The sequence below is a fragment of the Polynucleobacter aenigmaticus genome (assembly GCF_002206635.1).
GTDB classification, from domain to species: Bacteria; Pseudomonadota; Gammaproteobacteria; order Burkholderiales; family Burkholderiaceae; genus Polynucleobacter; species Polynucleobacter aenigmaticus.
The window spans coordinates 56,206-105,220 of sequence record NZ_NGUO01000006.1 but is presented as its reverse complement, the minus strand read 5'-3'; the positions used below and the strand labels follow the sequence as shown (position 1 = coordinate 105,220).

The following is a 49,015-nucleotide window of genomic DNA, read 5'->3' as shown; positions in this document are numbered from 1 at the left end:
GGCCGATCAGCAATCTCATAGGAGACGATCTCTTGGTTATATAAATCTAAGATCGGTGATAAGTACACTCGCTCGCCCTTGATATTGAACTCGGTCACATCGGTCACCCACTTTTGATTGGGTTTGCTTGCTCCAAAGTTACGCTCAAGTAAGTTTGGGGCTACCTTACCTATAGCGCCTTTATAAGACTGATATCGCTTAGGCCTCACAGTCGATTTAAGTCCTAACTGAGTCATGAGCTTTTGTACGGTCTTGTGGTTGAGGTAGCAAGCATCGTTCCGGAGGGCCAGTTGTATGCGCCGATAGCCATAACGACCCCGATGGGCATTAAAGATCTGGGTAATATGCTCTTTAGCGCCCTGATAAGGGTCGGCTTTACTACTGGCTTCTCGCCAGTAGTAATAAACGCTTTTAGCCATCTTGGCGATGAGTAGTAAATCTAGTAAGCGGTAGTACGGCCTTAGCTCAGTAATTACTTGGGCTTGTTCTCTTTTACTGCTTTGCTCTGAGCTAAGGCTTCTAACTTTTTTAGATAGGCAGCCTCAGCTTCGGCATACTCCAAGCGTCTTCGCATCTCTGCAGGCGTGAGCTCAGAGACGGGCTTTTTGAGTAGCGCTTTGATATTAAAGTGGGGCATAGGCGGTCGTCCTACAGGTTGATTAGCAAGGGCTGTAATACCGCCCTCATTGTAGAGTTTTTGCCATTGCAAAATTGTGGTCATACTCCCAATGCTAAAGTGGGCGGCAGCTGGCCTAGCTGATATCTGATGCACAGCCATGTACCGCAGAACTTGGACTTTGAACTCTGGGGAATGGCGTTGGTAGCTGGGATTGAGACCGCTATGGCCATGTGCTTGATAGGCCAAAGTCCATTTGCGGACATCTGAGTGACTAATCTCAAATAAGTGACCTACCCGCTTAAGACCGCCTGACTTTAGAAACTCTTTAACTACCTTTAGCTTGAACTGCTTGCTGTACTTGCTCATAAAACAAAACCCCCTTGGTTGGACATAACGTCCAACTTTTGGGGGTCAGTTCATTTGGGTGGTTTTTTTAATAGAGCGTACACATCATTTGCTTGTTATGCTTTGTAATGTTTTCAAATCTCTAAATATACAAATGAATATCAATGCTGATTACAGTCAAAAAGTTGTAATTAATTACCATGACTTACCTTGGGTTGCTAGTCCAGAGCTAGGAGTTAAAAGACGAATACTCGATCGACTTGGTGATGAGGTTGCAAAAGCAACCTCAATCGTTCGCTATCAACCTGGATCTAAATTTGCAACTCATACTCATGAATTTGGTGAGGAGATCTTAGTTTTAGATGGAATATTTAGTGATGAAACCGGCGACTATCCAGCTGGCACATACATCATGAACCCACCAGGCTCATCACATGCACCCTTTAGTCAGTCTGGGTGCACTCTTTTCGTGAAACTTAGACATCTCGGGCCAGATCAAGTCGAGCGAGAAATTATTGATACGAAAACAGCCCCCTGGCATCAAGGTATGGTTCCTGGTCTTACGGTTATGCCGCTGATGCAGCAAGGAAGTGGATCAACTCTAGTTCGCTGGGCACCTAAAACCTATTTCAATCCACACAAGCATTACGGTGGCGAAGAAATCTTTGTGATTGATGGCGTGTTTGAAGATGAGCATGGCCGCTATCCTGCTGGATCATGGATCAGAAGTCCCCACATGAGCTTGCATCAGCCCTTTAGCAAAGAGGGTTGCACTATCTTTGTGAAGACTGGGCATTTGTTAGATTAAATCGTTTGGAGCAACGAAGCGTTTAGTCATTAGCCATCATTCGTAAGCCCCTTCATATCAAGCCTCGCTGGAAAGAGGACTGGTTATCGTCCGCTCTAAATGGAGCAAACTTATTCAGCATCTAACAACTAGACGCTTGATATCTGCTTTCGGCCTTAGCAGCCATTACTCAGAGAAGTTGAATTCCAAAAACCCTCACTACAAGGGCAAATAATCCAAAGCAGATAACTGTTGCCACTACGCACCCACCCATCGTCATCCAAAATCCAATCTTTGGAAGCAAGTATGGGAATAACAAGAACATCGGTAGTGTTGGAATAACGTACCAAAAGGTGTAATAGGCGTGATTGGCTATTTTCTCTTCAGGTTGGTTTTCCACATAGAGCCATACAAGAGTTAGTAGAGTCATCAGTGGCAATGCCGCAATAAAGCCACCCAACCTATCGCTTCGTTTGGCAACTTCAGAAATGAATACAACCATTCCTGCTGTTAGTAAATATTTGGTGATGATCCAAGCCATTTGAGCCTTAGGAAGAAGTAGTTATGAGTAGTCTAAAGCAGAGTTAGACATCCTAGGCCCTAGTCGATTCCGCCCCGGGCCACCAAGAAACACCAAAACCACCTTCGGGTGGTTATTTTTTGGATTTCTGCTGAGGGTCGAAAACAGCCGCCCTCCAAACCAAATCAAAGTACTTTGTGTACCAGAAAATCACGAAGATCTTGCTCTATTATCAAAGCTTCTTAGCAAAACTGTACTGGGCAAACGCCTGTTCAGCTACGTTAAACCACTGTGCTTCCATGTTTCTAAAAACGCGATAGTCCTCAAATATTTTCTTGAACTGAGGATTTTTTGCAGACTCCTCAGCGTAGGTTTCTTGAGTTGCTTTAAAGCAGGCATCCAACACCGAAGTATTGAACTTGCGCAATACGGCGCCATTCTGAATCAGGCGCTGTAATGCTGGTGGATTTAAGGCATCGTACCTGGCGCACATATCGGTATGCGCCTCAAAGCAAGCAGCTTCCCATGCGGCTTGGTAAGGAGGTGGCAAGGAATCCCACTGTTTCTTATTGACCAAGAATGAGAGTCCAGCTGCGCCCTCCCAGAAAGCAGGGTAATAGTAATTTTTTGCTACTTTAGCTAAGCCCAACTTCTCATCGTCGTAAGGACCCACAAATTCAGCAGCATCAATCGTGCCTTTTTCTAAAGCCGAATAAATTTCACCAGCAGGTAATTGCTGAGGAACAACGCCCAACTTAGCAAGTACTTGTCCTGCAAAACCAGCGATACGGAATTTAAGCCCCTTCAGATCCTCAGGGGACTTAATCTCTTTGCGGAACCAGCCACCCATTTGCGTGCCCGTTTGACCGCCCAAGAAGTTCACAATGTTGTAGCTCGCAAAGAGCTCTCGCATTAATTTCATACCGTTACCATGCAACATCCAAGCCGTTTGCTGACGTGCCGTCATGCCAAAAGGTGCGGCCGTATCAAAGATAAACGCGCTGTTCTTGCCTAGATAGTAATAACTTGCTGTGTGACCACACTCCACCGTGCCGTTCTGAACCGCATCCAATACTTGCAAGGCTGGAACGACTTCGCCAGCAGCAAATACTTTCACATTGAATTTGCCATCGGTCGCTTTACGTAAGGCGCTCGCAAATACTTCTGGGGTGCCAAATAGGTTATCTAAAGATTTAGGGAAACTCGATACCAAACGCCAATTGAGTGTTGGCAAACTCTGTGCAATAGCTGGGACAGCCAATGCTGCTGCGCCTGCACCAATAGTGGCTTTCTTTAAAAAGGAACGTCTTTGCATTACTGCCTCCTCCAAAGTAAATTATTTCTATTCTTGTGTTTTTACTTCTATTTTCTTAGTGCCGCTGTTTTATTTTCCGCCAACGGTCATCGATCCAATCAAGATGGAACCTGTTTCTTTAGTGCCGCGAATTAATGTGTCACTACCAATCATTTGAATATCCAAAAGCATATCGCGCAAGTTACCCGCAATCGTGATCTCTTCAACTGGGTACTGAATTTCACCATTTTCCACCCAGTAACCAAAGGCTCCGCGAGAGTAATCTCCGGTGACGTAATTCACACCTTGGCCCATTAGCTCAGTTACCAGCAGGCCGGTACCCATTTCTTTTAAGAGCGCAGGCAATCCACCTTTGGGTGTCTTGCGACTTTGCAATGTCAGGTGGTGTGAGCCTCCGGCATTACCAGTGGTTTTCATACCCAGTTTTCTAGCGGAATATGTGGATAAGAAATAGCCCTGTAAAATTCCTTTTTCGACCACGGTTCTAGCGGCAGTTTTCACACCCTCCTCATCAAAAGGTGTACTTCCTGTCATTGCCTTCAGGTGGGGGTTCTCAAAGAGACTGACATGCTTAGGTAAAACCTGCTTGCCTAAACTATCCAATAGAAAACTAGAGCGACGATATAAGGCGCCGCCCGATACTGCCTGAACCAATCCACCCAATAGGCCGGCTGCCAAGGGTGCCTCAAAAATGACTGGGCAACGACGCGTAGTTATTGAGCGCGCTTTTAGGCGTGAGAGTGCACGCTCTGCAGCATACTTACCAATCGCCGCTGGATCAGCTAACTCCTGCGGAATGCGTGAACTGGAATACCAGTCATCTCTTTGCATGCGGGATTTTTTACCACCTTCATTAGCGATTGGTGCACATGAAATGTAGTGACGTGAGAATGGATAGCCCCCCATAAAGCCATGGCTTGTTCCCATCATGAAATGCGAATGATGCGCCGATACCGAAGCGCCATCACTGTTCTGAATTTGCTTGCTCACTGCAAAGGCAGCGCCCTCTGCAGTTCGAGCGATATCGATTGCTGTTGCAGAATCTAAATCCCACGGATGAAATAAATCCAAATCAAGTGGATGCTTTTCTAGTAGTGATTTTTCAGCAGGACCAGCGCACAGATCTTCTGCTGTATGTTGGGCAATATGGTACGCAGCCTCGACCGTTGCCTTTAAGGAGCTCTTAGAAAAATCACTTGTACTAGCATTGCCTCGATGGTGCCCCAAAAAGACCGTAACGCCTACCTGCTTATCTAGACTTTGTTCAATCGTCTCGACCTCACCTTTGCGAACGGTGACCGAGAGGCCCTGACCTTCAGAAACCTCTGCTACGGCATCAGAAGCGCCCCGTCTTTTGGCCTCTTTGAGCATGAATTCAATGATTTCTTGAAACTGATTTGATGAGTGTGTAAACATGCCCTAATAATAGCTAGAATAGAAACATGAAGCATACCGAAGCTTGGAAAAGATCCTCCCCTAATGAAATCAAAATCGGCCTAATCTCGATCTCCGATAGAGCGAGCAAGGGTGTTTATACCGACGAAGGCGTTCCCGCCCTGCAGATGTGGCTACAAAGTGCCCTCCGCACCCCCTGCGTCTTTCATGAGCGCCTCATTGCTGATGAGCGGGAGGTGATCACGGAAACCATCGTGGAGCTATCTGATGAGCTTGGATGCGATTTAATCCTCACCACGGGCGGCACAGGCCCCTCCCTTAGAGATGTGACACCTGAGGCCACCATGGATGCTGGAACCCGTGAGATGCCTGGATTTGGCGAGCAAATGCGTCAAATTAGCCTACGCTTTGTGCCTACGGCCATTTTGTCTCGTCAGACCGCTGTTTTACGAGAAATCGAGGGTCACACAGCCCTCATCATTAATCTTCCAGGCCAGCCAAAATCCATTCAGGAAACGCTAGAAGGATTGAAGGATGCTGAGGGTAAATCGATTGTGCCTGGGATCTTTGCCGCCGTGCCTTACTGCATTGATCTGATTGGCGGCCCCTATATCGAGACTGATGAGGCAATCATTAAGGCCTTTAGGCCCAAAAGCGCTATTAAGAAATAAGGTCGCAGAGGATTTAAAAGGAAACAAAAAGGGTCTATTAACAGACCCTTTTGACCTCCTGATTTTTGAATGCCGACCTTACTCTGGCAAAGGCACAATAAATTTATCCCGGTAGTACTTGAGCTCTTCAATGGACTCTTCAATATCTGCCAAGGCGGTATGGGCCTGCTTTTTAGTAAAACCCTTCACCAACTCAGGATGCCAGCGCTTGCAGAGCTCCTTGAGAGTGGAAACATCGATATTCCGATAATGAAAGAAGGCTTCTAGTTTTGGCATGTACTTCGCCATAAAGCGCCGATCTTGGCCAATCGTATTGCCGCACATTGGTGCAATGCCTGGCTTGATGTATTTTTTGAGGAAGGCAATGCATTCAGCCTCAGCATTGGCTTCATCTGTAGTTGAGGCCTTGACCTTATCAATCAGGCCTGAGCGCCCATGAGTACCCTTATTCCAGGCATCCATTGCATCTAATAAGGCGTCATCTTGATGGACTACCCAAACAGGGGCTGTTGCGATGGTATTGAGGTGTGCATCGGTCACAATCACGGCAATTTCCAAAATGCGCTCTTTTTCAGGATCTAAGCCCGACATTTCCATATCCACCCAAATCAGGTGTTCATTGGCTGGAGCCGTCTTTGCTGCTGGGGTAACTGTTTTTTCACTCATATCTATAATCATCTCATGACATTCACAATTGTTTTTCTAATCGCCTTCATCGCCAGCTTTGGTCTACGCCACTGGTTGTCCCAACGCCAAATTCATCACGTCGCCATCAATCGTGATGTAGTGCCTGCCGAATTCGCCTCTCAGATCACCTTGGCAGAACATCAAAAGGCTGCCGACTACACCATAGCTAAACTCCGCTTAGGCATTTTTGAAAATGGCGTCAGCGCAATTATTTTGATTGCCTTCACGCTCTTGGGTGGATTACAGATTCTTAATATGGGCCTCTTGCAATTGTTAGGCGAAGGGGTTGCGCAACAAATTGCCCTGCTCGTTTCCATTGTGTTGATTTCCGGAATTATTGACCTGCCTTTTTCTTGGTACAAGCAGTTTTATCTTGAAGAGCGTTTTGGCTTTAACCGTATGAATGCCAAACTCTTTTTTAGCGACATGTTCAAGGGCTTAGGTATTGGCGGTGCCATTGGCATTCCTCTGCTCTGGGTCATCCTCAGCCTCATGGCTCAAGCCGGTGATTTCTGGTGGCTCTGGGCTTGGGGCGTTCTCACGGTCTTTAGTCTTTTAATGCAATGGATCTTCCCAACATTTATCGCACCCATCTTTAATAAGTTTCAAGCTCTAGAAGAAGGACCACTCAAGACGCAAATTGAAGCCTTACTAAGCCGTTGTGATTTTGCAAGTCAAGGTCTGTTTGTCATGGATGGTAGTAAACGTAGCGCGCACGGCAATGCATTTTTTGCCGGTATGGGTAAAGCTAAGCGCATTGTCTTTTTTGATACCTTGATTGAAAAGCTCAATCCCGGGGAAGTTGAGGCTGTGCTTGCTCATGAGCTTGGTCACTACAAGTGCAACCATATTCGCAAACGCTTGCTAGTTTCTTTTGCCTTGAGCTTTGCAACGTTTGCACTCTTAGGCTGGGTCAGCACACAGCCCTGGTTCTACAACGATCTCGGGGTTATGCCCAATCCCAATGGCTATAACGGTGGCCTAGCTTTAGCGCTCTTCATGTTGGTGTCGCCAGCATTTAGCTTTTTCCTTACGCCACTTTCTAGTTTGGCTTCACGCAAACACGAATACGAAGCGGATGGTTTTGCCGCAGATAAATCTTCTGCAACTGACTTAATCTCTGCATTAGTAAAGCTCTATCAAGACAATGCATCCACCCTGACGCCCGATCCAATCTACACCGCTTTTTATAGCTCGCATCCACCAGCACCGCTGCGCATTGCCAATCTCAAACGTTTTAAATCAGAGTCCTAAGGATTGATCAAATCAATGGAACAATTTCACGCGCTACTCACTGCCTCCTATGGAAGGCACTATTTAGCGCAGCGCTTAGTCAAGGATGAGCGCGGAAATGAAGCCCCCGCTGGTCAATTAATTCAAGTGAGCACACCAGCAAAGCAGCATATTGGTGCGGTTGGCGATCGCATGTTGCTAGAGATGACTTCAAGCGATCAGGCGCGCATTATTCGTATCGAGCCGAGAGAAAATTTGCTCTATCGCTCTGATGCTTTTAAAAGTAAATTGATTGCCTCGAACGTTGATCAAATATTAGTCGTACTTGCCACGCAACCGGCTTTCTCTCCAGACCTCTTAGGTAGAGCAGTAGTTGCCGCAGAGACTAATCAAATTGGCTTGCATATATTACTCAACAAATGCGACCTCAAAGATAACTTAGAGCACGCACGCAAAATCATTGCGCCTTATGCTCGTATGGGATATCCGGTTACCGAAGTCTCTGCCAAATTTGATGAAGCCTCTATAGAGGCCCTGCGCCCTGCTATTTGCGGCAAGGTATCTGTATTTGTAGGGCAATCGGGCATGGGCAAATCCAGCCTGCTCAACGCCTGGGTTCCCAATGCAGCGGCGATTACGCAAGAGTATTCAGTTCGCTTAGATACCGGAAAACACACCACAACCGCCTGTCGCTACTTTGAGCTACCAGAGGCTTGGGGTCGAGATGCCAGCGGAAAATTGGGCGCTTTGATTGATTCTCCGGGTTTTCAGGAGTTTGGCTTGGCGCACATGTCAGTGAGTGAACTAGAGCATGCCTTTAGGGAGTTTCATGACTTGCTGGGCAAGTGTCGTTTCCATAATTGCGCGCACCAATCCGAACCAGATTGTGCAATACGAGAAGCGGTAGACAGAAATGAAATAGCGCCAGAAAGACTGGCGCTATTTAGACAATTGCGCTCGGACTCAAAAACTGCCGATACACAGATTCAGGGAATCAGCCAAGCCAAAGAGCGATGGTCAGCATTAGCAATAAAGCCATCCAAGCGATAACCAAGCGCCACACCAAGCCAATAGCAGAACGCATCGTCCGCTCATTCGGCTCAAGACCTACTTCATAGATTACTGGCTCACCAGCTTCAGCCATACGTAAAGCTTCATCACTATCAGGCTCGCTCATCGGCTCACCCAAGCGCACACCTAAGGCGCCACTACCAGACGCCAAGATCACTGCGGATAAAGAGTCAGACCATTTACCGGTGAGATGACGCCATGCATAGACTGCGCCTTCAAAGTTGCCAACAATGGCAAAGCCCATCGCAGTAATTCGCGCTGGAACCCAATCTAAGACGTAGAAGAAATGACGTGCTGCTTCACTTAAATTGAAGTCCCCTTTTTCTGACCAGCGCTGAGCAGCAGTGTCGGCTAAGCGATATAAGACCACCCCTGCAGGACCCATTGGCATCATGAACCAGAACAGCACACCAAATACATGGTGATGTGAGCCGATGATGGCGCGCTCCAAAGCCAAAGAAATCACTTCGGTCTCAGTGAGATTGCTAGCGTCTAGTTCTGGGCCGTACCGTTCGGCTAGCGCCAAGCGTGCTGCTGGCAAATCATGATTCGCAATTGCTTCGTGCACTACCGTAAATGAGTGGCTAAATTGACGAAAGCCGAAAAATAAATAGGCAATTAATACGTTCCACACAAATCCAAGAATGGGGTAGCTCACCATGAAGGTAACGTAAATGGCAAACACCAAGAATGTCGGCAAAATGAAGGCAACCAAACAAGCCATGCGTGCACCGACAGGACTTGCACCCTGCTCAGTCTTGCCACCGAATTCGCCGGCGACCCAATCTAACCAGCGAGCGCTAGTGCGTGCGATCCAATGGGTCGAAGTTACTGGGCGATATTGCTCAGCAATGAGGGCGAAGAGAATAGAAAAGAAAGTCATACTTTTAATAAATGATAAAGGTTACGCAACATTCCAGCAGTGGCACCCCAGATAAAGCGATTTTCGTAGGGCATTGAATAAAACCGACGACTACCTTGATCACTCTCCCAGACCCGTACTTGATGATTTGCGGGATCCATTAAAAAATGTAAAGGCACTTCAAAAACATCTGCTACTTCAAAGGCATCTAAGACATATTCTGCCTGAGGTTTCACTAATGCCACAACTGGCGTCACACTATAGCCCGAAACGGTTAAATACTGGGGTAAATGGCCAATGATCTCAACACCCTGTCGACCCAAACCAATTTCCTCCTCGCTCTCACGCAAAGCGGTCTCATTCGGATTGGAGTCGCCTGGATCCATCCGCCCACCCGGGAAGCTAATTTGGCCAGCATGATCATGCAAATGATCCGTTCTTTGGGTCAGCAATACCGATAGGCCATCACTCTTTACCAATAAAGGAATCAGCACGGCAGCACGAGTCACCTTGCCGGCAGCCTGGCGTTTAGAAATAATATCTGCAGCGATGACGTGTCGATTCTCATCCGTTATCTCTGGCTGCCAAACTGGGGGGCTCTGAAAACGATTTCTTAGGCCCAATGGTTCCAAAATATGGTCGGCTACTTTTGGCTGCCCAGCACATACCTCGTGAATCGGTATAGCTTGCGCATCAAAGCCCGCATGTACAGCAATGCTCAATGCCTGATCTGGTAGATTTGCTTTCTGAGTCATAGAGTTATTTTAGGGCAATAAAAAAGGCAGCCTAGGCCGCCTTCTTTTTGCATTAAAGCAAACCTTATTCCGCTACTGTCGTAGCAACTACCTTAACTTTACGGGCAGGAAGCTTCTCTTTAATACGTGCAGACTTACCTGAACGATCGCGCAAGTAGTACAACTTCGCACGACGCACATCACCGCGACGCTTCACTTCAATGCTAGCGATCAATGGTGAGTAAGTTTGGAATGTACGCTCTACACCTTCGCCAGATGAAATCTTGCGAACGATAAAGCTAGAGTTCAGTCCACGATTGCGTTTAGCAATCACAACGCCTTCAAAAGCCTGGGTACGCTTACGTGTACCTTCAACTACGTTTACACCAACAATAACTGTGTCACCAGGAGCAAAACTTGGAAGAGTTTTGTTGGCCATTAGGCGAGCAATTTCTTCTTGCTCAATTTTTTCGATCAAATTCATTATTAATCCTTAAACATCTTGTCAGCGTTTAATCCCGAGACTCTCATCAACGGACCAGACAGAGGATGCAGTTAAAACTATTTCACTAAATCAAAACACAAACTCTTCGTTCGAAAACCGTAAAGACTTACAGATTTCGAAGAAATTGCTCATCTTCTTTACTTAGCAACCCATTTGCTCGAGCCGATTTAATTAAATCAGGCCTAAGCTTTAACGTCAGCTCTAAAGACTTATGCCGACGCCAATCCGCTATTTTAGCGTGATGTCCGCCTAAAAGCACGTCCGGAACAGATAAATTTTCATATATTTCTGGGCGGGTGTAGTGCGGATAGTCCAAAAGACCATTAATAAAGCTATCCTGGATGGCTGATTCGCCATCACCTAGGGCCCCTGGAATAAGGCGAATCACTGCATCCATCATGGTCATGGCAGGCAATTCACCACCAGAAACTACAAAATCGCCAATAGAAAGCTGTAAACCCACATTTCGTTCGATAAAACGATGGTCTACAGCTTCATATCGACCGCAAATGAAGGTTAAATTTCCGTAATTGAGGATATCTGTCGCTATCTTCTGAGAAAAGACCTCTCCCTGGGGGGCCAAGAGACAAATTGGACCAGAAGTTACATTCTGAGTTTGATGGGCAGCCTTAACAGCAGAGATCGTATCTTCCAATGGTTTTGCCATCATGACCATGCCCGGACCACCCCCATAAGCTCGATCATCCACCGTCTTACGTGAATCGGAGCAGTAATCCCGGGGATTCCAAAGATTTACGCTAACAAGGCCCTGCTCGCATGCGCGCCCAGTAATGCCCCATTGCGTTAAAGCGGAGAACATTTCAGGGAATAAGCTAACTACATCAAATCGCATAGTGGGAATAGAACACCTAAGACTATTTACTGATTAACCAACTGGCTTACCAATCAGCTTGCCAATCCAGTGTAATGAGCTTGTTTGGCAAGTCAACGTTCTGCACCACCTCTTTTACAAAAGGGATTAACTGTTTTACTGTTTTGGTTTCAGGGTCGCCGATCACAATGATCCCATGAGCGCCGTTATCGTTCACATCAATCACCTCACCTAGACTCTCGCCTTGGAGATTGACTGCTTTGCAAGCAATGAGATCAACCCAGTAATAACTATCACTTTCGGCTTTTGGAAAAACATCACGACCCACTAGAATGCGAGCGCCTTTTAAGGCTTCCGCTTGATCGCGATCAGCAATGCCTTCCAACGCAATCACGACAGTGCCACTATGCATCTTCGCCTGATTCACCTTGTAAAGCTGAAGTGAGGCTTGCTCAATAGACGCAGCAACACCAGCACTCCGACGAGGAATGAGTGACAACCAAAGTTCTTTGCTAGATAAGAGCGCTACGGGATCAGATGAATGAGGGCGAACCTTAATCTGACCTTGTAAACCTTGAGCATCTTGGACTGCGCCAATCTCAATCAAATCATCTAAGGAAGGCTTATTCATATTAAAGCTAGCTCGATTCCCCAAATAACACTACAAGTCAGTTCTGCTTCCAAAGACCCCATCTCAATGACGACGCCTTTGGATTTGAAGTCTTTAGACTGCAGGATTGTTTTTGATCAAACGAACAACAGTTGGGGAGATCTGCGCGCCAACACCAGTCCAATAGGTCAAACGATCTTGAGCAATACGCATTGCCTGCTCTGTCGCTGCTGCCTGTGGATTGAAGTAACCAATGCGCTCGATGAAGTTCGAGTCGCGACGATTACGCTTGTCTGTAGCCACGATGCTATAAAAAGGGCGCTTCTTTGAACCGCCGCGTGCCAGTCGAATGACGACCATACTTATTCCTTAAAATCTAAAATGAAAACAGGTTGATTACAACCCAATGAAATTACTACAAAATCTTGGGCTCCAACTAACTGAGCAAATTAACAAAACAAATGCACGGTATAGCGGAAAACCTCATATTCTAGACGAAAACCCCTACTTGATCCACCTATTTAAGTGTTTGCGTATTTAGCTTCGACAGTAGAATAGAGTCCAGTGAATTGAGAAATAATCATTAAAAACAATAAGTTATAGAAAAATGTCTCCAAAAATCGCTCATTTCCCCCCTTCTGATAGCGCTATAAATAAGCTTTTTCTTAGTATTGCCTGCCTAGGATTGAGTCTTTTAACGGCTTGTGCGAACGTGATTCCACCTTGTGCCGCTAAAACCAGCCCTCCCAGTAGCGAATTCCGAGATACCAAATGGGAGTTGGTACGCTGGAATTTAGCGCCCAATGCCAGGGGCGAGGTTCGCGCCCGCCAAATCCCTCAGGGTGACAACAGCAATCCTATTCAACTAGTTTTTGACGCCAATGGTGAGCGCATTAGCGGATCCACTGGTTGCAATCGCTTTACAGCACGTATAACTGAAGATGCTAGAGGATTTACCTTAGATCAAATCGCCAGCACGAAGATGGCTTGCACACCACAACGAATGGAACTCGAGAATGACTTCCTTTACGAGTTAAATGATTACCGTACGATTGTGCGTAATGGTGATCAACTGCTTATGATTGGTGCTGACCGTGAAGTACTAAGCTTTATGACAAAAAAAGTAACGCTCCCAAATAAAATATTTCAATACTCAAATACATATTCGCTATCGAAGGTCTGAATGAAAAAATACAAACTACTATTCTGCTCACTCGGGATATTTTTTCCTGGCACCGGATTGAATTGTTTTTATCTGCAAGGATTCAAATCATTTTGGGGTTGGGCTCAGCTTTTTGCATTTCTTGGTGGAATCGCTGGTTGGCTACTCCTTAAGGAATCACACTTTCACTCCGCTCCTGGCTGGGTCCTCATCACCTTCGGCTTCATCACACTCGAGGCCAGCTGGCTAACCACTATTGCTTATGGTTTACGTGCTGATGAAAAATGGGATGCCAAATTTAACCCTGGACTAGACCCTAGTCGCGCCACCAGATCTGGTTGGCCAGTAGTTCTCACAGTGATTTTTTCATTGGTATTTGGTGCAGGTGTAATGATGACATTCTTAGCAATTGCTTTTGAACAATTCTTCATCTCCCAATTGCTAGAAGCGAAAAAGCTATCCCAATAATGCAGATAGCCTTTGAAAGAGCGGTGACAGTTTTTAAATCTTAAAACTGCTCCGCTGTCAGGGTATTTGTAGACTGACCACCCTCTATTATTGAAATTGCCAAAGCCTGAGATTGTGGCAATAAGTTTTCCGCAAAGAAGCGCGCTGTAGCAATCTTGGCATCAAAGAAATTCGGATCGCCTGCGCGCAATTCTTGAGCGGCTAATAAGGCGCGAGCCATTTGCCAGGCACCCAATACTAAGCCGCATAAACGCAAGTAAGCAAAACTTCCTGCATACACCCCTTTAATATCAGTCTTTGCATTAGCCACAATGTAAACAACTGAAGATTCAAATGCTTCGCGAGCAGCAGTCAATTGCTTCAAGATCGCTTTTGCATCAGCGGTGCCACTACTTGCCAGATCTTTTTCGGTTTGCATGATTTTTTCTGCGAATGCTCTTGCAGTTGCACCACCATCACGCACGGTTTTTCTACCAATTAGATCGTTTGCCTGAATAGCTGTCGTGCCTTCGTAGATCGTCAGAATGCGTGCATCACGATAGTGTTGTGCAGCACCAGTCTCTTCAATGAAACCCATACCACCATGCACTTGGACGCCTAAACTCGCAACCTCAATCGACATCTCAGTAGAGAAGCCTTTCACAATCGGAACTAGAAATTCATATACTGCTTGATTCTGTTTGCGTGCAGCCTCATCAGGCGACGCGTGCTGCGCATCGTAAGCTGCAGCGGCGTAATATGCCAAAGCTCTAGCTGCTTCAGTGTAGCCCCGCATCGTCATTAACATCCGCTTCACATCAGGCTGATGAATAATTGCGACAGGCCCTGGCGAGCCAGCGAGATCACGACTTTGTACGCGGTCTTTTGCATACTGCACTGCCTTTTGATAGGCGCGCTCTGCAACCGCAATACCCTGCATACCCACTGCAAAGCGGGCAGCATTCATCATCACAAACATATACTCTAAGCCGCGATTTTCCTCGCCAACCAAGTAGCCGATGGCGCCACCATGATCACCAAACTGCAACACTGCAGTGGGGCTAGCCTTTATACCTAACTTATGCTCGATAGAGACACAGTGAACATCGTTACGCTCACCTAGTGAGCCATCCGCATTTACCAAGAGCTTGGGCACCACAAATAAAGAAATCCCCTTCACGCCCTCTGGTGCATCTGGCGTTCTAGCCAATACGAGATGGACAATGTTCTTTGCCATATCGTGTTCACCATAGGTGATATAGATCTTGGTGCCAAAAATTTTGTATGTGCCATTAGCTTCGGGTACGGCACGCGAACGCACCATGGACAGATCTGAGCCTGCTTGAGGCTCGGTGAGGCACATGGAGCCAGTCCACTCCCCAGAAATCATCTTGGGCACATAACGCTCTTGCAACTCGGGGCTGGCTGCAGTCAATAAGGCTTCAATCGCACCGTCGGTCAACATAGGACACAAAGCAAATGAAAGGCTTGCAGAGTGGACCATCTCAAAACAGGCGGTAGCAATAAGTTTTGGTAAGCCTTGACCACCGAATTCTGCAGGATGCACAACGCCCTGCCAACCGGCGGCTCCAAATTGCTTAAAGGCCTCTTTAAAGCCTGGGGTAGTAGTCACAACGCCGTCTTTTAATGAGCTTGGGTTCTGATCACTAGGCCAGTTCAGCGGTGCTACAACGTCTTGATTAAATTTGGCGGACTCTTCCAAAATCGCTGGTGCCAAATCCACATCGGCTCCCGCCTCGGCATAGGACGGGTAGGAGACAACCTCAGATAGCCCCGCCAATTCATTCATCACAAACAGCATATCTTTCACGGGGGCTACGTATGGCATAAAACTCCTATTAATCAGGAAGTGGTAATCAAGTGCTTAAGGAAGTAAATTAATTAACTCAGGAACGGCAGTGTTTAAGTCGGCCACTAAGCCGTAATCAGCAACACTAAAAATCGGAGCTTCTGGATCTTTATTGATCGCCACGATCACTTTAGAGTCTTTCATACCCGCTAAATGCTGAATCGCACCAGAGATACCAACTGCTACATAAAGTTGTGGGGCAACAATCTTGCCGGTTTGACCAACCTGATAGTCGTTTGGAACATACCCTGCATCCACTGCAGCACGCGAAGCGCCTAGAGCGGCACCCAGCTTATCAGCCAATGGGGCGATAAGCTCTTGGTACTTTTCGCCAGAACCTAAACCACGTCCACCGGACACAATAATTTTTGCAGCAGTTAATTCTGGGCGATCTGATTTGGTCAGCTCGCGACCTACGAAGGCAGATTTGCCTGCGCTATCGGCAGCTGCGGATTTTTCAATGACAGCAGCACCACCAGTAGCGGCAACTGGATCAAACCCAGTTGTACGAACGGTAATAACTTTGATAGGATCGCTTGACTGGACAGTCGCAATAGCATTGCCCGCATATATAGGGCGCTCAAAAGTATCCACACTAATTACCTTGGTAATGTCAGATAACTGGGCTACGTCTAACTTAGCCGCAACACGTGGAAGTACATTCTTACCATTTGCAGTTGCCGGGGCTAATACATGGCTATAACCACTAGCAATGGAGAGGATTTGGGCGGCTAAAGGTTCAGCCAGCTGATCTGCCAAGCTTGGGGCATCTATCTGAATCACTTTGCGTACGCCAGCAATTTGACTTGCTGCAGCAACAACGGCATCGGCACCACTACCAGCTACCAGCACATCTACCTCTGGAGAGCACTGCAGAGCAGCAGCTACCGCATTGAGCGTAGCAAGCTTTAAAGATTGATTATCGTGTTCAGCAATAACAAGTGCGGCCATTTAAATCACCTTCGCTTCATTTTTAAGTTTTTCTACCAAAGCCGCCACATCGGCCACCATCACACCAGCAGAGCGTTTGGGTGGCTCTTCTACTTTAAGAGTTTTGAGACGTGGGGCAATATCAACGCCGAGATCTTCAGGCTTCAGAAGCTCAAGGGTTTTCTTCTTGGCCTTCATGATGTTTGGCAAAGTCACATAACGCGGCTCATTCAAACGCAAGTCAGTTGTAATCACTGCTGGCAAAGTAATGGCGATCGTCTCTAAGCCACCATCCACCTCACGAGTGACATTGGCTTTGCCATCCGATACCACCACCTTAGAAGCAAAAGTAGCCTGTGGAATATCCATCAAACTAGCTAGCATCTGACCAGTTTGATTGCTATCGTCATCAATCGCTTGTTTGCCCAAAATCACAATCTGTGCCTGCTCTTTTTCACAAAGTGCTTTCAGAATTTTTGCTACTGCCAAAGGCTGTAACTCAGCATCGGACTCTACCAAGATGGCGCGATCTGCTCCAATGGCTAAGGCTGTACGGAGGGTTTCTTGGCATTGAGTCGGGCCAGCAGAAACAACAACGACCTCAGTCGCAACTCCGGCCTCTTTTAAGCGAACCGCCTCTTCTACGGCAATTTCATCAAAAGGGTTCATACTCATTTTGACGTTTGCCAGATCAACGCCAGTGTTATCTGACTTCACTCGGATTTTGACGTTGTAATCAACGACGCGCTTTACCGCTACTAAGATTTTCATTCTTGATTCTCTATTTTTTGAGTAACTTTTCTATTTTATCCGCCTAGCGCAATTTAGACCTAGACGTCGATTGCTGAAGCCGAACCAGCCTGCTTACGCAGTTCAAACTTCTGAATCTTGCCAGTAGAAGTCTTTGGAAGCTCGCAGAACACAATCGCCCTAGGCACCTTAAATCCAGCGAGATGCTGCTTGCAATGGGCAATGATATCGGCTGGCGTGACCTCCATGCCTGGCTTGATTTCTAGGAAGGCACAGGGTGTCTCGCCCCACTTGGGGTCAGGTTTAGCAACGACTGCGGCTGCGATCACCGCTGGGTGGCGATAGAGGACATCTTCCACCTCCACAGAGGAAATATTTTCGCCGCCAGAAATGATGATGTCCTTACTGCGATCCTTCATCTTCACATAACCATCAGGATTCATCACGGCTAAATCGCCTGAATGGAACCAGCCACCCTCAAATGCCTCTAGGGTTGCTTTCTCATTCTTGAGATAGCCCTTCATAGCGATATTGCCCTTAAACATAATTTCACCCATGGTCTCGCCATCAGCCGGAACAGGCTCAAGAGTTTCGGGGTCAAGAACGGCAATCGCCTGCTGCATGTGATAGCGCACACCTTGACGCGCATTGAGGCGAGCCCTCTCGCCAATATCAAGGTCATTCCATTCATCCTGCTTTACACAGACTGCTGCAGGTCCGTAGACCTCCGTCAAACCATAGACGTGCGTTAAATCAAAGCCTAGCTTTTCCATACCCTCGATAATCGATGCTGGAGGAGCGGCGCCTGCGATCAAGCCTTTCACGCCAACAGGAACGCCCTCTTTTAATTCATCAGGGGCATTGACCAATAAGTTATGCACGATTGGAGCAGCGCAGTAATGCGTAACACCATGATCTTTAATTGCAGCAAAAATGTGTTGTGCATCGACTCGACGCAAGCAGACGTTAACACCAGCACGCGCTGCCACTGTCCAAGGGAAGCACCAGCCATTGCAATGAAACATAGGAAGCGTCCAAAGGTATATCGGATGCTTATTGATATCCCAATCCAAAATATTCGATACCGCATTAATCGCCGCGCCACGATGGTGGTAAACCACCCCCTTTGGATTGCCAGTAGTACCTGAGGTGTAGTTCAAACAAATCGCTTGCCACTCATCCGCTGGGACTTGCCAAGCAAACTGTGGGTCGCCTTCGGCCAAGAGCTTTTCATAAGTCAACTTGCCGAGCTTTTCGCCGGGCACATCAAACTCTTTTTCCTCGACATCAATCACTAAGAACTCACGACCACCTTCCTTCTTGGCAATCTCCAACGCTTTTTTCATCACCCCAGAAAACTCTGGATCTACGATGACAACTTTGGCCTCTCCATGGTTCAACATGAATGCGATCGACTCTGGATCTAGACGGGTATTCAAGGCATTGAGTACTGCCCCAGCCATCGGTATACCAAAATGTGCTTCAACCATCGGCGGCGTATTTGGCAACATCACAGCTACCGTATCACCAAGCCCAATGCCATGTTTTTGCAATGCACTCGCCAAACGGCGGCAGCGCTCATAGGTCTGACTCCAAGTCTGACGAAAATTGCCGTGAACAATAGCCAAGCGCTCTGGATAAACTTCGGCTGATCGTTCAAGGAACAATAGCGGAGTAATCGGAGTGAAGTTCGCCGGGTTACGATCTAAACCCTGCTCAAAAATATTAGCCATGCGTTCCTTGAATAATGGTATTTTTTAAATCTGGACTTCTAATGGCACTTAAATATCAGCCAGTGCTTTGACATGCGCCACAACACTGCGACCTAAAGCGGAAAGGTTATAACCACCCTCTAGGCAGCTAACGATACGGTTATGAGCATACTGATTGGCAACTTCTTTTAGCTTCTTGGTGATCCAGGCATAGTCATCTTCAACTAAGCCCATTTGCCCCAAGTCATCTTCTCGATGTGCATCAAATCCTGCGGAGATGATGATAAGTTCTGGCTCAAAATCCCGCAAACGTGGTAGCCACTGCTCTTCAACTATGGAGCGCACCACGTCCCCGCGGGTTGATGCAGGAAGCGGAACATTCACCATATTCTTTGCCCCATCCAATCCACTATACGGATAAAAGGGATGCTGAAAGAAACTACACATCAGTACATTGGGGTCATTGAAGAACGCAGCCTCAGTCCCATTACCGTGATGCACATCAAAATCAACAATAGCCACACGCTCAATACCGTAGGTTTCTATTGCATAACGTGCGGCTACGGCTACGTTATCAAAGACACAAAAACCCATAGAGCGGTTTGGCTCAGCATGATGCCCTGGTGGACGAATCGCACAAAATACATTCTCTACTTCACCCTTCATGACCGCATCTACTCCGGCAATGGCAGCACCTGCTGCACGCAGAGCAGCGCTCCAAGTGTGGGGGTTCATAATGGTGTCGCCATCGAGCATGAAATAACCGCTAGCTGGTGAGCGTTCTTTAACAAAGGCAATATGATCTGGTGTGTGAACCAATTCCAATTGCTCTTCAGTTGCCAACGGTGCATCTAGATGGTGCAGAAAACGGTCAATGCCACTTCTGATTAACTGATCATTGATTGCTTGAATGCGTTCTGGGCACTCGGGATGATGGCTACCCATCTCATGTTTTAGAAAATCTGGATGAGTTATGTATCCTGTTGTCATTACTAGAAATCCTCAATAACAAAACTATTATTTTTATAATTTAATAAAACCTACCAACTGTTCAAAAACCCATTTTCTTATTTATGAATTTTCGCGTCTCCTGCCTTACTTCAACACTACTCGCAACGCTACTACTGGGCGCCTGTTCCAGCGCACCCACTCAACAATCTACCCCTACACAGGCTATCGTAAACCAGTCTGAGGAAACTGCCACGGAAGCGCGTTTTAGCCAAAACCTCCAGCAATTACTTACCCAAGTTGCCCAAACCCAAGGCATACCTTTCTCAACCCTTGAGACGGGCTTTGTAGATGCTAGAACAATTCCATCCATTCGAAAATTAGTGTTACCCCCATCGGGCAGCTTTAAGAAGAATTGGGTGGCTTATCGCAAACGATTTATTGAGCCAATTCGACTCAAAGCAGGTAAGGCCTTTTGGGATCAAAACCAGGCATTTTTAAGCAAGGTTGAACAGGAATCCGGAGTCCCAGCTGAGGTGATTGTGGCCATTATTGGCATTGAGACCATATATGGGCGCCAAACTGGGAGCTTTCGGGTGAAAGATGTGCTCTCAACCCTCGCCTTTAGCTACCCAGATACCCCCAACAAAGCGAGTCGCGAACAGCTCTTTAAGGATCAGCTGCAGGAGTTAATTCTCCTGTGCTGGTCAGAGGCCGGTGGAACCCTACCAGCAAAAAATAGCAATCAGGACTTGAGCTCTTCCCGCTTTAATAGCTGCCTTAATCAAAATAGCTCCTATGCAGGCGCCATTGGATTACCCCAATTCATGCCAAGCAGCATTCGTAGCTTTGCAATTGATGGGGATGGTGATGGTCGCATCGACCTCAGGCAAAGCCCTAAAGATGCCATTTCCAGCGTGGCTAACTTTATGCGTCAGCATGGCTGGCAACCGGGTATGCCGATTTACTTCCCAGTACAAGAGGGGGCAGTCGGTGAAGCAAGAGCACTTGCTGATGGTGAACCTCAACTGAAATACACAATCCAAGATCTCATTGGAAAAGGTATTTTGACCAAAGATCAAGGCGATCTACAGGCGGGTGGCGTTGAACTCCAAAGCAAAGCACTCATCGTTGACCTTCCCTACCCCGATAAGGATGGCAGTGATCAAGTGCGCTATGTAGTGGGTCTCAATAACTTCCTAACGATTGTGCAATACAACCGCAGCTACTTTTACGCACAAAGTGTTGCCGAGTTTGCAGAAGCTCTGGGATATAAAAACCAAAGCGTGGTGCCAGCCAAAGTCAGCACCAAAGAAGTAAAGTCAACCGAGCCAGTAAAAGCCAAGCCCAAGAAAGCTGCTAACAAGAAAAAGTTGAAGCAGACGTAAATGGCTCCAGCCCTGTTATTACTTAAGCTGGAAAAACTCCAGTGGAGAGATAGCGATCACCACGGTCACAAACAATAAAGACAATCGTTGCGTTTTCTACCTGGCGAGCGATTCGCAAAGCAACCACTAAGGCGCCACCTGCCGAGATACCACAGAAGATGCCTTCTTCGGCAGCTAGTCTACGGGCCATCTCTTCAGCATCTGCCTGAGTCACGAACTCAATACGATCCACCTTATCGCTCTGATAAATCTTCGGTAGATACTCAGGAGCCCATTTACGAATACCAGGGATCTGTGAGCCTTCTTCTGGTTGTGCGCCAATTATCTGAATATCTGGATTCATGGACTTCAGATAAGTGGAGACTCCAGTAATCGTTCCCGTTGTACCCATCGCTGAAATAAAGTGAGTTACCTGCCCATCGGTATCGCGCCAGATTTCTGGTCCAGTGGTCTCAATATGAGCACGAGGGTTATCTGGATTGGCAAATTGATCAAGTAGTCTTCCGCGACCTTCTTTTTGCAACTGCAAGGCATAGTCACGCGCAAATTCCATACCGCCAGAAGCTGCCGTCAGAATTAACTCTGCTCCATAGGCAGCCATACTTTGCCTGCGTTCAATACTTTGATTTTCAGGCATCACTAAAACCATCTTATAGCCCAACATGGCAGCAGTCATTGCCAAGGCGATTCCAGTATTGCCGCTGGTAGCTTCAATCAGGGTGTCGCCAGGTTTAATTTCGCCACGCTCTTGCGCTCGCAGAATCATGGATAGCGCAGGTCGGTCTTTCACCGACCCCGCTGGATTATTACCCTCCAACTTTCCTAAGATCAGATTATTTTTGGAATCGTTTTCAGCGCCAGGAATGCGTTGCAGACGAACCAGGGGTGTATTACCCACGGTCTGTGAGATAGTTAAGTAAGAAGGTGTGCTCATGTAACCATTTTAGCCATAAGCGGACCTAGACATAATAGGGCTTAATTTCGGCGATTTGGCCCCGTACGATCTGGATTATTGCGAGAATTGCTTTGACCACGCGAACCGCGTGTACCAGAGCTGCGCCCTCCTTGTTGGCGCGGTTATGTGGCTCACAAAAAGAACTGGGTGCCTTAATGGTTAAACCGTTATCCACCATCTTTTCCACAGATTTCATACCAATGCCACGCACCCGCTTTTGCAAATTATTGACATCTTGAAAATGCCCGCCATCCAAACGCTCGGCAATAATGGTTTTTTCTTTGGAGGGGCCGATGCCCTTAATACCCTCTAACTCAGATTGAGTGGCGGTATTGACATTAACCAGAGCGGCAGCTGACAATCCAGAAACCGCAAGTAACACTGAAAATACCAAGTACTTTAATAATTAATTCATTCGATCTCCATCAGTTAATAAAAAATCCACCAACACAGAGTGCAGGTGGATCAGTTATAACGAATGGAGATGGGGATTTTTGACCCAATCATTTAGGCGACAAACAAATCGGTAAATACCTACTCAGCCAATGATTCCCTTTAAACCGGTATAGATAGAAACAGCGGTGGTTCCGAGCGCAACAATAGTTCCGCCATATTCCTGCAGGCTCTTCATCACACCATGAAGACTGCCTGGGGAAATTCTGCCCTCACCTAACCCGCTAACAACCGCCTTAAGAAAGGGATTAATCAATGCTGTACGCAAATGCCTCTGTTGGCTTGCATAGGCAACACCGCCTAAAAGCATCCCAGTTAAAAAACTAAAGGCAATACTTGCTGAGTACTCCAGAACCTCACGCCATTCAAATGCATTCTGTGGCCAGATTGGAGAGCCGTCTATCAAGGTGGTCATCCAACTCATGCCAATGACAGAGCTAATTGCTAAAAATACTACCCCCATAAACCAAGGAAATAATTTCCGAGGAGCACCCCTAAATAGGAGGTAACCAAAAGGCAAAGGTAGCACCATTGAAATCAATCTCAAATACAAAGGCTTGGTGTCATAAACAATCGTGATTAATCCATGCGCAGCCAATAGGAGCAAAAGGGGGATGCCGATATATACAACAACATCCAACAGGGATAAAGCAAGACTCCTTGGCTCTGCGTGCTTTTGCGCCTGCTCATCTAGCAATAACTGTAATTCAGCAATGCGATGCTCATAGGCATCTTGATTGGGAATCTCTTCAATGCGTCTTTCTAGCTCTGCTACCTTGGCCATCATTGGCTTGAATAGATAGAGATCCCGGGTGCAAACCTTACAAACTGTTGCTTCTTCAGAAACCTCAGAGAGACAGTATGGGCAATTCATTACTTAATAACATTCAAAGTAAATACAGAATTTGTTTCTCGCCCATCATTATCTTTAACCGTCACGCGAATAGTGTGCGCACCAGGCGGAACATCCGCTTTCGCAAAATCAATTCCTTGAGCTGAGATTGCACCCTTTAAACGAGGGGTAAGATCGACAAAGGGGGATTTCATATAAACCACCTTAACCGAGCTCGGGTCAATCTTGCCCTCGCCACGCGCCTCAAAGTTAACCTTGAAATCAATTGGGGAGGCAACCGGAGTGTCAGCCTCAGGCGAAACCATCTTCACAGAAGGTCCACGAGAAATTCCACGCGTCGCTAAAGTGCCAGAGGCTGCAGGTAAGGCGGCTTCTTTTGCGCTAATGAGCTGGGCTGAGTTTGCTACGGATGTAGCTAGCATTAAGCTAGCAACTAATATAATTCGAGTCAGTTTCATAATGATTCCAAAATAGGGAAATTGCTAATAGGTAGATATTAAATCAATCTCCGACCACTACAAATGGCGCCCAGAATAGCGGGTGTGCATAGGAGTATTTCATGGTTGCACCTTCCTTCATACCGCCTTGGTCAATCTGATTGAGCATCGCCTGCTTCAATGCCTCTGACTTAGTAAGCCCTTGAGTTTGTTGTTGTCGCTTAAATAGGTCCGTCATCAGCTGTCTTGATGCCACAGAATCCACAGGCCAATTAGAAACCAATATTGCTCTGGCACCAGCAAAGAAAAAGGCTCTACCCAAACCAGATACTGCCTCGGACCCCGAACCTTCTCCCGCAGCAGTATTGCAAGCGGATAGAACTACCCAATCAGCATCTAATCTCAATGCAATAACTTTATCCATGGTCAGCAAACCATCATCTTGATCCCCCGTCACCTCGGGGGAGGACATTGCAAGTGCAGGCTGAGTTAGACCATTAAGCTCTCCAGGCACTAAACCGTGAGTTGAAAACATAATGACCTTGCGATCAGACAAATCCATGGTTGTCACTTGCTTCACGCTCGCTTGCTTATGCAAAAAGATATCGCTTGACTGAGCCCCAACTACCTTAGCAATTTCCTCAATTTCTAAACTAGTATCAGGTAAACGCGGTAGAAGGGCCAACTCTGCAGAGCTTACGCCCGCAGTCTTAGGTGCACTTCTTAACTTCAAGGGTATGCCGCGCGTAGCCAACTGAGTTGCGCCAGTCTTTTGAGCGCTCTTTTCTTGAGAGCCACTAAAGTATGGATCGCCAAATCCAACAAAACTCTTTCGATTGGGATTGCCTTCTGGAAGACTTCTCAATGCAGTCAATGCCGTAACTGAAGGAACTTGAGCCACTGCAATTTCCCTTGTAAGCCATGGCACTGTTTTATACCCAGCAAAGGCTACGGCTCCTCCCTTTGTAGGCTGACTTGTTGCTTGAGTGACTAGCAGTGATATTGGCAACTGACCAAGCTCTGCATGGGGTACAACCAACATGACTTTTTTACCCTTAAAGCCTGACTCTACTGGTGCCAAAATCTCCTGATAAAGCTTATATGCCAGCGCTACATCAAATGGAGGAATTTCATCGATTGTTGAAACTCCAGGATCGAGCGCTTTACGTAGCTGAGACACCTCTTTTGCCATCTGTTTTCGACCAATAGACAGTTGGGAGAATTGCGGAGTACCTTGCTTACTAATGGCCCATACATAGCCGACGTTTTCAGCAAAATACCAAGACACTAAAACTTCGTCAGACTTCAATAATCGTTGGGTGCGCTCAATAGTAGCCGGCTTAGGCTCTACCAGTTCCGCATACTCAGGAAATTTTTTCTCAATATCTTTTTTAAGTGACTCACGCTGTGATTGAAAGGCATCAATATCAGCACGCAACTTTCCCTGCACGGCAGGCAATTGCTGGTCAGGTGAAGCTGAGCGCAGTCCTGTTAGCAATTCAGATAGCGTATTAATTCTTCTTTGTAAATCCTGCTCTTGCCTTGCAAGACTGGCCAATTGAGGATCCTTAATAGTTGCTCGAGCGGCACTTGCCGTCAGCGCCCTCTGGACTCCACTACCTCTCGCAATATCGGCTACTTGGAAAGCTTGTGCTGCAGCCAATGGAGCCTGAGATGGATCATTCTTAGAAACATGGGCTAATAACGCTAAATAGCTTTCCAGTAAGAATGTCATGCGTTGCTGTTGCTTGATACTGGTTGTATCATTTTCAGCATCATTGCGAGCTTGATCAATCAAAATGGGTATAGAGAATTTATATGATGCATCTGCCTCCGACCACTTACCCTCAGTCTGCAAACTTGCAGCCTCAAATGCTCGTACCATTGCTAGACGCGGTGAATTTTTATCAGAAGATAATTCAAGCCTCTTAAGCATTGCGCTGGACATTTCAAATGCTTGGCTAGACTTACCAGTCTTTAGCATCGCCAAAACCCAATCAAGATCACCGAACTGATAGCTTTTTGCCATTTCAGGATCAGTTTTAATTGCGGTGGCCATCTCTTCAAAAACCTGATTAGCCTCGGCATATTTTCCATCCGCCACTAGCGCAGATCCAAGCGACCTTTGGGCCAAAGCAAGCGTACCGTTGGCACCTGTTGCGCCAGCAGCTTTAACAGTACTCAACGCTACTTTAGATAGCAGTACAGCCTCAGGGTATCTTCCCTGCTCATTAACAATAACAGCAAGGCTTCGAAGACCACGTCCAACTTCAATTGAATTGGAGCCAAAACTTGATAATGAAAGCGTTATTGACTTGCGTGCGTAGAACTCAGCGTCAATCAATTTTCGCTGTCTCAACAGAACATTGGCTAAATTTAACTCTCTATTTGAGATTTGAGTAATGTAGATACGGGGGTTATTTGAAGAATCCGTTGAAGAGCGAGTTTCGTCCCCCACAACGTCTATTTTATTGGCACTATTCTTAACCTTGTCATACTGCGCCTCAAGTAAATGCAGTGTTTTTCTTAATGAACGTTCACTCTCAACCCACTGCCCCTGACTTGAAAAATAAATACCTCGAGCGCTTTCATATGAAGCCTCCCACATTGAGCCATAGGTGGTAAAGCCACGAGCCCTCCTCAGGCTATTGAGAGTATTTTCTAATGTCTCGAGGGATTTTTTTGCAGCTTCAAAATTTCCAGAATTTGCATAATAAGAAGTAAGTAATCTGCCCATAGTCATTTGATACCCACTCGAATTTGGTAACGCACTAAGCTGGTAAGCTTGGGCGCGCTGAATATGGGTAATTGCTGTGGACTGGTTTCCAATGGAGCTCTCAAGCACACTGAGCCCAATTAAATCTTCCAGATGGAACTTCGGATTAGTAGATGGATGTTTATTAACCGCCATTTCCATGCTTTTTAGAGCTTCGTTAGTATTACCAAGATCTTCGAAAGCGGCGGAACGCCTTCTATAAAAATGATTAAGCTCCTCATTGTCCTGGTTAGTTGGTGCAGGTATGGCGACTATTTTCTTTGCCCGCTCGACGACAGCTAAATCTGGTTTTGTTTGCTCAACTAACCTGAGAATATCTTTTACATCTCTAGGGGGCGCCTTGATACTCTCAATATCAAGCTCATCTTTGATTGGAGCCGCAAAGGAATAGTTTGCAACAAATAAAATGTTGCACGACAGCAATAGTGTTGAAATAATTACCAGTTTGCGCATAGGAAGTATCCTAGTTTGTATCAGCAATATAGTAGCCCACAAACCTCAGGCAGATGGCACTCCAAGCTTGGTAGCTGAGCTAGCAAGCCCATGGAATCAGTTTTTTAACTTATTAATTGCCCGCCAGAGGGTTTGCCAAGAAACCCGCATTAGCTTCAAGCCAAGCTATATAACGACTGACGCCCTGCTCTACATTTAGGAAGGGTTCTGTATAACCAGCAGAACGCAGTTTTGTTAAATCAGCCTGAGTGAAGCACTGGTACTTCCCTTTGAGCGCATCCGGAAATGGAATGTACTCAATGGCTTTTTCTTTAACTAATTCTTCTAAGCTAGCAGGATTCGCTTTGTCAATACTGCGCATGGCATTAGCCACTGCATGGGCAACATCATTAAAGGGTTGTGCGCAACCACTACCGAGATTGAAGATGCCGCTAATTTCTGGATGATCCAAGAAAAAGAGATTTACTTTAACTACATCTTCCACCGAGACAAAGTCACGACTTTGCTCGCCTGCAGCATAACCACCGTATTCGCCAAAGAGTTTTACCTTGCCGCTGGCTTTGTACTGGTGGTATTGATGAAAGGCTACTGAAGCCATACGACCTTTGTGTGATTCACGAGGACCATACACATTGAAATAACGAAAGCCAACCACTTGCGCGGCATTTGCATTTTCAGCAAAGCGCTTACGCATGACTTGGTCAAATAAGAACTTCGAGTAACCGTAAATATTCAGTGGCTTCTCATGCTCACGACTCTCAATGAATACATCTGAGCCACCGTAGGTTGCTGCAGAAGAGGCATATAACAGTTGTACTTTTTGTTCGGTACAAATATCGAGCAAATCCATGGTGTAACGGAAATTATTCGCCATCATAAAGATGCCGTCAGTTTCCATAGTGTCGGAGCATGCCCCCTCATGAAACACTGCTCGCACCTTACCGAAACGACCACTTTTAAATGCCTCTAGAAACTCATCTTTATCAAGATAGTCGATGATGTCTAAATCAGCTAGATTTCGATACTTATCTGCAGGACGCAAATCATCTACAGCGATAATATTTTTCTCACCACGGGCATTAAGCGCCTGAACAATATTAGCGCCGATAAATCCAGCGGCGCCCGTTACGATAATCGTCATTGCAATTCCTCAGAAGTAACGGTGGCAGTACCTAACTTGCCAACCACGATGCCACCAGCGCGATTAGCCAAAGCCATCGCTCTTTCTAATGGCCACTTAGCCGCCAATGCCACCGCGAGCGTACCAATCACAGTATCCCCCGCTCCAGAGACGTCAAATACTTCGCGTGCCTGAGCCTTAACATGACTAACGCCTGCCTCAGTAAACAAACTCATACCCTCTTCAGAGCGAGTCAAAAGCAAAGCCTCTAGATCTAGGGATCGACGCAAGTCTTGCACTCTCTTAGTTAAATCATCTTCACTGGTCCATTGGCCAACTACTTGACGCAATTCACTTCGGTTTGGTGTGAGTACAGTTGCGCCACGATATTTAGCGTAGTCATCGCCCTTAGGGTCAACCAGAATCATTTTCTTTTGGGCTCTAGCCTGCTCAATCATCAAAGCAACTTGACCCAATGCGCCTTTGCCATAGTCCGACAAAATCACGACGTCAGCATCGCCAATGAGCTTTTCATAACGCTCCAATTTATGCGCCAAGGCTGCCTCACTGGGAGCCTCTTCAAAGTCCAAACGAATCAATTGCTGCTGTCTTGCAATCACCCGCAATTTCACAATGGTAGGCACGTTGCCATCCACTTCAAGCTGGCTATCAACACCACTGGATTTAAGCAACTCAGAGACGCGGCGACCTGCTTCGTCATCGCCAATCACACCCAAGATAGTCGTTTTTGCACCGAGGGCCGCTACGTTACGAGCCACGTTTGCGGCACCGCCCAGGCGCTCATCAATCTTACCTACCTGAACCACTGGAACAGGGGCCTCAGGAGAGATGCGATTGGTATCACCAAACCAATAGCGATCGAGCATAACGTCGCCCACTACTAATAAGCGGGCTTTAGAAAATTGTTCTCGGTTAGCTTTTTCCACGGGGTACTAATCTCTCTTAAAAACTCTTCTATGTGTTTTGTTAATTATGACGACCAATACCTTGGTACTCAATACCTAATTCTTGCATAGCTTGTGGCTCATACAAGTTGCGGCCATCAAAGATAACGGAGTTCTTGAGTTTGGCTTTCAGAAGATCAAAGTCAGGGCTACGGAAGGCTTTCCACTCCGTCACGATTACCAAAGCGTCGGCCTGATCTACTGCAGCCATAGGATCTTCAACCATAGAGACTTTGCTCAAACCCTCAGGATTGTCCTTAAAGTCGAGATCAAAGCAATGCTGAGCTTCTGGCATGGCTACAGGGTCATAGGCTACTACTCGTGCGCCCCGCTTCACTAATTCTTGAATAATCACACGACTAGGGGCTTCACGCATATCGTCCGTATTGGGTTTAAAAGCAAGTCCCCATATAGCGAACTTCTTACCTGATAGGTCTTTTCCAAAGCGTTTTTCAATCTTCTCAACCAAGATATATTTTTGCGCCTCGTTAACTGCTTCCACGGCATCCAGGATCTTCAGATCACGGCCATGCTCAATCGCGGTCTTGGATAAAGCTGAAACATCCTTTGGAAAGCATGAACCGCCATACCCTGTGCCAGAGTAAAGAAAGCCATAACCAATGCGGGAGTCTGAGCCAATGCCTTGACGAACAGCTTCAATATCAGCACCAACCAAGTCCGCTAGATTCGCCAATTCGTTCATAAATGAGATACGAGTGGCTAACATCGCGTTAGCGGCGTATTTAGTGAGCTCGGCACTTTTCACATCCATGTAATAGGTGCGCTCATGATGGCGATTAAAGGGGGCATAGAGTTTTCGCATCTGCTCTTTAGCGCGCAATCCTGCAGGGGTACTTTGCGTACCAATCACAATGCGATCTGGGCGCATAAAGTCTTCAACGGCAGCGCCTTCTTTAAGGAACTCAGGATTAGAGACCACCGAGCACAGCTCTGGTGAGAGACCTCTCTTAGTTAGTTCTTCAGCAATAGCAGCAGAGACCTTATCAGCGGTGCCTACTGGCACAGTGGATTTATCCACAATCACTTTAGGGGTGGTCATATGGCGACCAATATTGCGAGCTGCCGCTACTACGTATTGCAAATCTGCTGAGCCATCTTCATCAGGCGGGGTACCGACAGCGATAAATTGAATATCTCCATGGGCAACAGAGGCGGCAATGTCGGTAGAGAACTCCAAGCGACCAGCGGCGCGGTTGCGCTCAATCATCTCCTTAAGGCCAGGCTCATAGATAGGAACGCCGCCAGAATTGAGAATGGCAATCTTTTTAGGATCGATGTCAACGCAAAAGACGTTATTGCCCTGCTCTGCTAGGCAGGCACCAGTAACAAGGCCAACGTATCCACTTCCAATGATGGTGACTTTCAAAATATCTCCAAATATCTATTTACTTCAATACCATCATTAAAAAACTATTTGATGACGGTTTAGTTAACTTATTGAGTGAGTTTATTTACATCGATGGGCCACTAGGCACCGCACCCTCACTACGCCTTGGGGAATAAGCCTCCCAATGATTGCAACCGGGGCACTGCCAATAAAAGCGTCGTGCCCGGAATCCACAGTTACCGCAGGTATAGCGAGCCAAACTCGTAGTTCTTTGCTTTAATAAACTCAAAGTCGCCTGTAAATCAGACACTCTTTCTGGCGTACCATTGCTTTCCGCCAAAGCTAAACGGGTCTCCGCCAACTTCGAGAGTGCACTCAAGCTAGGTGAATGCTGCATTACCTCAACTAACATCACTTCAGCGGCTTGAGCTCCACGAATTCGAGTCATATGCTTTTGCACGATATCGAGCAACTCACCAGAGGCCTGTGTTTTTAACAGCTCACACAGAGCACTCAAGCCTACGTCAGCTTTATCCAATGCGGCATGCGCCACCATCCAACGGTCAGCAAGCAGATGCATATACGCGGGATGGGTTTTTGCAATAACACTCCAGGCCTCAATTGCTTTAGCTGGACGATCCATCGCCATCAAATAATCACCCTGCAAAATCAATGCACGTGCATGATTGGGCACTGCTTGTAAGGCTGATTGAACAGATTGCTCAACTTGGGGCAGGTCCTTACGATGTAGAGCCTCTTGACCAAGCTCACAATGAAACTGTGCAATTTCTGTGTGATGCGACTTGCCCTGCAAACCTGCTAACTCACTTGCAGCAATGATCGCCTTCGTCCAATCTCGCTCAATTTGATACATCTCAAGCAGACTCTCTTTGGCGGGCGCCGCAAATTTGCCCTCGCCCACGCGATTTAAAGAAGCTTCAGCACGATCCAATAAACCCGCACGCAAAAAATCGCGGCCTAACTCATAAGCAGCATGATCACGATCGCGCGGTTTTAAATCATCACGATTCGCTAAATGTTGGTGCACTCGAATCGCACGCTCAGTTTCACCACGACGACGGAATAAATTACCCAAAGCAAAATGTAATTCAATGGTTTCAGGATCAAGCTGGGCAATTTTGACTAAAGCTTCAATCGCTTGATCTGGCTGCTCATTCAATAAAAGGCTTAAGCCTTTGAATGTAGAGCGTTGCTGACGCATCCGCTCACGCTCATCCATGCGGTTCTCAAGACGCAAATCCCAGCGCGAGGCTAGCCAGCCAATACCAAACATAATGGGGAGTAAAAGCAGCCATGATGTTGCAATCTGAATCATGATGTGCAGAGCTTAAATAAAAAAATGGCCCGAACGGACCACTGGGTATGCGCTATGTGACTATGCACCAGAACCCTCTTTAGGGCTCGCTTGCTTTAAAGGCTTGTAATCAACACGCTCACGTAATTCTTTGCCAGGCTTAAAGTGCGGCACCCGTTTTTCTGGGATCAATACTTTCTCACCAGATTTTGGGTTGCGGCCAGTACGCGCAGGACGATGATGCAAAACAAAACTGCCAACACCACGCAACTCAATACGCTTGCCTTCAGCTAAAGCTTGAGTCATTGTGTCCAGCAATGTTTTTATTGCTAACTCCACATCTCTAGGAAGTAGCTGGGGAAACTGTTCCGCCAAGCTCTCCACGAGTTCGGAGCGAGTAATTGCTTGTTGCTCTTGATCTGACATGTCTATCAATAAAAAACCGCCGCTCCCCTAATGGAAAGCGGCGATATTGATTTAGCCTTGATTGTCCAACTTCGCTTTTAACAAAGCACCCAAGTTGGTCGTGCCGGACTGCGCATCACCTTGGAGCTTGCTCATAGCGTCTTGTTGGTCAGAGCTGTCTTTAGCTTTGATTGAAAGATTGATTACGCGTGACTTACGATCAATGTTGATGATCATTGCAGTTACGCTATCGCCTTCTTTCAATACATTGCGTGCATCTTCAACGCGATCTGTTGAGATCTCAGAAGCACGCAAGTAAGCCTCAACTTCATCAGCCAAGTGAATCGTTGCACCCTTGGCATCAACAGCCTTCACAGTGCCAGTTACAAGACTACCCTTGTCACTTACAGATGTGTAGTTATTGAATGGGTCACCAGACAATTGCTTGATACCGAGAGAGATACGCTCTTTCTCAACATCAATGGCCAATACAGTAGCTTCAACTTCGTCGCCTTTTTTGTATCTCTTAACAGCTTCTTCGCCTGGCTCATTCCATGAAAGGTCTGAGAGGTGAACTAAACCGTCGATACCGCCAGGCAAGCCAATGAACACACCAAAGTCAGTAATAGACTTAATTGCGCCAGTTAACTTGTCGCCTTTTTGTTGGCCACGTGAGAACTCTTCCCATGGGTTTGCTTTGCACTGCTTGATGCCCAAGCTGATACGGCGCTTGTCTTCATCAATGTCCAGAACCATTACTTCAACTTCAGTTCCTAGTGCAGTAGCTTTGCTTGGAGCAACGTTCTTGTTGGTCCAGTCCATCTCTGAAACGTGTACCAAACCTTCAATACCGGACTCGATCTCAACGAACGCGCCGTAATCAGTCAGGTTGGTTACTTTGCCGAATAAACGGGTGTTCGGTGGGTAACGACGAGCGATACCAACCCATGGATCATCACCAAGCTGTTTCACGCCGAGTGAAACACGGTTCTTCTCTTGGTCGAACTTCAAAATCTTCGCAGTAACTTCTTGACCAACAGTCAACATCTCGCTTGGGTGACGCACACGACGCCATGCCAAATCGGTAATGTGCAAGAGGCCATCGATACCACCGAGGTCCACGAACGCGCCGTAGTCAGTGATGTTCTTGACGATACCCTGAACAACGCTACCTTCTTTGAGGTTAGACATCAACTTCGCGCGCTCTTCACCTTGGCTAGCTTCAACAACTGCACGACGTGACAACACTACGTTGTTACGCTTACGGTCAAGCTTGATAACCTTGAATTCCATGGTCTTGCCCTCGTAAGGGCTAGTGTCTTTAATTGGACGTGTATCAACGAGTGATCCAGGCAAGAATGCGCGGATACCGTTAACCATCACAGTCAAGCCACCTTTAACCTTACCGGTAACAGTACCAGTAACGATCTCAGCTTGCTCGAGTGCTTTCTCCAAGTTCATCCATGATGCCAAGCGTTTCGCTTTGTCACGGGAAAGGATTGTGTCGCCATAGCCGTTCTCAAGAGCGTCAATAGCAACAGAAACGAAATCGCCAGGAGCTACTTCAATCTCGCCAGCGTCGTTATGGAATTCTTCAACAGGAATAAACGCTTCAGACTTTAAGCCAGCGTTAACAACGACGAAGTTATGGTCGATGCGAAGGACTTCAGCCGAAATAACTTGGCCGGTCTTCATATTCGATCGAGTTAATGATTCTTCAAATAATTCTGCAAATGATTCAGACATTTATATATTCACTTTGTGCCGTCAGAAGGCCCGACGGGTTAGGTTAAAAAAGCCCCAAGAAATACGCTAAATTAGATAATCGCGTTGTAGAGTTCCTTAAGACACCAAAACTACTGCTACTGCTTTTTACTACTCACCAATAAATTAAGCTGCTTTTGATTGATACCAATCTAAAACCGTCTTAACTGCTTGATCTATCGATAATTCCGATGTTTCTAGCACTTTGGCGCCTTCTGCAACTAGCAAAGGTGCAGTGCCTCGACTACTGTCTCTGGCATCGCGCTCCTGCAAATCATGCAACAAGTCGGCTAGTTTAACAGAAATTCCCTTAGCTATCAATTGCTTATACCGCCGTTCGGCCCTAGCTTCTGCTGTCGCCGTCAAGAAAACCTTCAGCACCGCATCGGGAAATATTACGCTCGCCATATCCCGACCATCCGCAACCAAGCCTGGAATGGTGCGAAAACTATGCTGAACCCCTACCAAAGCCTGCCTAACCTCGGGATGCACTGCAATCGCGGAGGCACGCAAGCCAATACTTTCGGTACGGATGACTTCAGTGACATCTTCAGAATTGAGCAAAATTTGGCCATTTTTGAAGGAAATCACCAGATTTGTGGCCAAAATACCCAGTTCTGGGCCATTTTTGGGGTCAATTGATGCTTTTTGACTCCCCAAGGCGACCAAGCGATAAAGTGCCCCACTATCCAGATAATGAAAACCCAGCTTTTCAGCCACCAAGGAGGCTACGGTCCCTTTGCCAGAGGCAGTAGGTCCATCAATCGCGATGACTGGAGGCAGGTTCATTGAGCTCAATGGATCCTAGACTACGATCTTTGCAAACTCGGCAAAGTAGCTTGGGAAGGTTTTAGCGACGCAATGAGGATCATTAATCTGTAAAGCATTTGGGCCAAAAGCCGCCAATGAAAAACACATTGCCATGCGATGGTCATCGTATGTATCAATACCTTCACTTGGAGACTTCCAATCACTCAGAGATTTTGGCGCTTGGACAACGATGTAGTCAGCACCCTCTTCAACAATAGCGCCGACTTTTTTTAACTCTTTAGCCATCGCCGCAATACGATCTGTTTCTTTAACGCGCCAGCTCGCAATATTGTTTAAGCGGGTTGGGCCTTCGGCAAACAAAGCAGCGACTGCTAACGTCATGGCTGCATCGGGAATTTCCGTGCAATCAATCGTAATGCCATTGAGTTTGCCATTGGCGTTCTTCACGCCAGCAACTTCAATCCAATCTTCACCAGACGAAATCTTGGCACCCATCAAGGCTAACGCATCAGCAAAAGCCACATCACCCTGGATGCTGTCGCTACCAACGCCAAGAACACGAACCGGGCCAGCGCCAATCGCGCCCAGGGCCAAGAAATAAGATGCGGAGGAAGCATCGCCTTCAACAGATAAAGTGCCGGGGCTTTGATAAACCACATCCGATGTTTTTGAGGGAATAACAAAGGTCTGCGCATCTGGACACGCAACCTGCACACCAAAGCGCGCCATTAGCTTGAGCGTGATCTCAATGTAGGGACGAGAAATCAACTCACCAATCACTACAATCTTGACTGGATCTTTTGCTACTAATGGCAAAGCCATTAAGAGCGCAGTAAGGAACTGACTAGAAACATCGCCGCGCACCTTAACGACATCTTGAATTGCAATATCTGCGGCAGAAATTTTGATTGGCGGATAACCCTCTTCAAGCTCGTAGTCAATCTTTGCACCCACTTGACGCAAGCCGTCGACCAAATCACGAATAGGGCGTTCGTGCATGCGTGGCACACCAGATAGACGGTAATTACCACCCTGCATAGCCAGTGCTGCAGTTAAAGGTCGAATTGCCGTGCCTGCATTTCCCATAAAGAGATCTGCATCCTGCACAGGGAATTTACCGCCGCAACCTTCAACTACGCAAACTTTATTTTCTTGATCAGTTACTTTTAAGCCGAGCTGACGCAAGGCAATGCGCATGATCTGTGTATCGTCGGCATCCAGCAAGTTTTTGAGAGTAGTTGTTCCAGTAGAGAGCGCTGCTAATAACAAAGCGCGATTCGAAATACTCTTTGACCCTGGCAAAACAATGGAGCCTTGAGCTTTCTTAAATGGACCAATCTGAATATCTGGAATTCCACTCATCAAAGCACATCCAAATCTTGACGTGCTTTGCTTGCTTTATCAAATAACTTCTCTAAGCCAGCACCGTCATTCTCAGCAATCAATTTACGCATGTGATTGACGATAAGCAAATATTGATCGAGCTCTTTCAAAACTGCAGTGCGATTACCCAGGCAAATATCCCGCCACATTTCTGGACTTGAGGCAGCAATGCGCGTGAAATCTTTAAAGCCTGCGCCTACATGACTGAGTTTTTGATCGGCATCTTCGGAGTTCACAACGCTAGCCATCAGCGCATAAGAAAGAATATGTGGCAAATGCGATACGGCGGCATAAATAGCATCATGTTGCACGTTGGATATTTTTTTCACAACAGATCCAACAGACTGCCAAAAGCCTTCGATTAAATCAGTGTCCTGCGGGGAGTTTTCTTGTAAAGGGCAAAGAATCGTTTGCTTACCCTCAAACAAATCCGCTTTAGCGGCGCTCGCACCATGTTGTGCGCCACCCGCAATAGGATGAGCGGGCACAAACTGACAGGCTTTCTTACCCAATATTTCCTTGGCAGCCAAGATCACATCACCTTTTGTGCTGCCCGCATCGGTAATCATGGTTCGGGATTCAAGATGAGGTTCGATCACCTCAAAGGCTGCCCTCATTTGCGCGACCGGCACACACAACACAATCACGTCAGATCGTTTGGCTGCCTCGACCAAATCCACTACACCATCAATCGCACCCATCTTGAGGGCTTGATCCAGATTTTCTACGCTACGGCCCACGCCCAACACTTTATTAACAACACCAGCTTTTTTTAGAGCTAGTCCTAGAGAGGCGCCAATCAAACCAACTCCAACAATGGTGACGGTACCGAAATTACTAGATGGATTAAAGATGGCCATTGGAGTATTGAATTTGTGTATTTACTGTGGAATTACTGATGCGCCAAAATATCTTTAAGGGCATTAATAAAGGTGGCATTTTCTTCAGGCAATCCAATTGAAATTCGCAGCCACTGTGGCAAACCATAATTTCCGACTGGGCGAACAATGATGCCGCGCTTGAGCAACTCCAAATTAATGCGAGCGCCAGCACCATCATCATCACCAACTTTCACCAGCACAAAGTTGCCGGCAGAAGGTAAGTAGGTCAGACTAAGCTCATCGAAGGCTTGGGTTAATTGAGCAAATCCTGCACGGTTTAGCTCAAAGCCTTGCTGCAAAAAATCGGAGTCCTGAAAAGCAGCAATTGCTGCAGCTTGCGCAAGGCTATTCACATTAAATGGCTGACGAATGCGATTGAGTAAATCTGTCAATGCAGGCTGGGCCACACCATAACCAATACGCAGTCCTGCTAATCCATAGGCTTTGGAGAAGCTACGTGACAAAATCATATTCGGAAAGCGCTTCACCCAGGAAATAGCGTCATAGCGCTGCTCAGGAGTGAGGTACTCGTTGTAGGCTTCATCCAATACCACCACCACATGCGATGGCAATGCCATCAGAAATTCTTCAATCTCTTTTGCAGTCAAGTAACTGCCAGTGGGATTATTTGGGTTAGCAACAAAGACTAGCTTTGCCTTATCACCAGAAGCCTTAACAGCCTCTAGCATCGCCGGCAAATCGTGGCCGTAATCATTGGTAGCAGCAACTTCAACTGCCTTAGCGCCAACAGCCTGAGTTGCAAGTGGGTAAACAGCAAAAGCGTGTTTAGAAAAGATGATTTCATCGCCAGACTGAGCAACTGCGCGCGCCGCCAGCTCCAAAATATCGTTACTACCATTGCCCAGGGTGATCCAATCTGTGGGAACGCCTAAACGTGCAGACAACACATTCTTCAGTTCAAAGCCATTGGAATCTGGATAGCGGCCTAGGTCACTGGCAGCTTTGAGCATCGCCTCTTGAGCAGACTTTGGCATACCCAATGGATTTTCATTGGAAGCCAACTTCACAATCTTGCTTTCATCTAGGCCATATTCGCGGGCGACCTCGCTAATAGGTCGGCCACCGACATAAGGTGCTATTGCATGAATGTGTTTTAAACCAATCTTAGAGCTCATGCTGAATGGGGGTATGAACCAAGGTTTTTATAAAAGGCGGCAGTCGTTTTTAACTCTTCCAATGCCTTAGAAACTTTTGCATCTTCTGCATGACCAGCTACATCGATATAAAAGTGATACTCCCAGGTTCCCTTGCGCGCAGGACGAGACTCAAAACGATTCATTGAAACGCCATGTTTAGCGAGAGGCTCTAGCAAGCGATAAACAGCGCCCGGCTGGTTATCCACCGAAAGGACTAAAGATGTTTGATCTTTGCCGGTAGGCTGGCATTCATAAGTGCCGACGACCACAAAACGGGTGCGGTTGTGAGGATCATCCTGAATCTCTGCGGCAACTGCTTGCAGGCCGTAAGCCTCTTGCGCCGGATCGCCTGCAATCGCAGCCAAGGTAGGATCGCTTGCCACCATGCGAGCAGCCTCGGCATTACTGCTCACTGCCTGGCGCTTGAGTTGGGGAGCATGCAAACTCAACCATTGCTGACATTGCGCCAAAGCCTGAGCATGAGCACAAACTGTAGTCACACCATCCAAGCTTCCGCTTTTAGTTAAAAGATGGTGACGAATCGGCAAGACTACTTCGCCACTAATGCGCATGGATGAATCTAATAGCAAATCCAAGGTTCTGGAAATCGCACCTTCACTTGAGTTTTCAACAGGGACAACACCAAACTGTGCCGCACCCTTCTCAACAGCTTTAAAGACTTCATCAATGCTATTGCAAGGCAAGCCTGCAATCGAATGACCAAAATAAGTTTGTGCAGCCTGCTCTGAAAATGTACCAACAGGTCCGAGGTAAGCAATCGTCTGACGCGCTTCTAGGGCTCTACAAGCAGACATCACTTCTCGCCAAATTGCAGCTATGCCATCAGGCAGCAATGGACCCTTGCTGAGTTCTTGCAAGCGTGCGACAACTTGACGCTCGCGCTCTGGCCTAAAGACTGGCGATGAAAAACCGCCCTTAATGTGGCCAACCTCTTGAGCTGCTTTGGCACGCTGAGTCAGTAAATCTAAAATCTGCAAATCCAGTGTATCGATCTTGTCGCGGATGGGCGCTAAGCGCTGTTCTTCAGTACTCATTAGGCACGCCTTTCAAAGTCACGCATAAATTCCACTAACGCTTTGACGCCCTCAAGTGGCATTGCGTTGTAAATACTGGCACGCATACCGCCAGCGGCCTTATGACCACGTAATGCAACTAAACCTGCGGCATTGGATTTCGCCAAGAACTCTGCATTCAGAGCGTCATCTTTCAAGAAGAAAGTTACATTCATTCTGGAGCGATATTCTTTGGTCACGCGATTCTCATACAGACTACTTTGATCCAAGAAGTTGTAGAGCAAAGCTGCTTTTTCTTGATTGCACTTCTCAATGGCCTTTACTCCACCCTGCTTGAGTAACCACTTAAATCCAAGGCCAGCCATGTAAATAGCAAATGTCGGTGGAGTGTTCAACATTGATTGATTGGCTGCCTGCTTAGCCCAATCCCAAATTGAAGGTGTGATTTTCATGCTGTGGCCCATCAAATCCTTACGCACGATGACGATTGTTACACCCGATGGACCAATATTTTTCTGGGCACCACCAAACCAAACGCCACATTTTGTGACATCCATTTCTCTTGAAAGAATATTGCTAGAGATATCAGCAACTAAAAGTTTGCCATTGACATCAGGTACGTCTGGAAACTCTACGCCACCAATGGTTTCATTGGCGCAGTAATGCACATAGGCAGCATCATCAGAGAGTTGCCAAGTTGATCTTGGTGGAATCGTATTAAATTTTTCCGCTGCAGAAGATGCTGCTAGATGTGCAACACCGTACTTATCCGCCTCTTTAAAAGATTTTTCAGACCAAATACCGGTGACTAAAAAATCGGCTTTAGGGCCATTCTTGCCAAGACCCATGAGATTCATCGGAATTGCCGCATTCTGGCCAAGGCCACCACCTTGAAGTAGCAAGATCTCGTAAGACTCAGGGATGTTCATCAAAGTGCGCAAATCTTGCAACACTTCCTCATAAAGAGCCATGAACTCTTTGCCGCGGTGACTAACCTCCATCACGCTGGCGCCTAGGCCCTGCCAATTCAACATCTCTGCAGCAGCCTGCTTCAATACCTCTTCGGGTACGGTAGCAGGCCCCGCAGCGAAATTAAAAATGCGGCGGTCAAACGTCATGATGAGTTAATTAACCTTGAATGAATGCCAATTAGGCATCACCAGCTTCATCAACATTAGAGTCAACAACTGGATCAGCGGAGACGTCACCGCCCTCTTCACCATCATTCTCATCATCGGAATCGCTTTCAGCAATCCGTTGCAGACCAGATAAGCGCGTACCTTCATCAACGTTGATCAAGGTGACGCCCTGTGTAGCGCGCCCCATCTCACGAATTTCTGAAACCCGCGTACGAACCAAGATACCGCCAGTAGTGATCAACATAATTTGATCTTCAGGAGACACCAATGAGGCAGCAACCACTTTACCGTTCCGCTCAGTTGTCTGAATCGCAATCATGCCTTTGGTGCCGCGACCGTGACGGGTGTATTCACCAATCGGAGTGCGCTTACCAAAACCATTTTCAGTTGCAGTCAATACGCTACTCGGAATAGCAAGGCCATTCGCGTCAACTACCGCTGCCTCGGCGCCTTCCGTAGCTTCAGCAGCTGGAGCAACTAACATGGCGATCACTTGATGACCCTCACCCAAGTTCATACCACGCACACCGCGCGCTGTACGACCCATTGGACGAACATCATTCTCATCAAAACGCACTGCTTTACCAGCATCAGAGAACAACATCACGTCATGCTGACCATCAGTTATAGCTGCGCCAACTAAGAAGTCATTCTCATTCAAGTCAACCGCAATAATTCCAGCCTTACGTGGATTGGAGAAATCAGACAAGCGAGTCTTCTTCACTGTGCCCAAGCTCGTTGCCATAAAGACGTACTGATCATCCTGATACCCCTTAATCGGGAGAATCACTGTGATCTTTTCACCCTCAATTAATGGGAACATATTGACGATTGGCTTACCGCGTGAGTTACGACTACCTTGTGGAACTTCCCATACTTTGAGCCAATACATACGGCCGCGATCAGAGAAACACAAGATGATGTCGTGAGTATTTGCAACGAAGAGTGTTTCAATCCAATCTTCATTCTTAGTGGCTGCAGCTTGTTTGCCACGCCCTCCACGCTTTTGCGCACGGTATTCACTCAGAGGCTGGCTCTTCATGTAACCCGTGTTTGAAAGTGTGACCACCATATCTTGCGGTGTAATCAAATCTTCTGTGAACAACTCGGTTGCATTTATTTCAATGAATGAACGACGACCACTATCGCCGCCAGCAATACCAAATTCCGCTTGAACTTCTTTCAACTCAGACTCAATCACTTGAGTAACGCGTTCTGGCTTAGCAAGTAAGTCGAGTAAGTCAGAAATCTCTGTCATCACATCTTTGTACTCATTCACAATCTTGTCTTGCTCAAGGCCAGTCAAGCGTTGCAAACGCATCTGCAAAATTTCTTGCGCTTGGCTATCGGATAAGCGATACAAGCCAGTGGTTTGCATGCCGTACTCTGGCAACAAACCTTCTGGGCGATAAGCATTGCGACCGCCCGGAGTATCCGTCTCAGCACGCGCCAACATCTCGCGCACCATAGAAGAGTCCCATGCCTTGCTCATTAATTCTTGTTTAGCAATCACTGGATTTGGAGCAGCTTTAATGAGGGCAATAAATTCATCAATGTTTGCCAATGCAACAGCCAAACCTTCTAAGACATGACCACGCTCACGCGCTTTGCGTAATTCAAAAATCGTGCGACGTGTGACTACCTCGCGACGATGCTGCAAGAAGTACTCGAGCATCTGCTTCAAATTCAACAGGCGCGGTTGGTTATCCACCAAAGCCACCATGTTCATACCGAAGTTATCTTGTAGCTGAGTACTCTTATAGAGATTGTTCAATACGACCTCAGGCACTTCACCGCGCTTGAGTTCAATCACTACGCGCATACCTGACTTATCAGACTCGTCGCGCAGGTCAGAGATACCCTCAACTTTTTTCTCATTCACCAACTCGGCAATACGCTCAAGCAAATTCTTTTTGTTTACTTGATATGGCAACTCATCAACGATGATCGACTGACGCGCACCTTTATCCAGATCTTCAAAGTGCGTTTTGGCACGCATCACTACACGGCCACGGCCAGTGCGATAGCCCTCACGGACCCCTTGAACACCATAAATAATGCCGGCGGTGGGGAAATCCGGTGCAGGAATGATCTCAATCAACTCATCAATCGTGCATTCTGGGTTGTGCAGAACATGCAAACAGGCTGTAATCACCTCATCCAAGTTATGGGGAGGGATATTCGTTGCCATACCCACAGCAATGCCTGAACTACCGTTAATCAGCAAATTAGGTACTTTTGCAGGAAGAATCAGGGGTTCTTGCTCGCTACCATCGTAGTTTGGCCCGAAATCGACGGTCTCTTTGTCCAAATCAGCCAATAACTCATGGGCAATCTTGCGCAGACGGATCTCGGTATACCGCATTGCAGCAGCGTTATCGCCGTCTACAGAGCCAAAGTTCCCCTGTCCGTCAATCAACATATAGCGCAAAGAGAAATCCTGAGCCATTCGAACAATGGTGTCATACACCGCAGAATCGCCGTGTGGATGGTATTTACCGATCACATCGCCAACTATGCGGGCAGATTTTTTGTAAGCTCGGTTCCAATCGTTGTTTAATTCATACATCGCGAATAAGACCCGGCGATGAACCGGTTTTAGGCCGTCACGTACGTCTGGCAGGGCTCTGCCGACAATGACGCTCATTGCGTAGTCCAAATAGGACCGCCGCATTTCGTCTTCTAGGGATATTGGTAGTGTTTCTTTAGCGGCTTGTTCCATTTAGAAATAATATCATTTTGATGACTGATAGCCCCTATGCTAAGATTCTGTCAGTTTGTACGAAATTGAGATGTGTCGCTTTGCAGTTTTTTTGCTTCAAGGTAGGGCGAATTACATTTAAGTTTGACTTTAATTAAAAAAGAGATTTTTGAGGACTAAAAATGAACAAAACCCTAAAAGTGTTGCTCGCATCTGTTGTTACCGTTTCTGCATCTGCAGCAATGGCTTCCGATAACTGGGAAAACAGCGCTGGCTTAAACTGGAAAAACGGCGACGGCACATTGTGCTGGCGTGATAACAACTGGACACCTGCAACTGCTGCTGCAAATTGCGATGGCTGGTTGGCTCCTAAAGCTGCTGCTCCTGGCATTAGCCAAAGCAAGATCACTTTGCAAGCTGACACACTTTATGACTTCGACAAAGCTACATTGAAGCCAGAAGGTCAAGCTACTTTGGACAAAATTGCTAAAGACTTAAGCAAAATCAAATTAGAAGTAATTATTGCTGTTGGTAACACTGATAGCGTTGGTACTGATGCTTACAACATGGCTCTCGGCCAACGTCGTGCACAGTCCGTTAAAGCTTACCTAGTAAGCAAAGGTGTTGACGGTAGCCGTATTTACACAGAATCAAAAGGCAAGAGCAATCCAGTTGCATCCAATGCAACTGCTGAAGGCCGCGCTAAAAACCGCCGCACCGACATCGAAGTTGTTGGTACAGCTGCTGTTAAGTAATTCTTTTTACTTGTAAAAAAGCCCGCTTCTAGCGGGCTTTTTTATTTCCGCTATATTCGTACTTCCTCCATCGTTAAGCAATGTCTTTGCCTAAATACCTATGAACGTCGATCAGTCCGAAATCGCTAAATTTAGCGCCCTAGCCCACCGCTGGTGGGATCCCAATAGTGAATTCAAGCCTTTGCATGCGATTAATCCGCTGCGCCTGAACTGGATCAAGTCTTTTGTTGATCTCGAAGGCAAGAAGGTATTGGACGTAGGTTGCGGTGGCGGCATTTTGGCAGAGTCTATCGCTCAATCTGGAGCCCATACCTGCGGCATTGATTTATCTGAAAAAGCCCTCAAAGTCGCTGAATTACATGCATTAGAGGTTGGGGCCACACTTCTATATCGAGCTATTTCAGCTGAAGCGCTAGCTGAGGAAGAGCCAGAGCAATACGATGTTGTCACCTGCATGGAAATGTTAGAGCACGTCCCAGACCCCTCATCTGTCGTTAGAGCCTGTGCAAAGCTCTGTAAGCCTGGTGGCACGCTTTTTTTCAGCACCTTAAATCGTAGCCCCAAATCCTACTTATTCGCGATTATTGGCGCGGAATACGTCCTGAGGCTACTCCCCAAAGGTACTCACGAATATGCAAAGTTCATCAAGCCATCTGAATTAGTCGGATTTACCCGCCAAGCCGGACTGGAGATGATCGCTATGAAGGGAATGAGCTATAACCCGCTTACCCAGGTCTACAGCCTAGGTGATGATGTAGATGTGAATTACATGATTGCCGTAAGTAAATGAGTAGCGGGTTAGCAAGTCCTTACAAGGGCGTCTTTTTTGACCTCGACGGCACTCTCGCTGATACTGCCCCAGACCTTGTGGCAGCTACCAATCAACTGCTGATCGCTAGAAACCTCGCGCCTAAACAATATGCAGTCTTGCGCCCCTGCGCTTCTGCTGGAGCTAGAGGATTGATTGGTGGGGCCTTTGGGATTGATCCTGAGCACCCAGACTTCATTTCATTACGTGATGAATTTTTTAAGAACTATGAAAAGGCTTTGTACATCAATAGCGTGCTTTTCGAAGGTATGGATCATGTATTAAAGCAATTGGATGATGCAAAACTTCCCTGGGGAATCGTCACCAACAAGAGCGAGCGCTTTACCAATCCCCTGACTGATTTGATGGGCTTACGTCAAAGAGCGGCATCAACCGTCTCTGGCGACACTACACCATACTCAAAACCGCACCCCGAACCCATCTTGCATGCTGCTAGAGTCGCCAATATTGATCCAAGCAGATCGCTCTATGTTGGCGATGACATTAGGGATATCGTGGCAGGCAAAGCGGCGGGAATGAAGACCATTGCAGCCGCCTATGGTTATTGTGGCTGTGAAGAGCCTCCAGAGGCCTGGGGCGCAGATTACCTTGTGCGGCACCCAAAAGAATTACTAGAAATCATCTTCCCCCAGTAGGGAATGAAAAGATAACAAGCAATTTAAGGTCAAGAGCCTTAAAATAGGGATTCCAATGCATGAACTCCGGGGTCGACATGGTTTCGACGTGGATTACAAAGCATCAAGGGCATACCGAGGACCCGTTATCTCGTAAATCAATGGGAATGTAATAACTGCAAACGACGAACGTTTCGCACTAGCCGCTTAATTGCGGTTGCCCCTGAACTGATTCTCTCTTGGGTCAGCTAGCGAAAGCTAGGTCAGGGTCATTTACAAGAGATAAGATCATTTCATGTCACGGGGAATGATTCGAAAATTTAGTGAATCGCGAGCGTGGAACATGTCAGTCTGTGACTAGCTTGCTAAATTAAATGATATGACTAAGTATGTAGAACTTGCTGTAGAGGATTTGCGGACGCGGGTTCGATTCCCGCCGACTCCACCATTTTGAAGTAAATTGATTCACCCAATAGTCAAACGCCACCTTCTGAGGTGGCGTTTTTCTTTCCGCTAATTTACGTTTCTCTTCACGCTGAAGATTTACTCTTCACATATTCACGCATCAACGCTTCGGCGTTTTTCCAACCATCTTCGCTGCCCTCAAGAAATCAAAGTCGACACCCTTGTCGGCTTGTGTCACCGTATCCAAGAACAGCTTGAGATAGCCGCGCTCAGCAGTGGGTTCAATCACTGGATTTTCTTGTGCACGCCTTGCCAATTCTTCATCTGAAACTAATAAACTAATCTCACGATTTTTCACGCTAAGGCGAATGCGATCACCATTTTTTACATACGCTAGCGGGCCACCTACTGCAGCTTCTGGAGTGACGTGCAGCACAATCGTTCCAAACGCAGTACCGCTCATGCGTCCATCTGAAATACGCACAATATCTTTCACGCCTGCACGCGCGAGCTTCATCGGAATCGGAATGTATCCAGCTTCCGGCATACCTGGCGCGCCTTTAGGTCCGATATTCTTTAATACCAAAATATCATCGGCAGTCACATCTAAATCTGGGCTATCAATGCGATTGGCCAGATCTTCAGAATTTTCAAACACGACTGCACGGCCTTCATGCTCCATTAGTTTTTCATTAGCAGCGGATTGCTTGATGATGGCGCAACCGGGAGCTAAATTACCATGCAAGACAGCAATACTGCCACGTGGATAAATGGGGTTATCAAACTTGCGGACAACATCTTGCTTAAAACTTGGCGGAGCTGCATCAATTTCCTCGCCTAAAGTGCGGCCTGTTACGGTCATCGCATCCAGCTTTAGTAATGGCTTTAACTCACGCAATAAGGTTGTCATACCACCAGCATCATGGAAATTCTCCATGTAATGGTCACCGGATGGCTTGAGATCCACGAGAACAGGAGTCTCATCACCCATCTGATCAAGAGCATCTAAATCGATTTCTAAACCCATGCGGCCAGCGATAGCGGCCAAATGAACAATGCCATTAGTTGATCCACCAATCGCCAACAAAACCCGCATCGCGTTTTCAAAGGCATCAGCGGTAAGCACCTTATCGATCGTCAATCCATCTTTCGCCATTTGTACGGCGCGAGTACCCGTCTCCTCCGCAATCCGAATGCGGTCTGCTGTCACTGCCGGAGGCGTTGCACCACCCGGCACAGTCATCCCTAACGCCTCAGCAATGCAAGCCATTGTGCTGGCTGTCCCCATGACTGAGCAAGTGCCAACACTGGCTACCAATTGATCATTCACCTCATCTTTTTCGGCTTCATCGATTTCACCGGCGCGGAACTTACCCCAATAGCGGCGACAGTCAGTGCAGGCGCCAACACGCTCACTACGATGAGAGCCCGTTAGCATTGAACCTGTAATTAACTGAATGGCAGGAAGACCTGCTGAAGCTGCACCCATCATTTGAGCCGGGACCGTTTTATCGCAACCGCCAATCATGACCACCGCATCCATAGGTTGAGCGCGCAGCATTTCTTCAGTATCCATCGACATTAGGTTGCGCAAATACATACTGGTCGGAGCGGCAAAACTTTCATGAATAGAAATCGTCGGAAAATCCATCGGCAATCCACCGGCCAACATTACGCCACGCTTCACGGCCTCCATTAATTGCGGCATATTGCCATGACACGGGTTATAGGCACTCCCGGTATTAATAATGCCAATCACCGGACGATCTAAGGCGCTATTGGTATAGCCGGCGCCCTTGATAAATGCTTTACGCAAAAACAAAGAGAAACCCTTGTCCCCATAACTCGTTAGACCTTTGTGCAGACCAGTTTCGGTAGATTGCTGCTTCTCTTTATCGGTATTGCTTGTCATAAATAATTCTTTAACTTATAAAAATAAATGGTCGTTACTCGGATTTAATGTCCGCGTCTTTAATTACTTTTTCCCAGCGCTTAACTTCATTTGCAAGCAGCTCTGCAGATTGTTTCGGTTTGGTTGGCGCTGCAGCGTAAACACCCTGCTTCAAAAACGCTTCCTTAACCTCTGGGTTTACCAACAGTTTAGCGATTGCGCTATTGAGCTGGTCAATGATTGGCATAGGTGTTCCAGCTGGGGCCAGCAATCCAAAGGTAGAACTCACTTCTAAGGCAGGCATACCAGATTCAGCGGTAGTGGGTACGTCTGGCAGCATGGAAATGCGCTTTGCTGTTGTAACAGCCAAAGGGCGCAATTGACCAGCATTAATAAACGGCAAAGCAGCCGGCACAGTCTCCACCATTAAATTGACTTGACCCGCAACCAAATCAGTCATTGCTGGTCCACTACCTTTGTAAGGAACGTGAGTAATTTTGAGTCCGGCCTCCCTTTGCAAAATCTCAGCACCCATTCGTTGGGGAGCGCCAGGACCAGATGAGGCGTAGTTCATCTTATCGGGATTGGCTTTTGCGTACTCTACTAAACCCTTTAAGGTTCTCACGGGAACATTGGGATTTACTACGATGACCAAGGGCACTGAACCCACAATCATGACTGGCGTGAAGTCTTTCAGAATGTCGTAACGCAACTTCCCCTTCTCAAGCGTTGCCATAGTTGAATGTGACGTCACGGCGCCCATCAAGAGCGTGTAGCCATCTGGCGTCGCCTTGGCCACCGCTTCTGCGCCAATATTGCCACCGGCCCCGCCGCGATTTTCAACAAGCACCTGCTGACCTAGAGATTCGCCAAGGTTCTTGGCGAGAATGCGGCCAATCACATCGGTTGCGCCCCCAGGAGGATAAGGAACAATGAGCTTAATTGGCCTATCCGGATAAGCGGCATATACCGCGCCGGAGAAGCAAAGAATGAGGGTCGCCCGGGCAATACATCTACACCATTTACCAACTTGAAACGTAATCATATTGTCTCCATCTACAGCATTATTTTTATGTTTTAAATATACTAAACTTCGAAACTACTGTGCTTATTTAAAGTCACTTACAACCCACCAAGGATCATCATGTCTACGATTCAACCATTCCACCTTGCTTTTCCAGTAAACGACCTGGAAGCCGCGCGCACTTTTTACGGAAG

At 46.9% G+C, this 49,015-nt stretch carries 45 protein-coding genes, 1 other RNA gene and 2 pseudogenes (1 of these 48 cut by a window edge); 12 read left to right on the top strand and 36 right to left on the bottom strand.

What is annotated here, in order from left to right; all coding sequences use genetic code 11:
• Positions 1-985: pseudogene (locus CBI30_RS11275) on the bottom strand (IS3 family transposase); the annotation flags it as partial.
• A gap of 133 nt (positions 986-1,118) precedes the next feature.
• Between CBI30_RS11275 and CBI30_RS04360 the strand changes: the two are divergent.
• Positions 1,119-1,772, top strand: coding sequence for a cupin domain-containing protein (locus CBI30_RS04360; RefSeq protein WP_088527105.1), 654 nt, complete (start codon positions 1,119-1,121; stop codon positions 1,770-1,772).
• Positions 1,773-1,941: 169 nt separating this feature from the next.
• Here CBI30_RS04360 and CBI30_RS04355 read toward each other — a convergent pair whose 3' ends face one another.
• From CBI30_RS04355 to pmbA, 3 genes are all read right to left on the bottom strand, one after another.
• Complete coding sequence (locus CBI30_RS04355) at positions 1,942-2,292, bottom strand: DUF3147 family protein (RefSeq protein ID WP_088527104.1); 351 nt, start codon at positions 2,290-2,292, stop codon at positions 1,942-1,944.
• Positions 2,293-2,503: 211 nt separating this feature from the next.
• Positions 2,504-3,586, bottom strand: a complete 1,083-nt coding sequence (locus tag CBI30_RS04350; RefSeq protein WP_088527103.1) for a TRAP transporter substrate-binding protein — start codon at positions 3,584-3,586, stop codon at positions 2,504-2,506.
• Positions 3,587-3,655: 69 nt separating this feature from the next.
• Entirely contained in the window at positions 3,656-5,002 is a 1,347-nt protein-coding gene (gene pmbA / locus CBI30_RS04345) for a metalloprotease PmbA (RefSeq protein ID WP_088527102.1), read from the bottom strand.
• A gap of 26 nt (positions 5,003-5,028) precedes the next feature.
• Here pmbA and mog point away from each other — a divergent pair, with 26 nt between their 5' ends.
• Complete coding sequence (gene mog, locus CBI30_RS04340) at positions 5,029-5,652, top strand: molybdopterin adenylyltransferase (protein ID WP_088527101.1); 624 nt, start codon at positions 5,029-5,031, stop codon at positions 5,650-5,652.
• Positions 5,653-5,730: 78 nt separating this feature from the next.
• On the opposite strand, the gene orn is transcribed toward mog, so the two are convergent.
• A complete protein-coding gene (gene orn, locus CBI30_RS04335; protein ID WP_088527109.1) occupies positions 5,731-6,318 on the bottom strand; it encodes an oligoribonuclease in 588 nt (195 codons plus the stop codon).
• A 15-nt stretch (positions 6,319-6,333) separates the two neighbouring features.
• Here orn and CBI30_RS04330 point away from each other — a divergent pair, with 15 nt between their 5' ends.
• Entirely contained in the window at positions 6,334-7,593 is a 1,260-nt protein-coding gene (locus CBI30_RS04330; RefSeq protein WP_088527100.1) for a M48 family metallopeptidase, read from the top strand.
• A 15-nt stretch (positions 7,594-7,608) separates the two neighbouring features.
• The gene (rsgA, locus tag CBI30_RS04325) at positions 7,609-8,622 is read left to right on the top strand and encodes a ribosome small subunit-dependent GTPase A (protein ID WP_088527099.1); all 1,014 of its coding nucleotides are present in this window, start codon (positions 7,609-7,611) and stop codon (positions 8,620-8,622) included.
• Here the strand turns inward: rsgA and CBI30_RS04320 are convergent.
• From CBI30_RS04320 to rpsP, 6 genes are all read right to left on the bottom strand, one after another.
• Positions 8,567-9,526 (bottom strand): CobD/CbiB family protein, encoded by a 960-nt coding sequence (locus CBI30_RS04320; RefSeq protein WP_088527098.1) that lies wholly within the window; start codon positions 9,524-9,526, stop codon positions 8,567-8,569. The two genes, rsgA and CBI30_RS04320, sit on opposite strands and share 56 nt — an antisense overlap.
• The gene (locus CBI30_RS04315; protein ID WP_088527097.1) at positions 9,523-10,260 is read right to left on the bottom strand and encodes a CoA pyrophosphatase; all 738 of its coding nucleotides are present in this window, start codon (positions 10,258-10,260) and stop codon (positions 9,523-9,525) included. The genes CBI30_RS04320 and CBI30_RS04315 overlap by 4 nt, the downstream gene beginning before the upstream one ends.
• 64 nt (positions 10,261-10,324) lie before the next feature.
• Positions 10,325-10,723 (bottom strand): 50S ribosomal protein L19, encoded by a 399-nt coding sequence (gene rplS, locus CBI30_RS04310; RefSeq protein ID WP_088527096.1) that lies wholly within the window; start codon positions 10,721-10,723, stop codon positions 10,325-10,327.
• Positions 10,724-10,850: 127 nt separating this feature from the next.
• The gene (gene trmD / locus CBI30_RS04305) at positions 10,851-11,597 is read right to left on the bottom strand and encodes a tRNA (guanosine(37)-N1)-methyltransferase TrmD (protein WP_088527095.1); all 747 of its coding nucleotides are present in this window, start codon (positions 11,595-11,597) and stop codon (positions 10,851-10,853) included.
• Between the two features lie 46 nt (positions 11,598-11,643).
• Positions 11,644-12,207 (bottom strand): ribosome maturation factor RimM, encoded by a 564-nt coding sequence (rimM, locus tag CBI30_RS04300; RefSeq protein WP_088527094.1) that lies wholly within the window; start codon positions 12,205-12,207, stop codon positions 11,644-11,646.
• Positions 12,208-12,300: 93 nt separating this feature from the next.
• Entirely contained in the window at positions 12,301-12,546 is a 246-nt protein-coding gene (gene rpsP / locus CBI30_RS04295) for a 30S ribosomal protein S16 (protein ID WP_011902362.1), read from the bottom strand.
• Between the two features lie 247 nt (positions 12,547-12,793).
• On the opposite strand from rpsP, the gene CBI30_RS04290 reads away from it, so the two are divergent.
• On the top strand, positions 12,794-13,369 hold the full coding sequence (locus CBI30_RS04290) for an META domain-containing protein (RefSeq protein ID WP_088527093.1): 576 nt from the start codon (positions 12,794-12,796) through the stop codon (positions 13,367-13,369).
• Entirely contained in the window at positions 13,370-13,816 is a 447-nt protein-coding gene (locus CBI30_RS04285; protein ID WP_088527092.1) for a hypothetical protein, read from the top strand.
• A 40-nt stretch (positions 13,817-13,856) separates the two neighbouring features.
• On the opposite strand, the gene CBI30_RS04280 is transcribed toward CBI30_RS04285, so the two are convergent.
• The 5 genes from CBI30_RS04280 to CBI30_RS04260 are packed head-to-tail and all read right to left on the bottom strand — an operon-like array spanning position 13,857 to position 20,047.
• Positions 13,857-15,644, bottom strand: a complete 1,788-nt coding sequence (locus tag CBI30_RS04280) for an acyl-CoA dehydrogenase (protein ID WP_088527091.1) — start codon at positions 15,642-15,644, stop codon at positions 13,857-13,859.
• 36 nt (positions 15,645-15,680) lie between these two features.
• Complete coding sequence (locus CBI30_RS04275) at positions 15,681-16,616, bottom strand: electron transfer flavoprotein subunit alpha/FixB family protein (RefSeq protein WP_088527090.1); 936 nt, start codon at positions 16,614-16,616, stop codon at positions 15,681-15,683.
• Positions 16,617-17,366, bottom strand: coding sequence for an electron transfer flavoprotein subunit beta/FixA family protein (locus tag CBI30_RS04270; RefSeq protein ID WP_088527089.1), 750 nt, complete (start codon positions 17,364-17,366; stop codon positions 16,617-16,619).
• Between the two features lie 59 nt (positions 17,367-17,425).
• Complete coding sequence (locus CBI30_RS04265; RefSeq protein ID WP_088527088.1) at positions 17,426-19,078, bottom strand: acyl-CoA synthetase; 1,653 nt, start codon at positions 19,076-19,078, stop codon at positions 17,426-17,428.
• A gap of 48 nt (positions 19,079-19,126) precedes the next feature.
• Positions 19,127-20,047 (bottom strand): histone deacetylase family protein, encoded by a 921-nt coding sequence (locus tag CBI30_RS04260; protein WP_088527087.1) that lies wholly within the window; start codon positions 20,045-20,047, stop codon positions 19,127-19,129.
• A gap of 83 nt (positions 20,048-20,130) precedes the next feature.
• On the opposite strand from CBI30_RS04260, the gene CBI30_RS04255 reads away from it, so the two are divergent.
• Complete coding sequence (locus tag CBI30_RS04255; RefSeq protein WP_088527086.1) at positions 20,131-21,393, top strand: lytic murein transglycosylase; 1,263 nt, start codon at positions 20,131-20,133, stop codon at positions 21,391-21,393.
• A gap of 22 nt (positions 21,394-21,415) precedes the next feature.
• Here CBI30_RS04255 and cysM read toward each other — a convergent pair whose 3' ends face one another.
• The 18 genes and pseudogenes from cysM to gyrA form a co-directional block, all read right to left on the bottom strand.
• Complete coding sequence (gene cysM / locus CBI30_RS04250) at positions 21,416-22,327, bottom strand: cysteine synthase CysM (protein WP_088527085.1); 912 nt, start codon at positions 22,325-22,327, stop codon at positions 21,416-21,418.
• A gap of 25 nt (positions 22,328-22,352) precedes the next feature.
• Complete coding sequence (locus tag CBI30_RS04245) at positions 22,353-22,742, bottom strand: ComEA family DNA-binding protein (protein ID WP_240553494.1); 390 nt, start codon at positions 22,740-22,742, stop codon at positions 22,353-22,355.
• A gap of 144 nt (positions 22,743-22,886) precedes the next feature.
• Positions 22,887-23,675 (bottom strand): hypothetical protein, encoded by a 789-nt coding sequence (locus CBI30_RS04240; RefSeq protein ID WP_088527084.1) that lies wholly within the window; start codon positions 23,673-23,675, stop codon positions 22,887-22,889.
• On the bottom strand, positions 23,675-24,112 hold the full coding sequence (locus CBI30_RS04235) for a hypothetical protein (RefSeq protein WP_088527083.1): 438 nt from the start codon (positions 24,110-24,112) through the stop codon (positions 23,675-23,677). Before CBI30_RS04235 ends, CBI30_RS04240 begins: the two co-directional genes overlap by 1 nt.
• Before the next feature lie 43 nt (positions 24,113-24,155).
• A complete protein-coding gene (locus CBI30_RS04230) occupies positions 24,156-27,320 on the bottom strand; it encodes a CHAT domain-containing protein (RefSeq protein ID WP_088527082.1) in 3,165 nt (1,054 codons plus the stop codon).
• A 112-nt stretch (positions 27,321-27,432) separates the two neighbouring features.
• A complete protein-coding gene (gene rfaD / locus CBI30_RS04225; RefSeq protein WP_088527081.1) occupies positions 27,433-28,461 on the bottom strand; it encodes an ADP-glyceromanno-heptose 6-epimerase in 1,029 nt (342 codons plus the stop codon).
• Positions 28,458-29,387: a D-glycero-beta-D-manno-heptose-7-phosphate kinase gene (rfaE1, locus tag CBI30_RS04220; RefSeq protein WP_088527080.1), complete on the bottom strand. Its 930-nt coding sequence runs from the start codon at positions 29,385-29,387 to the stop codon at positions 28,458-28,460. The genes rfaD and rfaE1 overlap by 4 nt, the downstream gene beginning before the upstream one ends.
• A 40-nt stretch (positions 29,388-29,427) precedes the next feature.
• Complete coding sequence (locus tag CBI30_RS04215; RefSeq protein ID WP_088527079.1) at positions 29,428-30,792, bottom strand: UDP-glucose dehydrogenase family protein; 1,365 nt, start codon at positions 30,790-30,792, stop codon at positions 29,428-29,430.
• Positions 30,793-30,877: 85 nt separating this feature from the next.
• On the bottom strand, positions 30,878-32,089 hold the full coding sequence (gene lapB, locus CBI30_RS04210) for a lipopolysaccharide assembly protein LapB (protein WP_088527078.1): 1,212 nt from the start codon (positions 32,087-32,089) through the stop codon (positions 30,878-30,880).
• A 108-nt stretch (positions 32,090-32,197) separates the two neighbouring features.
• A pseudogene (locus CBI30_RS04205) lies at positions 32,198-32,494 on the bottom strand (integration host factor subunit beta); the annotation flags it as partial.
• A gap of 51 nt (positions 32,495-32,545) precedes the next feature.
• Complete coding sequence (gene rpsA / locus CBI30_RS04200) at positions 32,546-34,219, bottom strand: 30S ribosomal protein S1 (protein ID WP_088527076.1); 1,674 nt, start codon at positions 34,217-34,219, stop codon at positions 32,546-32,548.
• A 144-nt stretch (positions 34,220-34,363) separates the two neighbouring features.
• Positions 34,364-35,026, bottom strand: a complete 663-nt coding sequence (gene cmk, locus CBI30_RS04195) for a (d)CMP kinase (protein ID WP_088527075.1) — start codon at positions 35,024-35,026, stop codon at positions 34,364-34,366.
• Between the two features lie 15 nt (positions 35,027-35,041).
• Complete coding sequence (gene aroA, locus CBI30_RS04190; RefSeq protein WP_420812041.1) at positions 35,042-36,370, bottom strand: 3-phosphoshikimate 1-carboxyvinyltransferase; 1,329 nt, start codon at positions 36,368-36,370, stop codon at positions 35,042-35,044.
• Complete coding sequence (locus CBI30_RS04185) at positions 36,370-37,251, bottom strand: prephenate dehydrogenase (RefSeq protein WP_088527074.1); 882 nt, start codon at positions 37,249-37,251, stop codon at positions 36,370-36,372. The genes aroA and CBI30_RS04185 overlap by 1 nt, the downstream gene beginning before the upstream one ends.
• Before the next feature lie 32 nt (positions 37,252-37,283).
• Positions 37,284-38,408, bottom strand: a complete 1,125-nt coding sequence (gene hisC / locus CBI30_RS04180; protein WP_088527073.1) for a histidinol-phosphate transaminase — start codon at positions 38,406-38,408, stop codon at positions 37,284-37,286.
• Complete coding sequence (gene pheA / locus CBI30_RS04175; RefSeq protein ID WP_088527072.1) at positions 38,405-39,484, bottom strand: prephenate dehydratase; 1,080 nt, start codon at positions 39,482-39,484, stop codon at positions 38,405-38,407. The genes hisC and pheA overlap by 4 nt, the downstream gene beginning before the upstream one ends.
• Entirely contained in the window at positions 39,484-40,581 is a 1,098-nt protein-coding gene (serC, locus tag CBI30_RS04170) for a 3-phosphoserine/phosphohydroxythreonine transaminase (protein ID WP_088527071.1), read from the bottom strand. Before serC ends, pheA begins: the two co-directional genes overlap by 1 nt.
• A 31-nt stretch (positions 40,582-40,612) precedes the next feature.
• Positions 40,613-43,324, bottom strand: coding sequence for a DNA gyrase subunit A (gene gyrA / locus CBI30_RS04165; protein ID WP_088527070.1), 2,712 nt, complete (start codon positions 43,322-43,324; stop codon positions 40,613-40,615).
• 161 nt (positions 43,325-43,485) lie between these two features.
• On the opposite strand from gyrA, the gene ompA reads away from it, so the two are divergent.
• The 4 genes from ompA to ssrA all read left to right on the top strand — a co-directional run bounded on the left by ompA (position 43,486) and on the right by ssrA (position 45,949).
• Positions 43,486-44,058, top strand: a complete 573-nt coding sequence (gene ompA, locus CBI30_RS04160; RefSeq protein WP_088527069.1) for an outer membrane protein OmpA — start codon at positions 43,486-43,488, stop codon at positions 44,056-44,058.
• Positions 44,059-44,158: 100 nt separating this feature from the next.
• Positions 44,159-44,848: a bifunctional 2-polyprenyl-6-hydroxyphenol methylase/3-demethylubiquinol 3-O-methyltransferase UbiG gene (ubiG, locus tag CBI30_RS04155; RefSeq protein ID WP_088527068.1), complete on the top strand. Its 690-nt coding sequence runs from the start codon at positions 44,159-44,161 to the stop codon at positions 44,846-44,848.
• Positions 44,845-45,522 carry an HAD family hydrolase gene (locus tag CBI30_RS04150; RefSeq protein WP_088527067.1) on the top strand — a complete coding sequence of 226 codons (678 nt, stop codon included), beginning with the start codon at positions 44,845-44,847 and terminating at the stop codon, positions 45,520-45,522. Before ubiG ends, CBI30_RS04150 begins: the two co-directional genes overlap by 4 nt.
• A 68-nt stretch (positions 45,523-45,590) precedes the next feature.
• Positions 45,591-45,949: a transfer-messenger RNA gene (ssrA, locus tag CBI30_RS04145) on the top strand.
• A 117-nt stretch (positions 45,950-46,066) separates the two neighbouring features.
• On the opposite strand, the gene CBI30_RS04140 is transcribed toward ssrA, so the two are convergent.
• On the bottom strand, positions 46,067-47,818 hold the full coding sequence (locus CBI30_RS04140) for an IlvD/Edd family dehydratase (protein WP_088527066.1): 1,752 nt from the start codon (positions 47,816-47,818) through the stop codon (positions 46,067-46,069).
• Positions 47,819-47,852: 34 nt separating this feature from the next.
• Complete coding sequence (locus tag CBI30_RS04135; protein WP_088527065.1) at positions 47,853-48,842, bottom strand: tripartite tricarboxylate transporter substrate binding protein; 990 nt, start codon at positions 48,840-48,842, stop codon at positions 47,853-47,855.
• A 99-nt stretch (positions 48,843-48,941) separates the two neighbouring features.
• Between CBI30_RS04135 and CBI30_RS04130 the strand changes: the two genes are divergently transcribed.
• A protein-coding gene (locus CBI30_RS04130; RefSeq protein WP_088527064.1) for a VOC family protein crosses the window boundary here: on the top strand, positions 48,942-49,015 show its start. Its footprint extends 349 nt past the window's final position; 74 of the gene's 423 nt are visible here — the first part of the coding sequence; it begins with the start codon at positions 48,942-48,944; the stop codon falls past the right edge of the window.

Bases quoted from the DNA above. Each gene is read 5' to 3' on its own strand.
- CBI30_RS04140 (WP_088527066.1), bottom strand. From the start codon at position 47,818: ATGACAAGCAATACCGATAAAGAGAAGCAGCAATCTACCGAAACTGGT.
- CBI30_RS04235 (WP_088527083.1), bottom strand. From the start codon at position 24,112: ATGAAACTGACTCGAATTATATTAGTTGCTAGCTTAATGCTAGCTACA.
- CBI30_RS04330 (WP_088527100.1), top strand. From the start codon at position 6,334: ATGACATTCACAATTGTTTTTCTAATCGCCTTCATCGCCAGCTTTGGT.
- cysM (WP_088527085.1), bottom strand. From the start codon at position 22,327: ATGAGCACACCTTCTTACTTAACTATCTCACAGACCGTGGGTAATACA.
- cmk (WP_088527075.1), bottom strand. From the start codon at position 35,026: ATGAACCTGCCTCCAGTCATCGCGATTGATGGACCTACTGCCTCTGGC.
- CBI30_RS04350 (WP_088527103.1), bottom strand. From the start codon at position 3,586: ATGCAAAGACGTTCCTTTTTAAAGAAAGCCACTATTGGTGCAGGCGCA.
- CBI30_RS04290 (WP_088527093.1), top strand. From the start codon at position 12,794: ATGTCTCCAAAAATCGCTCATTTCCCCCCTTCTGATAGCGCTATAAAT.
- mog (WP_088527101.1), top strand. From the start codon at position 5,029: ATGAAGCATACCGAAGCTTGGAAAAGATCCTCCCCTAATGAAATCAAA.
- rpsA (WP_088527076.1), bottom strand. From the start codon at position 34,219: ATGTCTGAATCATTTGCAGAATTATTTGAAGAATCATTAACTCGATCG.
- CBI30_RS04240 (WP_088527084.1), bottom strand. From the start codon at position 23,675: ATGAATTGCCCATACTGTCTCTCTGAGGTTTCTGAAGAAGCAACAGTT.
- rsgA (WP_088527099.1), top strand. From the start codon at position 7,609: ATGGAACAATTTCACGCGCTACTCACTGCCTCCTATGGAAGGCACTAT.
- ompA (WP_088527069.1), top strand. From the start codon at position 43,486: ATGAACAAAACCCTAAAAGTGTTGCTCGCATCTGTTGTTACCGTTTCT.
- orn (WP_088527109.1), bottom strand. From the start codon at position 6,318: ATGAGTGAAAAAACAGTTACCCCAGCAGCAAAGACGGCTCCAGCCAAT.
- CBI30_RS04355 (WP_088527104.1), bottom strand. From the start codon at position 2,292: ATGGCTTGGATCATCACCAAATATTTACTAACAGCAGGAATGGTTGTA.
- CBI30_RS04135 (WP_088527065.1), bottom strand. From the start codon at position 48,842: ATGATTACGTTTCAAGTTGGTAAATGGTGTAGATGTATTGCCCGGGCG.
- aroA (WP_420812041.1), bottom strand. From the start codon at position 36,370: ATGAGTGGAATTCCAGATATTCAGATTGGTCCATTTAAGAAAGCTCAA.
- CBI30_RS04275 (WP_088527090.1), bottom strand. From the start codon at position 16,616: ATGGCCGCACTTGTTATTGCTGAACACGATAATCAATCTTTAAAGCTT.
- CBI30_RS04185 (WP_088527074.1), bottom strand. From the start codon at position 37,251: ATGGCCATCTTTAATCCATCTAGTAATTTCGGTACCGTCACCATTGTT.
- rfaD (WP_088527081.1), bottom strand. From the start codon at position 28,461: ATGACGATTATCGTAACGGGCGCCGCTGGATTTATCGGCGCTAATATT.
- CBI30_RS04360 (WP_088527105.1), top strand. From the start codon at position 1,119: ATGAATATCAATGCTGATTACAGTCAAAAAGTTGTAATTAATTACCAT.
- rplS (WP_088527096.1), bottom strand. From the start codon at position 10,723: ATGAATTTGATCGAAAAAATTGAGCAAGAAGAAATTGCTCGCCTAATG.
- CBI30_RS04230 (WP_088527082.1), bottom strand. From the start codon at position 27,320: ATGCGCAAACTGGTAATTATTTCAACACTATTGCTGTCGTGCAACATT.
- CBI30_RS04255 (WP_088527086.1), top strand. From the start codon at position 20,131: ATGAATTTTCGCGTCTCCTGCCTTACTTCAACACTACTCGCAACGCTA.
- trmD (WP_088527095.1), bottom strand. From the start codon at position 11,597: ATGCGATTTGATGTAGTTAGCTTATTCCCTGAAATGTTCTCCGCTTTA.
- lapB (WP_088527078.1), bottom strand. From the start codon at position 32,089: ATGATTCAGATTGCAACATCATGGCTGCTTTTACTCCCCATTATGTTT.
- CBI30_RS04265 (WP_088527088.1), bottom strand. From the start codon at position 19,078: ATGGCTAATATTTTTGAGCAGGGTTTAGATCGTAACCCGGCGAACTTC.
- pheA (WP_088527072.1), bottom strand. From the start codon at position 39,484: ATGAGTACTGAAGAACAGCGCTTAGCGCCCATCCGCGACAAGATCGAT.
- CBI30_RS04150 (WP_088527067.1), top strand. From the start codon at position 44,845: ATGAGTAGCGGGTTAGCAAGTCCTTACAAGGGCGTCTTTTTTGACCTC.
- CBI30_RS04320 (WP_088527098.1), bottom strand. From the start codon at position 9,526: ATGACTTTCTTTTCTATTCTCTTCGCCCTCATTGCTGAGCAATATCGC.
- CBI30_RS04270 (WP_088527089.1), bottom strand. From the start codon at position 17,366: ATGAAAATCTTAGTAGCGGTAAAGCGCGTCGTTGATTACAACGTCAAA.
- CBI30_RS04260 (WP_088527087.1), bottom strand. From the start codon at position 20,047: ATGACAACAGGATACATAACTCATCCAGATTTTCTAAAACATGAGATG.
- CBI30_RS04285 (WP_088527092.1), top strand. From the start codon at position 13,370: ATGAAAAAATACAAACTACTATTCTGCTCACTCGGGATATTTTTTCCT.
- hisC (WP_088527073.1), bottom strand. From the start codon at position 38,408: ATGAGCTCTAAGATTGGTTTAAAACACATTCATGCAATAGCACCTTAT.
- pmbA (WP_088527102.1), bottom strand. From the start codon at position 5,002: ATGTTTACACACTCATCAAATCAGTTTCAAGAAATCATTGAATTCATG.
- ubiG (WP_088527068.1), top strand. From the start codon at position 44,159: ATGAACGTCGATCAGTCCGAAATCGCTAAATTTAGCGCCCTAGCCCAC.
- CBI30_RS04315 (WP_088527097.1), bottom strand. From the start codon at position 10,260: ATGACTCAGAAAGCAAATCTACCAGATCAGGCATTGAGCATTGCTGTA.
- rimM (WP_088527094.1), bottom strand. From the start codon at position 12,207: ATGAATAAGCCTTCCTTAGATGATTTGATTGAGATTGGCGCAGTCCAA.
- CBI30_RS04280 (WP_088527091.1), bottom strand. From the start codon at position 15,644: ATGCCATACGTAGCCCCCGTGAAAGATATGCTGTTTGTGATGAATGAA.
- gyrA (WP_088527070.1), bottom strand. From the start codon at position 43,324: ATGGAACAAGCCGCTAAAGAAACACTACCAATATCCCTAGAAGACGAA.
- rpsP (WP_011902362.1), bottom strand. From the start codon at position 12,546: ATGGTCGTCATTCGACTGGCACGCGGCGGTTCAAAGAAGCGCCCTTTT.
- serC (WP_088527071.1), bottom strand. From the start codon at position 40,581: ATGACGTTTGACCGCCGCATTTTTAATTTCGCTGCGGGGCCTGCTACC.